Origin of the sequence: Amycolatopsis circi (genome assembly GCF_003385235.1) — a bacterium.
Lineage (GTDB): Bacteria > Actinomycetota > Actinomycetes > Mycobacteriales > Pseudonocardiaceae > Amycolatopsis > Amycolatopsis circi.
Map to the genome: position 1 here is coordinate 1 of NZ_PQIA01000078.1, position 43,636 is coordinate 43,636.

Annotated in this window: 39 protein-coding genes; 18 read left to right on the plus strand and 21 right to left on the minus strand. The window is 70.1% G+C overall.

All coding sequences use genetic code 11. The features are described 5' to 3' along the window. Both D0D37_RS28435 and D0D37_RS28440 read right to left on the minus strand, forming a co-directional pair. A partial coding sequence (locus D0D37_RS28435) for a GNAT family N-acetyltransferase (RefSeq protein WP_162834518.1) occupies nt 1-351 on the minus strand: 351 nt, incomplete at its 3' end. Between the two features lie 41 nt (nt 352-392). Further along, nucleotides 393-1,955 carry a deoxyguanosinetriphosphate triphosphohydrolase family protein gene (locus tag D0D37_RS28440; RefSeq protein ID WP_116203662.1) on the minus strand — a complete coding sequence of 521 codons (1,563 nt, stop codon included), beginning with the start codon at nt 1,953-1,955 and terminating at the stop codon, nt 393-395. 38 nt (nt 1,956-1,993) lie between these two features. On the opposite strand from D0D37_RS28440, the gene D0D37_RS28445 reads away from it, so the two are divergent. Continuing rightward, entirely contained in the window at nt 1,994-3,100 is a 1,107-nt protein-coding gene (locus D0D37_RS28445; RefSeq protein WP_116203663.1) for a lycopene cyclase family protein, read from the plus strand. Nucleotides 3,101-3,243: 143 nt separating this feature from the next. Continuing rightward, a complete protein-coding gene (locus D0D37_RS28450; RefSeq protein ID WP_116203664.1) occupies nt 3,244-4,923 on the plus strand; it encodes a GGDEF domain-containing protein in 1,680 nt (559 codons plus the stop codon). Here the strand turns inward: D0D37_RS28450 and D0D37_RS28455 are convergent. Then, nucleotides 4,907-5,554, minus strand: a complete 648-nt coding sequence (locus D0D37_RS28455) for a response regulator (protein WP_116203690.1) — start codon at nt 5,552-5,554, stop codon at nt 4,907-4,909. The genes D0D37_RS28450 and D0D37_RS28455 overlap by 17 nt on opposite strands. Next, nucleotides 5,551-6,750, minus strand: coding sequence for a sensor histidine kinase (locus D0D37_RS28460; protein ID WP_116203665.1), 1,200 nt, complete (start codon nt 6,748-6,750; stop codon nt 5,551-5,553). The genes D0D37_RS28455 and D0D37_RS28460 overlap by 4 nt, the downstream gene beginning before the upstream one ends. Nucleotides 6,751-6,833: 83 nt before the next feature. Here D0D37_RS28460 and D0D37_RS28465 point away from each other — a divergent pair, with 83 nt between their 5' ends. Continuing rightward, entirely contained in the window at nt 6,834-7,559 is a 726-nt protein-coding gene (locus tag D0D37_RS28465; RefSeq protein ID WP_116203666.1) for a class I SAM-dependent methyltransferase, read from the plus strand. Nucleotides 7,560-7,701: 142 nt separating this feature from the next. Here D0D37_RS28465 and D0D37_RS28470 read toward each other — a convergent pair whose 3' ends face one another. After that, nucleotides 7,702-8,244, minus strand: a complete 543-nt coding sequence (locus D0D37_RS28470; RefSeq protein ID WP_116203667.1) for a snapalysin family zinc-dependent metalloprotease — start codon at nt 8,242-8,244, stop codon at nt 7,702-7,704. A gap of 171 nt (nt 8,245-8,415) precedes the next feature. Between D0D37_RS28470 and D0D37_RS28475 the strand changes: the two genes are divergently transcribed. Further along, a complete protein-coding gene (locus tag D0D37_RS28475) occupies nt 8,416-10,341 on the plus strand; it encodes an ABC1 kinase family protein (protein ID WP_116203691.1) in 1,926 nt (641 codons plus the stop codon). A 307-nt stretch (nt 10,342-10,648) separates the two neighbouring features. Here D0D37_RS28475 and D0D37_RS47520 read toward each other — a convergent pair whose 3' ends face one another. The 9 genes from D0D37_RS47520 to D0D37_RS28520 form a co-directional block, all read right to left on the minus strand. After that, on the minus strand, nt 10,649-10,915 hold the full coding sequence (locus D0D37_RS47520) for a S26 family signal peptidase (RefSeq protein WP_208720181.1): 267 nt from the start codon (nt 10,913-10,915) through the stop codon (nt 10,649-10,651). A gap of 427 nt (nt 10,916-11,342) precedes the next feature. Further along, the gene (locus tag D0D37_RS28485) at nt 11,343-11,765 is read right to left on the minus strand and encodes a hypothetical protein (RefSeq protein ID WP_116203668.1); all 423 of its coding nucleotides are present in this window, start codon (nt 11,763-11,765) and stop codon (nt 11,343-11,345) included. 129 nt (nt 11,766-11,894) lie between these two features. Then, complete coding sequence (locus D0D37_RS28490; protein ID WP_116203669.1) at nt 11,895-12,293, minus strand: metal-sulfur cluster assembly factor; 399 nt, start codon at nt 12,291-12,293, stop codon at nt 11,895-11,897. An 82-nt stretch (nt 12,294-12,375) separates the two neighbouring features. Continuing rightward, nucleotides 12,376-12,825 carry a Fe-S cluster assembly sulfur transfer protein SufU gene (sufU, locus tag D0D37_RS28495; RefSeq protein WP_037814681.1) on the minus strand — a complete coding sequence of 150 codons (450 nt, stop codon included), beginning with the start codon at nt 12,823-12,825 and terminating at the stop codon, nt 12,376-12,378. Continuing rightward, a complete protein-coding gene (locus tag D0D37_RS28500; protein ID WP_116203670.1) occupies nt 12,822-14,138 on the minus strand; it encodes a cysteine desulfurase in 1,317 nt (438 codons plus the stop codon). Before D0D37_RS28500 ends, sufU begins: the two co-directional genes overlap by 4 nt. 51 nt (nt 14,139-14,189) lie before the next feature. Continuing rightward, the gene (gene sufC / locus D0D37_RS28505) at nt 14,190-14,960 is read right to left on the minus strand and encodes a Fe-S cluster assembly ATPase SufC (protein WP_116203671.1); all 771 of its coding nucleotides are present in this window, start codon (nt 14,958-14,960) and stop codon (nt 14,190-14,192) included. Nucleotides 14,961-14,992: 32 nt separating this feature from the next. Then, complete coding sequence (gene sufD, locus D0D37_RS28510) at nt 14,993-16,180, minus strand: Fe-S cluster assembly protein SufD (protein ID WP_116203672.1); 1,188 nt, start codon at nt 16,178-16,180, stop codon at nt 14,993-14,995. Beyond that, a complete protein-coding gene (gene sufB, locus D0D37_RS28515) occupies nt 16,181-17,629 on the minus strand; it encodes a Fe-S cluster assembly protein SufB (RefSeq protein ID WP_116203673.1) in 1,449 nt (482 codons plus the stop codon). Then, a complete protein-coding gene (locus D0D37_RS28520; protein WP_425266977.1) occupies nt 17,626-18,477 on the minus strand; it encodes a helix-turn-helix transcriptional regulator in 852 nt (283 codons plus the stop codon). Before D0D37_RS28520 ends, sufB begins: the two co-directional genes overlap by 4 nt. Nucleotides 18,478-18,880: 403 nt before the next feature. Between D0D37_RS28520 and mptB the strand changes: the two genes are divergently transcribed. The 3 genes from mptB to D0D37_RS28535 are packed head-to-tail and all read left to right on the plus strand — an operon-like array spanning nt 18,881 to nt 22,230. Next, nucleotides 18,881-20,512, plus strand: a complete 1,632-nt coding sequence (gene mptB, locus D0D37_RS28525) for a polyprenol phosphomannose-dependent alpha 1,6 mannosyltransferase MptB (protein ID WP_116203693.1) — start codon at nt 18,881-18,883, stop codon at nt 20,510-20,512. Between the two features lie 6 nt (nt 20,513-20,518). After that, entirely contained in the window at nt 20,519-21,445 is a 927-nt protein-coding gene (locus D0D37_RS28530; RefSeq protein WP_116203674.1) for an ABC transporter ATP-binding protein, read from the plus strand. After that, nucleotides 21,442-22,230: an ABC transporter permease gene (locus D0D37_RS28535; RefSeq protein ID WP_167493581.1), complete on the plus strand. Its 789-nt coding sequence runs from the start codon at nt 21,442-21,444 to the stop codon at nt 22,228-22,230. Before D0D37_RS28530 ends, D0D37_RS28535 begins: the two co-directional genes overlap by 4 nt. Nucleotides 22,231-22,250: 20 nt before the next feature. Here the strand turns inward: D0D37_RS28535 and D0D37_RS28540 are convergent, their stop codons facing one another. After that, nucleotides 22,251-23,246, minus strand: a complete 996-nt coding sequence (locus D0D37_RS28540; protein ID WP_116203675.1) for a hypothetical protein — start codon at nt 23,244-23,246, stop codon at nt 22,251-22,253. A 140-nt stretch (nt 23,247-23,386) separates the two neighbouring features. On the opposite strand from D0D37_RS28540, the gene D0D37_RS28545 reads away from it, so the two are divergent. Continuing rightward, nucleotides 23,387-24,358 carry a COX15/CtaA family protein gene (locus D0D37_RS28545; protein WP_116203695.1) on the plus strand — a complete coding sequence of 324 codons (972 nt, stop codon included), beginning with the start codon at nt 23,387-23,389 and terminating at the stop codon, nt 24,356-24,358. A gap of 200 nt (nt 24,359-24,558) precedes the next feature. Beyond that, on the plus strand, nt 24,559-25,494 hold the full coding sequence (locus D0D37_RS28550; protein WP_116203676.1) for an acyl-CoA desaturase: 936 nt from the start codon (nt 24,559-24,561) through the stop codon (nt 25,492-25,494). A 78-nt stretch (nt 25,495-25,572) separates the two neighbouring features. Here D0D37_RS28550 and D0D37_RS28555 read toward each other — a convergent pair whose 3' ends face one another. Next, nucleotides 25,573-26,436, minus strand: coding sequence for an ATP-grasp domain-containing protein (locus tag D0D37_RS28555; RefSeq protein ID WP_116203677.1), 864 nt, complete (start codon nt 26,434-26,436; stop codon nt 25,573-25,575). After that, nucleotides 26,433-26,750, minus strand: coding sequence for a hypothetical protein (locus D0D37_RS28560; protein ID WP_116203678.1), 318 nt, complete (start codon nt 26,748-26,750; stop codon nt 26,433-26,435). The genes D0D37_RS28555 and D0D37_RS28560 overlap by 4 nt, the downstream gene beginning before the upstream one ends. Before the next feature lie 92 nt (nt 26,751-26,842). Between D0D37_RS28560 and D0D37_RS28565 the strand changes: the two genes are divergently transcribed. Beyond that, the gene (locus tag D0D37_RS28565; protein ID WP_116203679.1) at nt 26,843-27,814 is read left to right on the plus strand and encodes a quinone oxidoreductase family protein; all 972 of its coding nucleotides are present in this window, start codon (nt 26,843-26,845) and stop codon (nt 27,812-27,814) included. A gap of 1 nt (nt 27,815) precedes the next feature. On the opposite strand, the gene D0D37_RS28570 is transcribed toward D0D37_RS28565, so the two are convergent. From D0D37_RS28570 to D0D37_RS28580, 3 genes are all read right to left on the minus strand, one after another. Beyond that, complete coding sequence (locus D0D37_RS28570; RefSeq protein WP_116203680.1) at nt 27,816-28,331, minus strand: FKBP-type peptidyl-prolyl cis-trans isomerase; 516 nt, start codon at nt 28,329-28,331, stop codon at nt 27,816-27,818. A 9-nt stretch (nt 28,332-28,340) separates the two neighbouring features. Next, nucleotides 28,341-30,581 (minus strand): HelD family protein, encoded by a 2,241-nt coding sequence (locus D0D37_RS28575; protein ID WP_116203681.1) that lies wholly within the window; start codon nt 30,579-30,581, stop codon nt 28,341-28,343. Between the two features lie 213 nt (nt 30,582-30,794). Further along, nucleotides 30,795-31,775 carry a heme o synthase gene (locus tag D0D37_RS28580; protein WP_116203682.1) on the minus strand — a complete coding sequence of 327 codons (981 nt, stop codon included), beginning with the start codon at nt 31,773-31,775 and terminating at the stop codon, nt 30,795-30,797. A gap of 440 nt (nt 31,776-32,215) precedes the next feature. On the opposite strand from D0D37_RS28580, the gene tkt reads away from it, so the two are divergent. From tkt to pgl, 6 genes are all read left to right on the plus strand, one after another. Beyond that, on the plus strand, nt 32,216-34,315 hold the full coding sequence (gene tkt / locus D0D37_RS28585) for a transketolase (RefSeq protein WP_116203683.1): 2,100 nt from the start codon (nt 32,216-32,218) through the stop codon (nt 34,313-34,315). Nucleotides 34,316-34,328: 13 nt separating this feature from the next. Beyond that, on the plus strand, nt 34,329-35,441 hold the full coding sequence (tal, locus tag D0D37_RS28590) for a transaldolase (RefSeq protein ID WP_116203684.1): 1,113 nt from the start codon (nt 34,329-34,331) through the stop codon (nt 35,439-35,441). Between the two features lie 10 nt (nt 35,442-35,451). Beyond that, a complete protein-coding gene (locus tag D0D37_RS28595) occupies nt 35,452-37,083 on the plus strand; it encodes a glucose-6-phosphate isomerase (RefSeq protein WP_116203685.1) in 1,632 nt (543 codons plus the stop codon). After that, entirely contained in the window at nt 37,080-38,606 is a 1,527-nt protein-coding gene (gene zwf / locus D0D37_RS28600) for a glucose-6-phosphate dehydrogenase (protein WP_116203686.1), read from the plus strand. Before D0D37_RS28595 ends, zwf begins: the two co-directional genes overlap by 4 nt. Nucleotides 38,607-38,676: 70 nt before the next feature. Beyond that, nucleotides 38,677-39,717, plus strand: coding sequence for a glucose-6-phosphate dehydrogenase assembly protein OpcA (gene opcA, locus D0D37_RS28605; RefSeq protein WP_116203687.1), 1,041 nt, complete (start codon nt 38,677-38,679; stop codon nt 39,715-39,717). Further along, entirely contained in the window at nt 39,714-40,487 is a 774-nt protein-coding gene (pgl, locus tag D0D37_RS28610) for a 6-phosphogluconolactonase (RefSeq protein WP_116203688.1), read from the plus strand. Before opcA ends, pgl begins: the two co-directional genes overlap by 4 nt. 133 nt (nt 40,488-40,620) lie before the next feature. Here the strand turns inward: pgl and D0D37_RS28615 are convergent, their stop codons facing one another. Continuing rightward, nucleotides 40,621-41,283 (minus strand): GntR family transcriptional regulator, encoded by a 663-nt coding sequence (locus D0D37_RS28615; protein WP_208720182.1) that lies wholly within the window; start codon nt 41,281-41,283, stop codon nt 40,621-40,623. Nucleotides 41,284-41,373: 90 nt separating this feature from the next. Here D0D37_RS28615 and D0D37_RS28620 point away from each other — a divergent pair, with 90 nt between their 5' ends. Next, nucleotides 41,374-41,913, plus strand: a complete 540-nt coding sequence (locus tag D0D37_RS28620) for a YbhB/YbcL family Raf kinase inhibitor-like protein (RefSeq protein ID WP_116203689.1) — start codon at nt 41,374-41,376, stop codon at nt 41,911-41,913. A gap of 434 nt (nt 41,914-42,347) precedes the next feature. Continuing rightward, nucleotides 42,348-43,550 (plus strand): sensor histidine kinase, encoded by a 1,203-nt coding sequence (locus D0D37_RS28625; RefSeq protein WP_167493582.1) that lies wholly within the window; start codon nt 42,348-42,350, stop codon nt 43,548-43,550. Nucleotides 43,551-43,636: the final 86 nt, after the last annotated feature.

A 43,636-nucleotide genomic window follows, 5' to 3' on the forward strand; every position in this document is an offset into this window, starting at 1 on the left:
GAACTGAATCGCCGCGAACCCCGCCCGCCGCGCCCAAGCGATCAGATCGACAACCAACGCCCGCCCCACCCCGGAGCCGCGCGCGTCCCGGGACACCATCAAACTCCCCGAAGCGACATGACTGCCCGGGCCCGGCCGGTTCGCATACATGTTCGCCGTGCCCAGCACTCGAGCCCCGTCGACCGCGACCACGACCCGTGCGGGGGCGGGAACCAGCCACTGCTGACGAGCGTCCGGTTCGCTCATGGCCGGGTCGTAGGGAAACGTCTGCTGCTCGGTCACCACATCCCGGACGATCGGCCAGATCCCCGGCCAATCGTCGGCGCCAGCTTCCCGGATCGCAAAAGGCATCCGTCTACCGTGCTGACCGGACACCTGTCACCGCAACCTATTTACAGCACAAAGGAATCCGACCAGGGCTGGCTCGACCGTCCCGACAACGCGTCCAGCAGCGTCACCGCCTGCTTGTCCGTCAGCGAAGCCACGAAGTCCACGACCGCCCGGCCCCGGGCCAGGCCGCGCACCGCGTCCGCGCCTTCGATCCGCTCGCCCGTCGCGCCGACGAGCAACTCCGGCGACGTCCGGGCGAGGTCCGAGTATTCGCCGTGCGCCAGTTCCATCAGGTCGTGCAGCCGCCGCGGCAGGCGGGAGGCCTCGTCACGGTCCAGGAGCCAAGCGTCCAGCGCGTCCACCAAGGTCGTGACCAGACTGGCTTGGCCGCGCTGGTGCAGGGCGAGATCGGGGCGCAGCAACACAAACCGCCGGTGGACGAACTTCAGCACCTGCACCTCGTGCCACTGTGCGGGCCGCAGCGAGACGTGTCCGGACCGAGTCGGGGGCGAGGACAGGACGAAAACCCCGTCCACCAAACGCACCATCCAGTTCGCGGAGAAGGCGGCTGTCGCTTGTTCGGCTTCGGTCGAGCCGTCGAAGCCGTCCGCGAGCAGGCCGTCGACGAGTTCGCGTTGGACTCGGGCGACGGCCGCGGCGAAGGCGTCGTCGTCCACGATCCAGCTGTCCTTCAGGTGCATACGGCGGCGCATCCGCTCCAGGGAACGGCCGGGGCGGCGGATTTCCGCGGTCAGCCGGGCATCGTCCAACGAGGCCAGGTCGACGGCGTGCGCCAGCCACTCCCCCAGTTCAGCGGCGACGGGGGCGTGTTGCAGGACGCCGATGCGGTGGAAGTCCTGCAGGTCGTGGATCGCGTACGCGATGTCGTCGGCAGTGTCCATAACGGACGCTTCCACCGTCTGCTGCCACGGCTCGATCCGCCCGGCGAACGGGGCGCGCGCCTGCTCGAAGTCGTCCAGTTCCGTGACATAGGCGGAAAACTTGCTCGCGCCGGTGCCGGGAGCGTCGTCGGGTTCGTCGGCGCCGCGGGGAGGCCGGGGCATTGCGGTCGGATGCGGTTGCGGGTAATGCAGGCGCGCCCACGGGTACTTCAGGACCGCGGCGCGGACCGCGGTCGTCAGGTCCAGCCCGATGGCGGACGGGCCGCGCACGTCCGTCGTGGTGATGATGCGGAAAGACTGCGCGTTGCCCTCGAAACCGTCGGCGAGGCCGAACCGGTGCCGCGCGATCCGGTCCAGGGTCTGCTCGCCGAGGTGGCCGAACGGCGGGTGCCCGAGGTCGTGCGCGAGCGCGGCGGCCTCGCACGCGTCCGGGTCGCAGCCGCCCAGTTTCGCCGCCAGTTCGGCCGACTCGCTCGACCCGGTGATCCGCTCCGCGATCCCGCGCGCGACCTGCGCGACCTTCAGGCTGTGCGTCAGCCGGTTGTGCAGCAGCCCGGCCCCGCCGGCGCTGACCACCTGCGTGACCCCGCCGAGCCGCGCGAAGAACGGCGACGCGGTGATCCGGTCGCGGTCGACGCGGAACGGGCTGGTCGCCAGATCGGTGAACCCGCCTGCCCCGTTCTCCGGGTCCCGGCGCGCTGCCCTCGGATCGGTCTCGTCCATGTGTCCCACCGTATCCGGCCGTCCGGCAGGATTGCGGGATGACCGACGTGCTGGTGGCAGGCGGCGGCCCGGCCGGACGGGCGCTGGCGGCCGCGTGCGCCCGGCGAGGGCTGGAAACGGCCGTGCTCGACCCGGATCCGCACCGAAAGTGGCCGAACACTTACGGACTGTGGGCGGACGAAGTGCCTGAGCTGCCAGACAAAGCCATCGCGGCGGCTCCGGCGACGACACTGGCGTTCGGGACGCGCGAGCACCGGGTCGATCGGGCGTATCGGGTGCTCGACAACGCCGGTCTGCGCGAGTGGCTCGCTGAGCCGCGGGTCGAGGTCATCGCGGGCAAGGTGACCGGCGCGGAACACGGCCCGCACGGTTCGACGGTCCTACTTGCCGACGGTCGACGGCTGGCGGCAGCTGTGTTCGTCGACGCGTCTGGTGCGCCCAAGCTCCGTGGCCCACGCGCCGAGCAGACCGCGTACGGGCTCGTGCTGCCCGCCGATCAGGCCGAGCGACTGGCTCCTGCCGACACCGCGGTGTTCATGGACTGGCGCGACGGCACGGACAGCTTCCGCTACCTGCTGCCCCTCGGGGACGGCTCCGTACTGGTCGAGGAGACGTCGCTGGCCCGCAAGCCCGGCCTCCCGGTGTCCGAACTCGCCCAGCGGCTGCACACCCGGCTCAAAGCGGCCGGAATCCGTCCGGCAGGCCGGGTCGAGCGGGTGCGGATCGTGCTCGACGTCCCGCTGCGGAAGCGCGGTCAGGCGGTGCCGTTCGGGGTCGCGGGCGGGCTCGTGCACCCGGCGACCGGTTACAGCCTCGCGACCGCGCTGCAGCTCGCGCCTCGCGTCGCGGCGGCTCTCGCGGACTCGTTCGACGCAGGTCCAGCGGCAGCGGCCAGCGCGGCCCGGAAGGCATTGTGGCCAGCCGAAGCTCGCGCGGTGCATGCCTTGCGCCGCCACGGACTCCGTGCATTGTGCGGAATGTCACCTGTCCAGTCGGCGCAATTTTTCGACCTGTTCTTCGAACTTCCGGTCCCGGCGCAGCGCACCTTCACGTCGGGCCGCGCCGACCTCCCCGGCACCGCCGCGACCATGGCAAACCTGTTTCGCGCGGCTCCGGCCGGGATCCGGCGGAGGCTGCTCGGCTGACGCGGCGCCGGGAATTTTCCCGTTCCCGATCGAGGGAACGCGAGAGCATTTTGTTAGTCCGATCCGGTGGCCAAAGTGCCACGCCGGTGAACATCAGCTGACAACGGTTTCGCCGCCCCTTCGGCGGTGCCAGTATCGCCTCCGTGACGACGCTGCGAGCGGTCCGATTCGCCTTCCAGCCGATGTACAGCCTGCACACCGGCGGGGTCGTCGCGTACGAAGCGCTGGCCCGGCCGGGCCGGGGCACGGCGCACGAACTGCTCGCCGAGGCCCGTCGCGCGGGCAAGCTCACCGAGGTCGACCTCGGGCTGGCCGCCGCCGCGGTGCGCCAGGAGGCCGAGCGGCCCAGCGCGCTCCCGCTGCACCTCAACGTCTCCGCGCGCACGCTGGCGTCGCCGCTGGAGGCGTTCGACGAGCTGATCGCCGAACTCGGCGCGGCCGGACGGCGCACCCGCGACGTGGTGCTCGAGGTCGGGCCGCCGTTCACGCATCTGCCCACCGGCCGCCTGCTCGACGGCATGCGCGCGCTCACCGAACAGGGTTTCCGGCTCGCGCTCGACGGGCTCGGCCGCGGCGACCTGCCGCTGGCGCTGCTCGCGCAGTCCCCGGTGGACCTGGTGAAGCTCGACCGCAGCGTGCTGCGCGGCCTGCCCGGCGACCCGGCGTCGACGGCGGTTGTCGAGGCGCTGCTGCACTTCACGACGCGCACGAACATCCGGCTGGTGGCGACCGGGATCGAGACCGAGTCCCAGCTCGACGCGGCGCAAAGCCTCGGCGTCCGGATCGCACAGGGCAACCTGCTCGCGCCGCCCGCCCCGCACCGGTCCGCGCCCGCCGCCGGTGCCGTCGTCCCGGAGGACCGCCGCTCGCCCGCGCCGCCGCAGGCCCCGCGCGTCGGCGATTTCCTGCGCCCGGCCACCACCTTGCCGGTAGACGCGACCTGCGACGACGTCCGCGAGGTGCTCGCCGCCGCGGACGCGCCGAGCGGCGTGGTCGGCGTCGACGCGGACAACCGTCCACAGTGGTCAGTCGACCGGACGCGCTTCCTGGTGACCATCACCGGCCCGTACGGCCACGCCCTGCACGCGAAGCGATCCGCGGCAAGGCTTGCGGACAAACCGCACCTGATCGAGGCGGGCGCGAGCGCGCTGGAGTTCCTCGAACTGGTCACCGACGCCGACTGGGGCCGCACCGGAGACGACGTCGTGGTGGTCGACGCGTCCGGGCACTGTCTCGGCGTGGTGCTGGTGACCGAGGTCGTGCGCGGGGTCGCGGAGGCGAAGGTCGAGGAGGCGGTCACGCTCAGCCCGCTCACCCGGCTGCCGGGCAGCGAGGCGGCGGCACGCGACGTCGAACGCCGGATCGCCAGCGGGGAGCAGTTCGTGGCGGCGTGGCTGGACGTCGACGCTTTCAAGTCCGTTAACGACAACGCCGGTTTCGCCGCGGGCGACGACCTGATCCGCGCCTTGGGCGAGACCCTGACCGACCTCGCCGGGCGGCTGCCGCGGATGCGCGTGAGCCACGTCGGCGGCGACGATTTCCTGATCGTGTGCGATGTGGACGAAATCGGCACGGTCGCGGCGGCTTTGCTGGACACTCGTTGGTCCGCTGAGGGCATGCCGGTCACGGTGTCCTTGGCGACGCTCGTCTGCGGCAGCGGGGCCATTCCGTCCTATCGGGACGCTTCCCGACTCCTCGCACCACTAAAAAAACGCGCCAAAGCAGTCCCCGGCTCCAGCTGGGTCCTCAGCCGCCCCGGCAGCGACCGCGTCGAAGTACTCCGGGGCATCGGCCGAGACGTCGCCATCAGCCGGTCGGCCTGACAAACCCGGACTCGTAAGCGCGGATCACCGCCTGCGTCCGATCCCGCGCGCCCAGCTTCGACAGCACATTCCCGACGTGCGTTTTCACCGTCTGCAGCCCCAGATACAGCTCCGCGGCGATCTCCCCATTGGACAGTCCGGCCGCCATCAGCCGCAGCACGTCGCGTTCTCGTTCGGTCAGGAAATCCAGCGGCGCCATGGAAGCCGAGGCCGAACGCCGGGCGGCCATTCCCCGGATCGCCGCCGGGAACAGCAGCGAATCCCCCGCCAGCACCGTCCGGATCCCGGCGACGATCTCCTCCGGACGAGCGCGTTTCAGCAGAAACCCGCTGGCTCCGGCGAGCAATGCGTCGTACACGTAGTCGTCGTTTTCGAAGGTGGTCACCACGATCACCTTCGGCGGTTCGTCCATAGTGGACAGAAGATGCTCGGTCGCGCGAATTCCGTCCACGGCGGGCATCCGCACGTCCATCAGCACGACGTCCGGCCGCAGCTGCGCGACCAGCCCGGGCACCTCGGCTCCGTCGGACGCCTCGCCGACCACGGTCAGGTCCGGTTCGCTGTCCACGATCGCGCGCAGCCCGGCCCGGATCAGCCGTTCGTCGTCCACCAGCAGGACTCGCACACTCACCGGTTCCCCCACGGCACCGTCACCACGACCTCCCAGTTTTCGCCCACCGGTCCCGCCGACAGCTTGCCACCCACCAGTTCCGCCCGCTCCGCCATGCCCCGCAGACCGCGTCCGCCGCGGGCGCGCGACGGGCGGGACGAGCCGAGCGGATTCGCGACCGCGGCGCGCAGCTGCCCGTCCGCGACCGCCAGCGCGACGGTCACCGGCACCTTTCCCGCATACCGCACCGCGTTGGTGAGGCATTCCTGCAGGATCCGGTACACCTCGCGGGAAACCACCGCTGGCACCGCGGCGACGTCGCCCTGCACCTCGAGGCGGCAATCCGCGCCGGACTGCTGCGTCACGGTGATCAGCGCGGGCAGGTTGGCGAGACCCGCGTGCGGCGTCCGGTCGCGCGCTTCGTCGCGGAGCAGGCCGAGCACGTGGTCGAGGTCGTCGAGCGCGGTGCGGGCCGATTCCTCGATCGCGGTGAGCGCCTCCTCGGTGAAGCCGGGATCGGTGTGCAGCGTCCGCCGCGCGGCACCGGCTTGCAGCGTGACCACGGAAAGCGCGTGGCCGACGGAATCGTGGAGTTCGCGCGCGAGCCGGGTGCGTTCGGCGAGCAGATCGGTGCGGCGTTCGAGTTGCGCGATGCGTTCGGCGGCGGACCAGCCGAGCAACCGGGCCGCCGCGCGGCGCAGCAAACCGCCGACTCCCCACACGGCGTAGATCAGCACGACGAAAGCCACCACGAACGCCGCGGGCAGCCACGCCGAAGCCCAGCCGCGCGGAACCGTCAGGTGGACCTCCGGCGTGTCGACAAGCCGACCGGTGAAGACCGCGTTGATCGCGAACCCGAATCCGGCCGGCAGCGCGAGCGTCGCGAACCCGGTGCCGAAGCCCGCTGCGACGTGCAGCACGAACATCACCGCGCACCGCAGCCGTCCGCGTCCCGGCGCGGGCTGGGCGAGCAGTTCCCGCACCGCCGCCGCCTCCAGCACTCGCACGGCGGGCAGGAACGCGGTCGCGGCCAGCACGGCGAGCGTCACGACGAATCCGACGAGGCTCGCCCATCCCACCGTCGTGGTGAACGGCATCAGCGCCGGCATCGCGATCATCGCGAGGAGCAGGTACGGCACGCTGAGCGCGGCACCGAGGATCAGGTACACCCACCGGCGATAGGTGACCCCGCTGACCAGCGGACGGAAGAAGCGCACCCGGCAATCCTGACAGGCGGCTCCGGCGGGCACCTCCCTCCGGGGCGGGACCCTGGCGCCGATTTTCTGGCACTGTGGGTCGCATGCCTCCAGCAGAGAGCGCCGCCGCCAACGATTACGACCTGATGGCCGACACCTACACCAGATGGTCGGACACCGAGATCCAGAACGCCTACTACGAGCGGCCCGGCGTGCTGGCGCTGGCCGGAGACGTGGCCGGGCGGCGGATTCTCGACGCGGGCTGCGGCGCCGGACCGCTGACTGTCTCGCTGCGCGAACGCGGTGCCGAGGTGTCCGGATTCGACCTCAGCAGCGGCATGCTCGAGATCGCCCGCCAGCGGCTCGGCCCCGACGCGGACCTGCGCATCGCCAACGTCGCCGAGCCGCTCCCCTACGCGGACAACGCTTTCGACGACGTCGTCGCCTCGCTCGTGTTGCACTACCTGGAGGACTGGGGCCCGACGCTCGGCGAGTTCCACCGCATCCTCAAGCCCGGCGGACGGCTGATCGTGGTGGTCGACCATCCGTACGCGATCCACATGCTGCAGCGGCAGGCTGGGCAGAAGACTGATTACTCGGCGACTTACGAGTGGACCGAGACCTGGGACATCGACGGCCGCAAGGTCCCGATGAGTTTCTGGAACCGTCCGCTGCACGCGATGACCGACGCGTTCACCGCGGCCGGGTTCCGGATTTCGGTGCTCAGCGAGCCGAAACCGGTGCCAGAGGCGGAGGAGCTGTTCCCGGAGGACTACCGGATGCTGTGCGTCAGCCCGAGTTGCCTCTTCTTCGTACTGCAGGCGGAGTAGGGACGTCGTGAGTGCTGCTGCCGGTTAGAACCGGCAGCAGCACTCACGAGGTCCGGCGAGGGCTGGCCGGCGCGGGCGTGAGGGCGCTGGGGTGTCGTGAGTGTTTATCCCGGTTCTAACCGGCGCCAGCACTCACGAGTCCTCAGTAGACAGTCGTGGTGACTCGCGTTCCGGCGGCCCGGACCCCGTTGGCCCACAACTGCTGCACCTTCGCCGATTCCTGCGCGTCCGGCTTCGCGTTGGTGCAGGAAGTGCCCGGCCCGTGGCCCGACATCAGCTCGGTGCACGGACCCGAATAGTGGTCCGGCAGGCCGAGGTTGTGGCCGAGTTCGTGCGCGGCGATGCGGGTCGGGTCGTAGCCCTCGGCGACCTGGCTCGTGTCCAGGTAGACGTCGCCGTTGCCGTGCCCGTCGGTCTGCGTGTACGAACCGCCGCTGTTGACCTCGTGGATCACGACCGTCGCCTTGCCCTCGTCCTTCACCAGCTGCACGTCGCTGACCGCGGCGTTCCAGTTGGCCGCGCCCTGGTCGATCTGCGCGACGTAGTCCGGCGCGCCGGCCGAGCTGTAGTAGACGGTGGTCGCCGCGGCGGCGGACGCGGCGGGTGCGGTCGCCAGGCCGAAGCCCAGCGGAGCGGCGGTCGCCACGGCCAGTGCGGCGATCCGCCGGAACCCTCGTGCGTGCATCGTGTCCTCCGTACCTCATCGAGAAAGCAAGCAACCCTTGTCCGCTCGACGACGTTAGAAGTTCACCACCGGCTCGGCCACGTCCGAAAGTAGGACGCTCCCCCGCGAGAGGGAGGTCCGTCCCGCCCCGGCTGGATCCGCGCGCGCCGCCGCACTGGTGTGCTCGTCGGCATGCAAACGCTGCTGCTCGGCCTGCTGGCCTACGTCGTCGTGCTGTGGCCGCTCGTCGCCGCGGCCCGCAAAGTGCTCGGGGTGCGCGTCGGTCTTGTCCGGGCGCTCGGTGCGGCGCTGGCGGGCTGGCTCGTCGCGGGCACCGTCGTCCGGCTGTTCCCGATCGCCGTGCTGACCAACGCCGGGGTCGCGATCGGACTGCTGATCCCGCTGGCGGGCAGCGCGCTCGTGGTGACGCTGCTGGTCCTTTTTGTCGCTGAACTCGCGATTCCGTCCGGCGGGCCGGGTTTGTTCGCCCGGATGCGGTCGCTGCGATCCCGCGCGGCCCGCACCCGTCGTTACTCGCGGATCATGCGCATCGCGATCCGGCACGGTCTCGGCTCGTTCCTCACCGGTCGCCGTACGGCAGGTCCCGACGGCTCGGCGAAGCTAGCGAGGTCACTGCGACTGGCGCTCGAAGAAGCGGGCGTGACGTTCGTGAAGCTCGGCCAGTTGCTCTCTACTCGCTCGGATCTCCTTCCGCCGGTGTACATCCGCGAACTCAGCCGGCTGCACGACCAGGTGCCGCCCGCGCCCGAGGACGAGGTGCGCGCTTTGCTGCGCGAGGAAATCGACCTCACCGCCTTCGCCCACATCGACGACAAACCCCTTGCCGCAGCGTCGATCGCGCAGGTTTATGGCGCTCGGCTGCGGTCCGGCACCGAGGTGGTCGTGAAGGTGCAGCGGCCTGACATCCGCGAGCAGGTGGAACGCGACATCGACATCGTCCGCCGCCTCGCCGCCGTGCTGTACGAACGAGCCGACTGGGCACGTTCGCTCGGCGTGCTGGAACTGGCCGACGGTTTCGCCGAATCCCTTGAGGACGAACTCGATTTCCGCACCGAAGCCGCGAACATCGAAGCCATTGCCGCACACCCGATCCCTGGCGTCACGTTGCCGACTGTCCACAAAGCACTGTCCACAGAGCGCGTTCTGGTGATGCGACGGCTCGAAGGCAAGCCGCTTTCCGCCAGCTCCGGTCCCGTCGGCACCCGCGAAAAACTCGCCCGCACCTTCCTGCGCGGCCTGCTCGACCAGGTCCTGCTCGGCGGGGTGTTCCACGCGGATCCCCACCCTGGCAACGTTTTGCTGCTCGAAGACGGCACCCTCGGCCTGCTCGACTTCGGCTCCGTCGGCCGTCTCGACACCGGTCTGCAAGCCCTGCTGCCCGCCATCGACCGCGGCGACCCGGCCGGTGTCCGCGACGGGCTGCTGGAAATCGTCAACCGCCCGGACGATCTCGACGAACAACGCCTGGAACGTGCCCTCGGAGCCCTGCTCGCCCGGCACTTCGGACCGGGCCGGACGCCCGGACTCGACCTGTTCACCGGCCTGTTCCGCGTCATCGCCGACTTCCGCCTGGCCGTCCCGCCGCCGATCGCCGCGGTGTTCCGAGCGCTGGCGACCATGGAGGGCACGCTCGCGACGCTGGCCCCGGACTTCGACCTGGTCGCCGAATCCCGCGCGTTCGCCACCGAACGCATCGGCCTGCGCCCGGAAACCCTGCGCCGCACCGTAATCGACGAATTCGCCGCTCTGCTGCCGGTGTTGCGCCGCCTGCCCCGTCGCGTCGACCGGATCGGGGCGGCACTGGAAGAGGGCAGACTGTCGGTGAACATGCGGCTGTTCTCCGACGAACGCGACCGCGACCTGGTGACCGGCCTGGTGCACGAGGTGCTGCTGGCGCTGGTCGGCATCGCGACCGGACTCATGGCCGTGCTGCTGCTGGCCAGTTCCAGCGGTCCGCAGCTGGTGCCCGGGCTGACGCTGAACCACGTGTTCGGCTACAACCTGCTGATGATCAGCGCGCTGGCAGGACTGCGGCTGCTTTTCGTCGTCTTCCGGCGCTCTGGACGGCGCTCACGAGCAGACCGACGGACCCGATGAGGAACATCCCCGCTGCGCCGCCGCGGACACCGCGCCCTACGACACTTTCGCCTACTCGCGGACCGCGTAAGGCTCGCCGTTCACCAGACAGTCGCTACCCGGCGGGGAGCCACCCCGCTCCGGCGGTCTCCCGGCGCCGTTTCCTGCTCCGGCGCACTCCCGTCACCACCACGCCCAGGAACCCGACGAGGAAGGCCCCAGCTCCCGCTCCGACGAGCACCCGCCCCAGAAACGGCCCTTGATCAACCTCCGGCGCACCCGGCAACCCTGCGGCGGTGAACGCCGTCGTCGGGGGCAACGTGCGCACTCACCAGGGGCTCGCCCCGGTGGCGACGACCACCCCGTACACGTTGGACCCCGGCACCGAGCCGTTCATCCCGCTGACCTCTTCTTGCCGCGAGTCCCAGCCGAGGTCGCGGCGGTCCTCGGCGAGGAAGACCGCGTCCTTCTCGACGACCACGGGGAACAGGGGTCCGTCGCCGCTCGCGTAGGACTCGTCGACGGATTTGCCGTTCACCACGATCCGGCGCTTCTCGTCGCAGCAGCGCACGTCGTCGCCGCCCACGCCGATCACGCGGCCCAGCAGGACGAACGCCCGGTCGCTCTGTTGCGCGGGGCATGCGCGCCAGCACCACGTCGCCGCGGTGGTAGACCTGCCCGTCCCGCTTGCCGAACACGATCGTCGTCCCGGCGGGCACGGCGGGAGCCATCACGTTGTCCGGCACCTTCGTCGAGCGGTAGCCGAACACATCGTCACCAGCCCGTACCCGCAGCCGGCGACCCCGGCCAGCGCGAGCACGACGAACAGCGCCCGCACCGCCGAAAACCGGCGCGGGGCGCGGGAACCGGCGGCGGGGTCGGAAAACCGTCGATCACCTCGCGAAGATCGGCGAGCATCGCGGACCCGTTACGCGGTCCGGCATCGTCCGGGCGGATTGTGCCGATCTGTCCATCATGGACACTCGCGATCATCCGTCGCCATATAGGACGTTATACAGACATCATCGGCCCAGGGTCGCGTGGCCGGGCCGGACATCGAACTGGCCCGTCGAGAACCCGGGATTCGAGGTGAACGCGACCGTTCCGGCCAGCGCCACCACGAAGGCCAGCCCACCGAGCAGCGCGCCCAGCCGGGCGAGGTCGGTGCCGTACCGGCGCGCTCCCCCGAGCAGCCCGAAGACCACCGCCAGCACCGAGGCCAGCAACGCCAGGAACCACAGCGCGCCGAGCACCAGGACGAACACCTCGGCCACGATCGGGTAGCTGCCGCCCATGAGCAGCCTCGGCCGCACGAGCAGCCAAGCCAGCCAGGTCGCCACGCCGAGCGCGAAACTCACCGCGGCCACGGACACCGCCGCGACAGCAAGGCCGCGGCCGGGTCTGTCCCCCGGAGAGGACACGGATTCGGAGTCAGGTTCGGTCATTGACCAGTGATAGCACCCAACCCCGACAGAATCCGGCGTTCCGCCCGCCTGCGCCCGAACGCACCACTCCCGGATACGCCGAAAGCCGCCCCCGGCGAACCGGGAGCGGCTTTCGCGAAGCAGCGAACCTCAGACAGTGAACCCGAGCGCCCGCAGCTGCTCGCGGCCGTCGTCGGTGATCTTCTCCGGGCCCCACGGCGGCATCCAGACCCAGTTGATCCGGAAGTCGTCCACGAGGCCGCCGGACGTCAGCGCCGCCGACGTCTGGTCCTCGATCACGTCGGTCAGCGGGCACGCCGCGGACGTGAGCGTCATGTCGATCGTCGCGGTGTTGTCCGTCTCGACCCGGATGTCGTAGACCAGGCCGAGGTCCACGACGTTGATGCCGAGTTCGGGGTCGACGACGTCGCGCATCGCTTCCTCGACGTCCTCGATCTTGGCGACGTCGGCGGGGACGGCGGCGGTCTGCTCGGGCAGGTCCGCGGCGGTGCGCCCCTCGCGCGTGTCAGTAGCCGTCTCTTCGCTCATGCCGTCGCCTCCTTGAGGAGTTTCACGCTCGTTGCCCGGGAGGCGACGGCATGAATAACCATGATTCGCTTGCAAGCTGCGCTCATGCCTTCTCAGCTCCTGTGGTGGTGCTGGACACCGCGTCCTTGAACGCCATCCAGCCGAGCAGGGCGCACTTCACGCGCGCCGGGTACTTCGCGACGCCGGCGAACGCGACGCCGTCCTCCAGTACGTCCTCGTCCGGTTCGACCTTGCCCTTGCCCTGCATCAGTTCCACGAAGGCGTCCATGGTCGTGAACGCCTCGTCGACCGTGTGCCCGACGACCAGGTCGGTCAGCACCGACGCGGACGCCTGGCTGATCGAGCAGCCCTGCCCGTCGTAGGACACGTCCTCGACTTTGCCGTCGCTGACCTTCACCCGCAAGGTGATCTCGTCGCCGCAGGTCGGGTTGACCTGGAACGACTCGGCGTCGAACGGATCGCGCAGGCCGCGCCCGTGCGGGTTCTTGTAGTGGTCCAGGATGATCTCCTGGTACATGCTCTCCAGGTTCACTTCTCGGCCCCGTCCTGGGCCACCCCGAAGAACTTCTGCGCCTCGCGGATCCCGGCGACCAGAGCGTCCACTTCGGACAGCGTGTTGTACAGGTAGAAGCTCGCCCGCACGGTCGCGGGCACCGAACAGGCCCGGTGCAGCGGCCACGCGCAGTGATGTCCCACCCGGACCGCGATGCCGAGGCTGTCGAGCACCTGGCCCGCGTCGTGCGGGTGCACTCCGTCGATGACGAACGCGACAGTCGCGCCGCGGTCCTCCAGGTCGGTCGGCCCGACGATGCGCACGCCCGGGATCGCGCTGATGCCCGCGATGGCGGCGGCGGCCAGCTCGTGCTCGTGCGCGGCGACGCGGTCCATCCCGATGGCCGAGAGATAGTCCACCGCCGCGCCGAGGCCGATCGCCTGCGACGTCATCGGCACCCCGGCCTCGAACCGCTGCGGCGGCGCGGCGAACGTGGTGCGCTCCATCGTGACCAGCTCGATCATCGAGCCGCCGGTCAGGAACGGCGGCATCGCTTCGAGCAGTTCGGTCCGGCCGTACAGCACGCCGATCCCGGACGGGGCCAGCATCTTGTGCCCGGAGAACACCGCGAAGTCGACGCCCAGCGCGTGGAAGTCCACCGGGAAGTGTGGCACCGACTGGCAGGCGTCCAGCACGGTCAGCGCGCCGACCGCTTTCGCCTTGGCCACCAGCTTGTCCACCGGGTTGACCGTGCCGAGCACATTGGACTGGTGCGCGAACGCGACCACCTTCGTGCGCGGCGTGATCAGCTCGTCCACATTGGACAGGTCAAGCCTGCCGTCGGCGGTGACCTTGAACCACTTCAGCGTCGCCCCGGTGCGCTGGCACAACTGCTGCCACGGCACCAGGTTCGCGTGGTGCTCCATCTCGGTGATGACGATTTCGTCGCCCTCGCCGATCCGAAAGCGTTCGGCTTCCGGGCCGGCGGTGGCGGCGTTGCTCATCGCGTACGCCACGAGGTTGATGCCCTCGGTCGCGTTCTTGGCGAACACCAGCTCTTCCGGGTCCGCGCCGACGAATTCCGCGGTCTTGGCGCGCGCGGATTCGTAGGCGTCGGTGGCCTCTTCGGACAGCTGGTGGGCGCCGCGGTGCACGGCCGAGTTCGACGTGAACACGTACCGCCGTTCCGCGTCGAGCACCTGCACCGGCCGTTGCGAGGTCGCTCCGGAGTCCAGGTACACCAAGGGTTTCCCGTCGCGCACGGTGCGCGTCAGGATCGGGAAGTCGGCACGCAGTGCCGCCACGTCAAGGGGAACAGAGTTGGTCGGGCTGTTCGAAGCCGTGGTGGTCATCGAGCCAACTCCTCTCTCTCGGTGTCGTCGGGAACGGGGCGCGGGAAAACGTCAGGCCTTGGCGGGCTCGGGAGAGCCGACGTACTTGACGTAGCCGTTCTCCTCCAGCTCGTCGGCCAGTTCGCGGCCGCCGGACTCGACGATGCGGCCGTCGGCGAAGACGTGCACGAAGTCCGGGGTAATGTGCCGCAGGATGCGGGTGTAGTGCGTGATCAGCATGACGCCGACCTCGTTGCCCGCCTTGTACTCGTTGACTCCCTCGGACACGACGCGCAGCGCGTCGACGTCCAGGCCGGAGTCGGTCTCGTCGAGGATCGCGAACTTCGGCTTGAGCAGCGCCAGCTGCAGGATCTCGTGGCGCTTCTTCTCGCCGCCGGAGAAGCCCTCGTTCACCGAGCGCTCGGCGAATTCCTGGGAGATGCCGAGCTTGCCCATCTCCTCCTTGACCTCCTTGACCCAGTGGCGAAGCTTGGGGGCCTCGCCGCGGACCGAGGTGGCCGCGGTGCGCAGGAAGTTCGACATCGAGACGCCGGGGACCTCGACCGGGTACTGCATGGCGAGGAAGAGGCCGGCGCGGGCGCGCTCGTCCACGCTCATCTCGAGCACGTTCTCGCCGTCCAGCAGCACCTCGCCGGAGGTCACCGTGTACTTCGGGTGGCCGGCGATCGCGTAGGACAGGGTGGACTTGCCGGAGCCGTTCGGGCCCATGATCGCGTGCGTCTCGCCGGACCGGATGGTCAGGTTGACGCCCTTGAGGATCTCCTTGGCGCCCTCGTCGGTGGTGACCGAGGCGTGCAGGTCCTTGATTTCCAGGGTAGCCATTCTTCGTTTCCTAAAGTCTGCGGTGGAGGGCGTCAGGCGCCGACGGCTTCGAGTTCGGCCTCGATCGCGGCTTCGAGGCGCTCGCGCACCTCGGGGACGTCGATCTTCACCAGGATTTCGTGGAAGAACCCGCGCACGACCAGGCGGCGGGCGGCTTCTTCGGCGATTCCGCGCGACTGCAGGTAGAACAACTGCTCGTCGTCGAACCTTCCCGTCGCGCTCGCGTGGCCGGCGCCTTCGATCTCGCCGGTCTCGATCTCCAGGTTCGGCACCGAGTCCGCGCGCGCCCCGGGCGTGAGCACCAGGTTGCGGTTGAACTCGTAGGTGTCGGTGGACTCGGCCGCGGCCCGGATCAGCACGTCGCCGATCCACACCGCGTGCGCGCCGTCGCCCTGCAGCGCGCCCTTGTAGCCGACCCGCGACTTGCAGTTGGGCACCGCGTGGTCGACGAAGAGGCGGTGCTCCTGGTGCTGGCCGCCGTCGGCGAAGTAGACGCCGAGCATGTCGACGTCGCCGCCCTTGTCGGTGAACGTCGCGGTCGGCGAGACGCGGACCAGGTCGCCGCCCAGCGTGATCACCGTGTGCCGCAGCGCGGAGTCGCGGCCCAGCTTGAGGTGCTGCTCGGAGACGTGCACCGCGTCGTCGGCCCAGTCCTGGACGCTGACCACGGTGACCTTGGCGCCGTCGCCGATGACGAACTCGACGTTGTCGGCGTAGGTGCCGGAGCCGACGTGGTCGAGCACGATCACGGCTTCGGCGAACGCCTCGGCGCGGACCTGCAGGTGCCCGTAGGCGACCTGGCCCTCGCCCGGGCCGTGGACGCGCAGCACCGACGGCTTGGACGCCTTCGTCTCCTTGGGCACCGTCACGACGGTGGCCTTGGCGAAGGACGAGTAGGCCTGTGCGGCGATCCGGTCGCTCGGCACGCCCGCCTGGCCCAGCCTCGAGTCGTCGCGGCCGACAGTCTCGATCTTCAGCTCGGGGGCCGCGTCGGCTTCCAGCGTGATCTCGCCGGTCGCGACCGCGGACCCGTCGTGCAGGCCGCGCAGGCGCTTCATCGGAGTGAAGCGCCAGTTTTCCTCACGCCCGCCCGGGACCTCGAAGGCCTCGACGTCGTAGGAAGTGAACCGCTCCGCGCGGGAGGCCGCCGGAATGACGGCCCCCTCGCGGAGGGCTTCCGAAACATTGCTGTCCGAGGCCACGGACTGTGTTGACTCCATTTAGCCGACGGACCCTTCCATCTGCAGCTCGATCAGGCGGTTCAGCTCGAGCGCGTACTCCATCGGCAGTTCGCGCGCGATGGGCTCGACGAACCCGCGCACGATCATCGCCATCGCCTCGGCCTCGTCGAGGCCGCGCGACATCAGGTAGAACAGCTGCTCTTCGCTGACCTTGGACACGGTGGCCTCGTGGCCCATCGACACCTCGTCGTTGCGGATGTCCACGTACGGGTACGTGTCCGACCGCGAGATGGTGTCCACCAGCAGGGCGTCGCAGACCACGCTGGAGCGCGAGTGGTGCGCCCGCTTCGCGACCTTGACCAGGCCGCGGTAGGAGGTCCGGCCGCCGCCGCGCGCGACCGACTTCGACACGATGGTCGAGGACGTGTGCGGCGCGAGGTGCTCCATCTTGGCCCCGGCGTCCTGGTGCTGGCCCTCGCCCGCGAACGCGACCGAGAGGACCTCGCCCTTGGCGTGCTCGCCCATGAGGAAGACCGACGGGTACTTCATGGTCACCTTGGAGCCGATGTTGCCGTCGACCCACTCCATGGTCGCGCCCTCTTCGCACTTGGCGCGCTTGGTGACCAGGTTGTAGACGTTGTTCGACCAGTTCTGGATCGTCGTGTAGCGGCAGCGGGCGCCCTTCTTCACGATGATCTCGACGACCGCGGAGTGCAGCGAGTCCGACTGGTAGATCGGCGCGGTGCAGCCCTCGACGTAGTGGACGTAGGCGTCCTCGTCGACGATGATCAGCGTCCGCTCGAACTGGCCCATGTTCTCGGTGTTGATCCGGAAGTAGGCCTGCAGCGGGATCTCGACGTGCACGCCCTTCGGCACGTAGATGAACGAGCCGCCGGACCACACCGCCGTGTTCAGCGCGGAGAACTTGTTGTCGCCCGCCGGGATCACGGAGCCGAAGTACTCCTGGAAGATCTCCGGGTGCTCGCGGAGCGCGCTGTCGGTGTCCAGGAACAGGACGCCCTGCTCCTCCAGGTCCTCGCGGATCTGGTGGTAGACGACCTCGGACTCGTACTGCGCGGCGACGCCGGCCACGAGGCGCTGCTTCTCCGCCTCGGGGATGCCCAGCTTGTCGTAGGTGTTCTTGATGTCCTCGGGCAGGTCTTCCCAGCTGGTCGCCTGCTTCTCGGTGGACCGCACGAAGTACTTGATGTTGTCGAAGTCGATCCCCGAGAGGTCGGCGCCCCAGTTGGGCATCGGCTTGAGGTCGAACAGCTTGAGCGCCTTCAATCGGGCGTCGCGCATCCACTCGGGCTCGGACTTCTTGCCGGAGATGTCGAGGACGACGTCCTCGCTCAGGCCGCGGCGGGCGCTGGAGCCAGCCTCGTCGGAGTCCGCCCAGCCGAAGGCGTAGTTGCCAAGGGACGCGATGGTCTCTTCCTGGCTCAACGGCTCGGTGGTGGGAGTGCGCTGCTCGGCAGCGGCAGTCATGCGGGTTTCCCTCCATTCGGGATCCGTGGTGCGTGCCCCTCGGGCGGCGCGGCCGCTTCTCGGGGCGTCGTGCGGTCCGGCTCGGGATGGGCCGGGATACCCGCCGGTCCGGCGGGTACGTGTGTGGTGCACGCGTTGTCTCCGCGCGCGATGGTCGCCAGCCGCTGGACGTGGGTGCCCAGCAGCTTCGCGAACGCTTCCGTCTCCGCCTCGCACAGCTGCGGGAATTCCGCGGCTACGTGCGCGACCGGGCAGTGGTGCTGGCACAGCTGCGCGCCGACGTTCGAGGCTTGGGCTCCCGCGCCGATCTGGCGGGTCGAGGCAGCGTAGCCCTCCCTGCTCAGCGCGGTGGCGAGGGCCTCGGCGCGCTCGACCGGATCAGCCGATCCGGTGATCGCCTGCCGATGCGGCCCGACGAGCCCTTCGACGCGGCGCTCGGCGAACGCGCGCACCGCGTCCGGGCCGGCGTGCTCGGCGAGGAAGCGGATGGCCGAGGACGCGAGGTCGTCGTAGGCGTGCCCGAACCGGGCGCGGCCCGCTTCGGTGAGCAGGAACAGCTTGGCCGGGCGGCCGCGTCCGCGCGGGCCCCTGCGCGGGGCGTCGCTGGTCTCGGCCTCGCCGTCGGCCTGCAGCGCGTCGAGGTGCCTGCGGATGGCCGTCGGGCTGATGCCGAGCTGCTCCGCGACCACCACAGCGGTCATCGGGCCCTGCTCCAGCAGCAGCCGGGCGACCTCGTGCCGGGTGCGCCCCTCGGCCACGTTCACCGCGCTGACCTGCACGGGAACGCCGACGGCCGCGGTGCGCGGCTGGTCGCCGCGCCCCTCGCCGGTGGTCCCGTTCTTTTTCACAACACAAGTGTGTCTTATTTCCGGCCGACGGGCAAAGGCGGGGTGTCGACCAGTGACCCGACTCACCCCGGACGCGCCTCGCCGCGGCGCCGCCCGGCCCCACGTCCGTGAGGGGAACCCTGAGGGACTCTGAGTCCCTCAGGGTTCCCCTCACGGACGACCAACTCCCCCGTCGGCCGAGACCGCGGGGCCGGGCCGCCTCGAGCCCTGGGCATGGGGACTCGGATTCTCGCAAGGGCCTTCACGGACCGACGGGAGCAATCCCGGCGCCGAGGACCGAGCGGCTCGATACGCCGCGCGGACCGGAGTCGATACGCTTCCGGGCGTGGCAGTCGGCGAACACCCGGACCAGCGGGCACCGGAACCGGACTTATCCGGTGAAACCGGTGGCGCTGACGGCTCCGTGGCCGCCCCGCCGGTCCCCGAAGCCGCGCCGTCGCCGGTCGGCCCGCGCCGCACCGATCCGCTGAACGCTGCCGAGACCCGCGGCCTCGACGCGGTCCGCCGCTTCGGCACGGTCGGCTCGCTGTTCCTCGCGCTCGGCTCGCTCGGGGCCGGGGCCGCGCCGGTGATCAACCCGGTGCAGGACCTGCCGGTGCTGCGGCTGTTCATCCGGATCCCGACGGTCTCGCTCGCGATCGCGTTCTCCGGGATGGGCATCCTGGTGCTGAGCTGGCTGATGCTCGCCCGGTTCGCCCGTCCGGCGAGCGCGCGGCTGGCCACCAGCGGCCAGCTCGCCCGCACGATCGCGATGTGGGTCGCGCCGCTGCTGCTGATCCCGCCGCTGTTCTCCCGCGACGTCTACAGCTACCTCGCGCAGAGCGAGATCGTGCACCGCGGCATGGACCCGTACCAGCTGGGCCCGGCGCAGGCGCTCGGCGTCGCCGACCCGCTCACCGCGGGCGTCACCAACATCTGGCGCGAGACGCCCGCTCCGTACGGCCCGCTGCTGCTGCGGCTCGGCGGCTGGCTGGCCCCGGTCGGCGGCAACAACATCGTCGTCGGCGTGCTGCTGCAGCGCGGTCTCGCGATGGTCGGCGTGCTGCTGATCGTGTGGGCGGTGCCGCGGCTCGCCCGGCGGTTCGGCGTGCAGCCGGCCACCGCGCTGTGGCTCGGCGCGGCGAACCCGTTGCTGATCTTCCATTTCGTGGCGGGCGCGCACAACGATTCGCTGGCCATCGGGCTCATGGTGGCCGGGCTGGAGATCGGCATCCGGCGGCTGCCGGTGCGGGTGAAGGGCGACAGTCCGCCGCCCTTGGCGAAGGGCGAACTGCTTTTCATCGCGCTCGGCGTCGTCATCATCACCGTCGGCGCCACCGTGAAGATCCCGGCCGTGCTGGCGTTGCCGTTCCTCTCGGTGATGGTGGCGCGCAGATGGCACGGACGGCTGAAAGACCTCGTGTGGGCGGGCGCGCCGATGGCGTTGCTGTTCGGCGTGGTGCTGACCGCGATCTGCGTCGGCACCGGGCTGGGCTTCGGCTGGATCGGCGCGACGGCGAGCACGCCGGGGCTAGTGCGGTCGTTCATCTCCCCCACCGCGGAGATCGCGAACCTCAGCGGCGTCCTCGGCATCGCGCTCGGGCTCGGCAACCACACCGACGCGCTGGTGCCGATCCTCGGCACGCTCGGCAACGCGATCACCGCGGCCGTCACGGTCAAATTCCTGTGGGCCAGCTTCAAATGGCGCTACCGGCCGATCATCGGGCTCGGCGTCTCCCTGGGCGCGGCGATGATCCTGCAGATCAACCTGCAGCCGTGGTACCTGCTGTGGGCGGTCATCCCGCTCGCCGCCGCGGCCGGGACGTCGCGGTTCCGGGTGGTCGCCACGGTCATCAGCGCCGGGCTGCCCTTCCTGCTCCCGCCCACCGGCGGCACCTTCGACGGCCGCTCCTACATCCTGCCGTGGGCCTACGGCGCGGCCGCTCTGGTGACGCTCGGCGGGCTCGCGATCGTGTACCGGGTTTCGCCGCTGCTGTTGTCCAGGACACCTCCGGCGTCCCCAGCACCGCGCGCGCCCGCCGACGTCGTATCGTGATTCGTTGTGGACAACCCCGCCGTCGAGATCTCCGGCTTGGCGAAAAGCTACGGCTCCACCACCGCGGTCGACGGCATCGACCTGCGCATGGAGCGTGGTTCCCTGCTGGCCCTGCTCGGGCCGAACGGTGCCGGAAAAACGACCACTGTCGAGATTTGCGAGGGTTTCCGCAGACCTGACGCGGGCCGGGTGCGCGTGCTCGGGCTCGACCCCGTCGCGGACAGCTCCCGGCTCCGCCCGCGCGTCGGCATCATGCCGCAAGGCGGCGGCGCGTACCCGGGCGTGCGCGCGGAGGAAATGCTGCGGCTAGTGGCTTCCTGCGCGGCGAACCCGCACGATCCGGCGTGGCTGCTCGACGTACTCGGGCTGGCCGGCGCGAAGCGGACGCCGTTCAAACGGCTCTCCGGCGGGCAGCAGCAACGGCTTTCGCTGGCGTGCGCGCTGATCGGCCGCCCGGAGCTGGTGTTCCTGGACGAGCCCACCGCGGGCATGGACCCGCAGGCGCGGCGGCTGGTCTGGGACCTGCTCGCGGCGCTGCGCGCGGACGGCGTGAGCGTCCTGCTCACCACCCACCTGATGGAGGAAGCGGAAACGCTGGCCGACCAGGTGGTGATCGTGGACCACGGCAAGGTCGTCGTCGAGGGCACGCCGCATTCGCTGACCCTGGAGGCGGGCGAGGCGGCGCAGCTGCGGTTCCGCGCTCGCACGAAACTCGACACGACACTGCTCGCGGCCGCGTTGCCGGAGGGGTACCGGGTCAGCGAAACCGCGCCCGGTTCGTACCTGGTGGAGGGCGCGGTCGACCCGCAGGTGGTCTCCGCCGTCACCGCTTGGTGCGCGCAACAGGGCGTACTGCCCGAACAACTGCAAGTCGGACGGCGGACGCTCGAAGAAGTGTTCCTCGAACTCACCGGACGGGAGCTGCGCGCATGAGTTCTCCCTTCCCCGCGGGCACTTTCACCCCCGCGCCCGGCCGCGGCTCGCTCGGCAGGATGCTGCGCACGCACGCCCGCGTCGAGGCCGCGCTGACCCTGCGGCACGGCGAGCAGCTGCTGCTGACCCTCATCATCCCGCTCGCGCTGCTGATCGGCCTGAGCACGCTGGACATCCTGCCCGCGAGCCAGCTCGGCTCGACGTCCAAAGTGGACTGGATGACGCCGAGGATCCTCGCGCTGGCGGTCATGTCGTCGGCCTTCACCGGCCAGGCGATCGCGCTCGGCTTCGACCGCCGGTACGGCGTGCTGAAGCGGCTTTCGGCGACGGCGCTGCCGCGCTGGCTGCTCGTGGCCGGACGGCTCGTGGCCGCGCTGGTCGTCGTGGCGCTGCAGTCCGTGGTGCTCGGCGTGGTGGCGGCTTTCCTTGGCTGGTCCCCGTCGGCCGCCGGGATCGGCTCCGCGGTGGTGCTGCTGATCCTGGGGACGCTCGCTTTCGGCGCGCTGGGCGTGCTGCTGGGCGGCGCTCTGCGGGCGGAAGCGGTGCTGGCGCTGGCGAACATCGTGTGGTTCGTGCTGCTTCTCGCTGGCGGGATCCTGCTGGCTCCGTCGGCGTTGCCGTCCGGGGTCGGCGTGGTCGTTTCGCTGCTGCCCTCGGGCGCGCTGGCGGAAGGCATGCGCGCGGCGCTGGTGGACGGGCAATTCCCGCTCGGACCGGCGGCGGTGCTGGTGGTGTGGGCCGCGGTGGCCGGAGTGCTGGCGACCCGGACTACGAAACTCACCTGAGAGGGGGTCGTGAGTGCCAATCACGGTTCTAACCGGCATAAACACTCACGAGGCCCCGGTACCCACCCGAGCCGCGCGAGCACCGTCCCCACCTCTCGCGCCACCCCGCAACTGTCCCGACGGACGTCCCACCATCCGTACACAAGACGGGCGCGGCCAGCGAGTTCAGCCGCATTGTCCCGACGTCGATCGCGAAACGCCACGCCAGCCACGCTGTGCGCCGCGCGGCCGTCCAGCCTGACCACAAGGCTTTCCCCGCCAATCTCGTAAACCACGTCCTCCCACAGCGTCTTGCCGTCGACGGCGACCGGAACCTGCCGTCGCCCCGGCGGAAACCCGTGCGCCCGCTCCACTTCGTCGAAGTACTCGACCTCCAGCGCGGACATCAGACCGCCGCCGACAAGCTGCAACGCGCGCGTGATCGCCGCCCGATAGCGTCGCGGCGGCCTGGCCTCGACGCACCCGATCATTTCCGACAGGCTCAACGCCTGTCTGCTGACCAAATCGATCACCAAGTACATCGCCGACCGCGCATCCGGTTCGGCCACCGCGAGATCGACGACCGTGTCCGTCTTCCGCGTTCTCGGCGGAACGCTCGCCAGCGCCGAGAACGCAAGCGCACGAGACCGATGCACCCGCACGACTGGCATCTGCGACACCGCCGAACTTCCGTATGGCACGGTGATTTCGATCGGGCCGGAGCCAATCGGCATCATTCTCCATTCCTCTGCGGCGGTCCGATGGCTAAGCACGCTGTGCTTTCCGCCGTAAAGCACAGCTGCGTGCATCCGAGCTTCCCGGCCCGGTTCGCCCGTGAATGTCGCGTAGACGCGGGGAAGCACTCGTTGCCATCGGCGCGCCGCGACATTTGACGCGACGTCATGCCAGCTGTGTCCGTAGGCTCTCAGCTGCGCGAACGACACCACGCCTGCCTGGCTGCGCACCATCGAACGCCAGCCACCGGCCTGTTCTTCGGGAATCCGGTCGTTTTCCGACCATCTTGAGTGAAGAGGCATGAATCCACCTTCGCCGCGGCATCGAGGCTGTGGCGGCGGTCTCACGAAATCTGTGGATGAGCAAAGAGGTTGGGGACAAGTGGTCGTGAGTGGCGATCCCGGTTAGAACCGTGATCGCCGCGCACGAGTATCGTGGCCGCGTGTCCCTTCGCAGTTTGATCGCCCGCCTGCCGTATCCGTCCGTCGCGGTCCAGCGCGGCGTGGGGATCGCCGCGGTGGTCACGCAGGCAGGCATCGGCGTCACCGGTTCCGTGGTGCGGGTGACCGGGTCCGGGCTGGGGTGCCCGACCTGGCCGCAGTGCGTCGCGGGCAGCCTGGTCCCGGTGCGGCACTCCGGCATCGACGCGGTCACGCAGTGGATCGAGTTCTCGAACCGGATGCTGACCGGCGTCGTGATCGTGGTGGCCGCCCTCGCGGTGCTCACCGCGTGGCGGATCCAGATCGACCACCCGGAGCGCAAGCGCCTGGTGAAGCTCGCCTGGACGATGCCCGGCGGCGTGGTGCTGCAGGCGGTCCTCGGCGGGCTGACCGTGCTGGCGAAACTGGAATGGTGGACGGTCGCGATCCACTTCCTGGCTTCCACCCCGCTGGTCTGGCTGGCGGTGATGCTGCTGAAGGCGTTCCGCGAAGGAGACGAACCGGCGCGCCCGCTGGTCCCGAAGCTGGGACGGCAGATGCTGGTGCTGCTGACGGTGCTGATGTGGGCGGTCCTCATCGCCGGGACCACGGTCACCGGCGCGGGCCCGCACGGCGGCGACGTCAACACGCATCGCCTCGACGCCCCGATCGAGCAACTGGCGCGGGTCCACAGCGGACTGCTGATCGCGTACCTCGTCGTGCTGGGCGTCTTCGGGCTCACGCTGATGCGCGGCGGCACGCCGAAGAGCGTGTGGCAGCGGTATGCGTGGGTGTGGGTTGTCGCGCTGCTGCAGGGTGTTCTGGGGACGGTGCAGTACGCGCTGGGCGTGCCCGAGGCGATGGTGTCGTTCCACGTGCTCGGCTCGGCGCTCGTGATCGTCGTGACGGCAGTGCTGTGGACGGGGACTCGCGACCGCGGGCCGGTCACGTCGCTGGAGCCCGCGGAGAAGCGGGAACTCGCCACCGCGAACTGACGGCCTCGCGCCGCTGAGCATCGGCCCCTGGAGAACACCGGAGCGGAAGCCCCCGTTCCCCTCGCCTCCCGCGGCCGACTCGCCACCGCGAACTGACGGTCATCCGGGCGTAACTGCGCGTCGGCCCGGCGGACAGGTCGGCGGCTTACCGTCGTCGGCGTCCGGCTTTCCGAAAGCCCCGAAAAGCCCGAGGTGCCGCCATGCCGACCGCCCCTGCCCGTCCCGGCAAACCCCTTCTCTCCGGCCGGCGCGGGACCGCCGAGATGCTCGTGCTCAAGACGTTCCTGCTCGTGCCGTTCGCCGCGCTGATCGCCGCCGTGCCGCTGCTGTGGGGGTGGGGCATCGGCTGGACCGACCTGATCCTCGCGACCGTCTTCTACGTGCTCGCGACGCTCGGCGTGACCGTCGGCTACCACCGCTACTTCACGCACGGTGCGTTCAAAGCGGGCCGCCCGCTGCGGATCGCGCTCGCGATCGCGGGCAGCATGGCCGTGCAGGGTTCGGTGATTTTCTGGGTCGCGAGCCACCGCCGCCACCACGCGTTCTCCGACCGCGAGGGCGATCCGCATTCGCCGTGGCTGTTCGGCACCTCGCCCGCGGCGCTGCTGCGGGGGTTCTGGCACGCGCACATGGGCTGGATGTTCCAGCGCGAGGTCACCAACGCCGACCGCTTCGCCCCGGACCTCGTCGGCGACCGCGACCTGCGCCTGGTGAACCGGTTCTTCTGGCTGTGGATCACGCTGAGCCTCGCCCTTCCCGCCGCGCTCGGCTGGGCGTTCAGCGGCACCTGGCAGGGCGCGCTGACGGCGTTCTTCTGGGCCGGGCTGGTGCGGATCGCGTTCCTGCACCACGTGACCTGGTCGGTGAACTCGGTGTGCCACCTGATCGGCGACCGCCCGTTCGCGAGCCGCGACCGCGCGGCGAACTTCTGGCCGCTGGCACTGCTGTCGATGGGCGAGTCGTGGCACAACTCCCACCACGCCGACCCGACCTGCGCCCGGCACGGCGTCCTGCGCGGACAGGTGGACGTCTCGGCCCGGGTGATCTGGCTCTTCGAACGCCTACGCTGGGCGACCGACGTCCGCTGGCCCCGCGCAGAACGGCTCGCCGCCAAGCGAGTCCAGCAAGCCAGCTGAGGTCCGTGAAGGGCTCCTTGAGGGAATCAGATTCCCTCAAGGAGCCCTTCACGGACCTTCAAGCATTGCCAGGCGGGGTTAGGCCAGCTGCTGCCGAACCGCCGACGCGAACCGCAACGGCGCACCCGCGTCCGCGTGCCGGAACCCGAGCGACGGCTCAGTCAACTCCAACTCCAGCACCAGCGGACGACCGTCGTCCCCGCGGACCAAATCGACCCGCGCGTACAACAGTTCCGCCCGCAAAATCCCGAGCAACCCGCAAGCAGCGTCCAGCGCGTCCTCGGCCACCGCACGCACCTCCGGGGCCGGAACCGCCGCTGCCAGCCGCTCTTCCCGGTACAGCCCGGAAGAGTCCACTTCGGACTCCAACGGAGCGAATTTCGTGAAGGCGTGCGAATAAACGCCGCCGAAGTACGCCACCGCGATCTCGCCCTGTGTGTCCACACTGGACTGATACGGCTGAATCAAACCCGTGCGCCCGTCGTCGTGCAAAGCGCGCAGATGCTGCTCCGCGTCCGCGCCGAAGGAGGAGAACCGGGCGGCGTCACGGCCTCCCGCGCCCACCGAAGGCTTCACCACGAACGGCTTCTTCGGCCAGCGCGGCTTCTCCCCCGGCGGCACGATCTCGACCGGCACCGTCGGCACGCCCGCGTCGAGCAGTTCGCCGAGATACGTCTTGTCGGTGTTCCAGCGCACGACCGCGGCCGAATTGCTCAGCCCGGGCACGTCTTCGCACCAGCGGAGAAACTCCTCGCGGCGCTCCGGGTAATCCCAGGCGGCACGCAGGATCACGACGTCCGCCGAAGCGAAGTCGGCGTCCGAATCCCAGGCCGCCCAGCTCACGGCGAATCCGAGGTCGGCGAGCGCGGGCAGCACCGCGGCCTCGTCGCCGTCTCCCTCGGGCAGGGCGGCGCAGCCGACGAAAATCGCCGAGCGGGTCACCGGCCCGCTCGCGGCCCGGCCATCTTGCGCCGGTGCGCGGCGCCGATCTTGACCGTCTTCACGGTTTCGCTGTCCCACTCCGCGGCCTCGAGGTCGTCGACCTGCTCGACCAGCGCGGCACCGGTCTCGACCCCGGCGACCAGCACGTCGCCCATCGCGCCGTCCGGGCCCACGAGCACGACCCGGGCACCGGCCAAGCCGATGTTCTCGACCACGGCGCGCGACGGTTTGCCGTGCTTCGCCACGAAGTCGCGGGCGGAGGCCAGCTGGCGGGCAGTCGGCGCGGTCGGCGTGTTTTCGGTCTCCTCAGCCACGTCCGGAGCTTAACCCGAGACCCCCGCCCCCGCGGCCCGACCGTGTTCTCGGCCATAGTGGACGCCAGACGCGCACATCTCGAGGAGGAACCATGCCGACCGCAGTGCAGGTGACCCGGACCGGCGGCCCGGAAGTGCTGGAACTGGCCGAGATCGAGCCCGGTCCGCCCGGTGCCGGAGAGCTGCTGGTCGACCTCGCCGCGGCCGGCGTCAACTACATCGACACCTACCAGCGCGAGGGCATCTACCCGATCGACCTGCCGTTCGTCCTCGGCTCCGAGGGCGCCGGGACGGTCGTGGAGACCGGCGAGGGCGTCACCGAATTCGCTCCTGGCGACCGCGTGACCTGGCAAGGCGTGCTCGGCAGCTACGCCCAACGCGCCGTGGTCCCGGCCAGCGCTTCGGTGAAGGTGCCGGACGGCGTGTCCGACGAGATCGCCGCGGCCACGATGCTGCAGGGCCTGACCGCGCATTACCTGGTGCGCTCCACCTACGAAGTGCAGGCGGGCGACGACATCCTCGTCCACGCGGCGGCTGGCGGCGTCGGCCTCTTGCTGGTGCAGCTGGCGAAGGCGCGAGGCGCGCGAGTGCTGGCCACGGTGTCCACCGACGAAAAAGCCGAGCTGGCCCGTGGCGCGGGAGCGGACCACGTGATCCGCTACGACCGGGAAGACTTCGCGAAAGCCGCCCGCGAGCTGACCGACGGCGAGGGCGTCGCCGCGGTCTACGACGGCGTCGGCAAGAGCACCATCGACGGCAGCCTCGCAAGCCTCAAGATCCGCGGCACGCTGGCGCTGTTCGGCGCGGCCAGCGGCCCGGTGCCGCCGATCGACCCGCAGCGGCTCAACTCCGGCGGCTCGCTGTTCCTCACCCGCCCGACGCTCGGCCACTACCTGCGCACCCGCGAGGAACTCGACTGGCGCGCCAGCGAACTGTTCGCCGCCGTGCAGGACGGTTCGCTGAACGTCCGCGTCGGCGGCCGCTACCCGCTCGCCGACGCCCGCAAGGCCCACGAGGACCTGCAGGGACGCCGGACGACCGGCAAGCTGCTGCTGATCCCCTAGATCAGCCGACCGAAAGGGCGTCGGTCACGAAGACCAGCGTTTCGTTGGGCGCGATGCCGCGTCCGCCGTCCTTGTAGGCGAGGGCGGGCGGAATGATCATCAGCCGCCGCCCGCCCTGCTTGACGCCGACGAGGCCCTGGTCCCAGCCGTCGATCACCTGTCCGGCGCCGAGGTCGAGGCCGAACGGCTCGCCGCGGTCGAACGAGCTGTCCAGCTTCTTCTTGTTCGACCACGTGACGACCAGGTAGTTCATCGACAGCTTCGACCCGGCGGCCGCGCCCTTGCCGGTGCCCGCCGACAGGTCCTTGGTGAGCAGCTTCTTCGGCGGGGCGCAGTCGTCCGGGATGGTGATCGTCGGTGCCTGGCCGAAGTTCCCGGTGGTCTTGATGTCGTCCGCGGTGCACTCGCGGCTCGGGGCAGCGGGGGCCGCACTGCTGTCGCCGCCGCAGGCCGTGAGGCCGAACGCGGCGACAACCGCGACCGCGCCGAGGACAGCTGTCCTGCCGATGTTCTGCATGGCGGAAGATTAACCAAGGCCGCCGAGCGCGGGCACCGCCGGACCGGTCCGCACCACGCCGAGCCGCTGGGTCGCCCTGGTCAGCGCCACGTACAGGTCGTTGAGCCCGCGCACCGACCCCGCCACGATCTCGTCCGGCGACACCAGCACGACCCCGTCGAACTCCAACCCCTTGGAACGGTCAACGGTCAGCACGCTCAGCCGTTCGTCCTCGGGAAGCAGCTTCCGCACCTCGTCGATCCGGCTGCCCGGCACCAGCACCGCGACGGTGCCACCGTCCACAGCGGACAGTTCCGCGGCCACCAGCGCGGGCAGTTCCTCGTCCAGCGAAGCGACTTCCACGCCCCACGGCGGCACCCCGGTTTCCCGCACCGACACCGGCGCAGCCAGGTCCACGTCCAGTTCGGCGAGCACGCCCGCCGCGACCGCCATGATCTCCGCCGGGGTCCGGTAGTTCACCGTCAACTGCTCCAGCCGCCAGCGGTCGGCGACGTACGGCGACAGCACCTCGTCCCAGGTCCGCGCTCCCCCGGCGGCCCCGGTCTGCGCGACGTCGCCGACCAGCGTCATCGACCGGTTGGGCGTGCGGCGCATCAGCAGCCGCCAGTCCATCGCGGACAGTTCCTGCGCCTCGTCGACGATCACGTGGCCGAACGTCCACGTCCGGTCCTGTGCGGCACGCTGCGCCGCGGTCAGTTCGCTGCGCGCTTGCTGGCGTTCGGCGAACAACTCCGCGTCCAGCACGTCGGACACCCGCAGGACCTCCTCGTCCTGGATTTCCTCGTCCTGCTCCAGGATGTCCAGCACGCCCTCGGCATACGCGCGCTCGACGCGTTCGCGGCGCTTGTCCTCGGCCTCTTCCTCGGAGTCGTCGGTGCCGAGCAGCTCGGCCAGTTCGTCAAGCAGCGGCACGTCGGCTGGCGTCCACTTCGCGTCGCGCCCGCTCTCCAGGTGCTTGCGGTCCTCTTCGGACAGCAGGTCACCGGCCGCCAAGTCGAGGTGTTCGCGGTCGGCGAACAGGTCGTCCAGCAGGCCCGACGGGGTGAGTTTCGGCCACAGCGAGTTCAGGGCGGCGGCCACCGCGGGGCTCGAAGCCAGCTCGGCGCGGATGTCCTGGACGTCCTGCGCGTCCAGCAGGTCCTCGCCCAGTGCGCGGGCGGCCTGCCGGGTGAGCGCGTCGAGGACGTCGGAGACGAACAGCCGCCGCGCGAGGTTGTGCGGCCGCCGCGAACGGCGCGCCCGGGTGCGGGCCTGCGCGCAGGTCTTCCGGTCGAGCTTGAGGATCTCGCGTTCGTGCTCGATCTCGATCACCGGATCGGGTACACCTTGCCGATCGCGGACGGCCTTGGCGAGCACGTCGGCCATCACCAGCCGGCCCTTCACCTCTGCCGCTTCCGGAGACTCGACCCCGTCGGCGTCCAGACCCGGCCACAGCTGCCCGATGGTCGACAGCAGCACGCCGGTCTCGCCGAGCGACGGCAGCACCTGGCCGATGTAGCGCAGGAAGGTCGAGTTCGGCCCGACGACCAGCACTCCGCGCGTGGTCAGCTGCTGGCGATGCGTGTAGAGCAGGTACGCCGCGCGATGCAGCGCGACCGCGGTCTTCCCGGTGCCCGGCGCGCCTTGCACGACCATCACCCCGCCGAGCGGCGCGCGGATGATCCGGTCCTGCTCGGCCTGGATGGTGGCGACGATGTCGGCCATCTCGCCCGTCCGGCGGCGCTCCAGCGCGGCCAGCAGCGCCGCCTCGCCGGCCAGCCCCAGATCCTGGCCCTGGTCGGCGGCGGTCAGGTCGAGGATTTCGTCGTCGAACCCGGTGACGCGACGGCTCAGCGACCGCAGATGCCGACGGCGGCGCACGTCGTCCGGCGAAGCGGCGGTGGCGAGGTAGAACGGCCGCGCGACCGGCGCGCGCCAGTCGATCAGCAGCGGGCGGTAGTCGTCGTCCTCGTCGAACAGGCCGAGCCGTCCGATGTAGGCGGTTTCCTCGTCGGTGCTGCCCGGCACGAAGTCCAGCCGCCCGAAGCACAGTCCCTGCTCGACCGACCCGAGCTGGGCGAGCCGGTCGCTGTGCAGGTTCGTGGCGGCTTCGCGTTCGGTCCGCGCCTGCGGGGTCCCGCCGGTCTGGCGCAGGGTCTCGTCCAGCCGGCGCTGGGTCTGGGTGCGTTCGGAGTCGAGCTTCGCGAACAGGGCGTCGGTATAGGCCTGCTCACGGCGCAGCTCGGCTTCGTAGGCCGGTTCCTCGGGCAAGGAAGGGTCCTGCTTTCAGGTCGGGATCGGGGCCGGAAGAGTGCAACCGGCGAGGATCCCGGGCCATTCCTGCCGACCGCCCCGATGTCGGCATTGGGTGCATCGTCCGTGAGGGGAACCCTGAGGGAATCAGAGTCCCTCAGGGTTCCCCTCACGGACGTTCGCATGCTCGCCGCCGCGCCCGCTGCCGGGGCGTTCGGCGAAGCGAGGGTCTCAGAACGGGAGGCCGAGGACCGGCAAGCCGATCGCCGAGTCGACCGCCAGCGCGACGAAGACGATCATCAGGTATGTGTTCGACCGGTGGAACAGCGCCATCGGCTTCGTTTCCTCGCCGCGGTGCACGGCGGCCTGCAGCCGGTGCGCGTAGAAGAGGAACCAGCCGCCGGCGAGGATCGCGAAGGTGGCGTACAGCCAGCTGGTGACCGGGAGCAGCAGCAGCGTCCAGGCGACCATCACCCACGAGTAGATGACGATCTGCCGCGCCACGTGCTCGGCGGTCGCGACGACCGGGAGCATCGGCACGCCCGCGCGCTCGTAGTCGTCGCGGTACTTCATGCCCAGCGCCCAGGTGTGCGGCGGCGTCCAGAAGAAGATCACGCCGAACATCACGAACGCGGGCCACTGCACGGTGCCGGTGACCGCGACCCAGCCGATCAGCACCGGCATGCAGCCCGCGGCTCCGCCCCAGACCACGTTCTGCGACGTCCGCCGCTTGAGGCCGAGGGTGTAGACGAAGATGTAGAACAGGATGGTCGCGATCGCGAGGACCGCCGCCAGCAGGTTCACCGTGAAGTACAAGACAGCGAACGAGGCGACGCCCAGGACGAGCCCGAAGATCAGCGCGTTACGCCGCGGCACCGCGTCCTTCACCAGCGGACGCCGCTTGGTGCGGTTCATGACCTTGTCGATGTCGCTGTCGATCACGCAGTTGAGCGCGTTCGCGCTGCCCGCGGCCATCGTGCCGCCGATCAGCGTCGCGACCACCAGCCACGGGTTCGGCACCTCGCGCCCGGCGAGGAACATCGCGGGGATCGTGGTGACGAGGAGAAGCTCGATCACGCGCGGCTTCGCCAGCGCGGCGTACGCGCCGGCCACCTGGCGGAAGCTTCGCCGGGCCCCGCGCGGTCGCCCGCCGTCCGGGGGTACGGCGCTGGTGTCTTCACTGCGTCCGTGCGCAGCGTTCACCAACGACATTTCTCTCCCTGAGTCAGTCCTGGGCCGGGTGGTACGGAAGAAACAGGTGGTGCTGTGTGAGAACTTCCGTGCCTGGCCCGCGATCGATGTTAGACGTGGCGGACCGGCCCGACGCCCGCGGGTCCGGGACACGCCCGGCGATGTCTCCTCCGTCACGTCGCCCGCAGAGGGCCCCGATGAGTCGCGAGGGCCCGCGGCGGGTAGCCGGAGACGGACAGGCGGGCAGGATCACCTCACCCGCGGGGCTGTCGCCCGCGCTCGCGCGCACGCGTACGCACTAGGGTGACAGCGACGGGCCGCTCGCTCCGCCTGCGCAGCGCCGCCAGCAGGAATATCGTCCCTTCGGGATCGATTGAGACAACTGAGGGCGCACACCGCAGCACCTGAGCGGCACGCACGGAATACAGCCACCACTTCACCGACGCAGGAGTTCGAGTTCAGTGTCCGAAACCTCTAGCAGCGAGACCAACCCCTTGCTCCGGCGCAACGTGCCGGCCGACTGGACCGAGACCGACACCCGCGCCGTGGACACCGCCCGCGTGCTGGCCGCGGACGCCGTCGAAAATTGCGGCAGCGGGCACCCGGGCACTGCGATGAGCCTGGCGCCGCTGGCGTACACGCTGTTCCAGCGCACGATGCGGCACGACCCGGCCGACCCGGAGTGGCCCGCCCGCGACCGGTTCGTCCTCTCCGCCGGGCACTCCAGCCTGACCCTCTACATCCAGCTCTACCTGGCCGGGTTCGGCCTGGAGCTGGAAGACCTCGAGCAGCTGCGCCGCTGGGGCTCCAAGACCCCGGGCCACCCGGAGTACCGGCACACCAAGGGCGTCGAGACCACCACCGGCCCGCTGGGCCAGGGCCTCGCGAACGGCGTCGGCATGGCGATGGCGGCGCGGCGCGAGCGCGGCCTGCTGGACCCGGACGCCCCGGCCGGCGAGAGCATCTTCGACCACCACATCTACGTGATCGCCTCCGACGGCGACATCGAAGAGGGCGTCACCTCGGAGGCCTCGTCCATCGCGGGCCGCCAGCAGCTGGGCAACCTGATCGTCTTCTACGACTCGAACCAGATCTCCATCGAGGACGACACCAACATCGCGCTGTCCGAGGACGTCGCGAAGCGGTACGAGGCCTACGGCTGGCACGTGCAGACCGTCGAGGGCGGCGAGGACGTCGTCGCGATCGAGGCGGCCATCAAGGCGGCGCAGGCCGAGACCGAACGGCCGTCGTTCATCGAACTGCGCACGATCATCGGCTACCCGGCCCCGACGAAGATGAACACCGGCAAGGCGCACGGCGCGGCGCTGGGCGCGGAAGAGGTCGCGGGCGTCAAGAAGGCACTGGGCTTCGACCCGGAGAAGAACTTCGACGTCGACGACGCGGTTCTCGCGCACACCCGCCAGGCGATCGAGCGCGGCGAGAAGCAGCGCGCCGAGTGGCAGGAGCGCTTCGAGGCGTGGGCCGCGGCGAACCCGGAGCGCAAGAAGCTGGCCGACCGGCTGTCGACCCGCACGCTGCCCGAGGGCTTCGCGGACAACCTGCCGTCGTGGGAGCCCGACGCCAAGGGCATCGCCACCCGCAAGGCCTCCGGCGAGGTGCTCAACGCGCTGGCCGAGCCGCTGCCCGAGCTGTGGGGCGGTTCCGCGGACCTCGCGGAGAGCAACAACACCACCATGAAGGGCGCCGACTCGTTCGGCCCGGCCGCGGCCGGCACCGACATGTGGAAGACCAACCCGTACGGCCGCACGCTGCACTTCGGCATCCGCGAGCACGCGATGGGCTCGATCCTCAACGGCATCGCGCTGCACGGCGGCACCCGGCCTTACGGCGCGACGTTCCTCACCTTCTCCGACTACATGCGCCCGCCGGTCCGGCTCGCCGCGCTGATGAAGGCGCCGGTCATCTACGTGTGGACGCACGACTCGATCGGCCTCGGCGAGGACGGCCCGACGCACCAGCCGATCGAGCAGGTCGCCGCGCTGCGCGCGATCCCGGGCCTCAACGTCGTCCGCCCGGCGGACGCCAACGAGACCGCGTACGCGTGGAAGGCCGTGCTGGAGGACGTGCACCACCCGTCCGGCTTCGCGCTGACCCGGCAGAACGTGCCGGTGCTGGAGGGCACGAACGCCGAGGGCGTCAAGAAGGGCGGCTACGTGCTGGCCGAGGCGTCCAACGGTGCCCCGGAAGTCGTGCTGATCGCGACCGGCTCCGAGGTCCAGCTGGCCGTCGAGGCGCGCAAGACCCTCGAGGCCGACGGCATCCCGACCAGCGTGGTCTCGATGCCGTGTGTCGAGTGGTTCGACGCGCAGGAGCAGGACTACAAGGACGCCGTCCTGCCGCCGACGGTCAAGGCCCGCGTTTCGGTCGAGGCCGGGATCGCGATGCCGTGGCAGCGCTTCACCGGCGACGCCGGCGAGAACGTGTCGATCGAGCACTACGGCGCCTCGGCCGATGCCGCGACGCTGTTCCGCGAGTTCGGCTTCACCGCCGAGGCCGTGGTCGACGCCGCCCGCCGCTCGATCGCCAACACCAAGAACTGAAGGGAGAGCAATCATGAGCACTGATCGGCTCGCGCAGCTGTCCGAAGCAGGCGTCTCGATCTGGCTGGACGACCTTTCGCGGGAGCGCCTGAACTCGGGCAACCTCGCCGGGCTCATCCGCGACAAGCACGTCGTCGGCGTGACCACCAACCCGACGATCTTCGCGAACGCGCTGTCGAAGGGCGATGCCTACGACGAGCAGGTCAACGACCTCGCCGCGCGCGGCGCGGACCTCGACGGCACCGTCCGGGAGCTGACCACCACCGACGTGCGCAACGCCGCGGACCTCTTCCGCGACGTGTACAACGCCACGAACGGCGTCGACGGCCGCGTGTCCATCGAGGTGGACCCGCGCCTGGCGAAGGACACCGACAAGACAGTGGCCGAGGCCAAGGACCTGTGGAAGACCGTCGACCGGCCGAACGTGATGATCAAGATCCCGGCGACCGAAGAGGGCCTGCCCGCGATCACCGCCACGCTCGCCGAGGGCATCAGCGTCAACGTCACGCTGATCTTCTCCGTCGAGCGCTACGAGGCCGTCATCAAGGCCTTCTTCGCTGGCCTGGAGCAGGCGAAGGCCAACGGCCACGACCTCAAGGGCATCCACTCGGTCGCGTCGTTCTTCGTGTCCCGTGTGGACAGTGAGGTCGACAAGCGGCTGAACGCGCTCGGCACCGACGAGGCCAAGGCGCTGCTGGGCGAGGCGGCCATCGCCAACGCGCGGCTCGCGTACTCGGCCTTCGAGAAGCTGTTCGCCACCGACCAGTGGAAGGCGCTCGCCGAGGCGGGTGCGAACGCGCAGCGTCCGCTGTGGGCCTCCACCGGCGTGAAGGACCCGGCCTACTCCGACACCCGTTACGTCGACCAGCTCGTGGTCAAGGACGTCGTGAACACGATGCCCGAGAAGACCATGGACTCGGTCGCCGACCACGCCGAGATCACCGGCGACACGGTTTCCGGAAAGGGCGAGCAGGCGCAGGCGATCTTCGACAAACTGTCCGCGGCCGGCATCGACGTGCCGGACGTGTTCCTGACGCTGGAGACCGAAGGCGTCGAGAAGTTCGAGAAGTCCTGGCAGGAACTGCTGGACACGGTGACCGGGCAGCTGAACAAAGCGAGGGGCTGAACCAGAGACCATGAGCGGGGACGAAACCGGCGTCGTGATCGTCGACGCCGAACTGGCAGAAAAGGCAGCGCCGCTGGCGCAGCGGCTGGCCGCCGACGGCGCCGCTGCCAAGCTCGCCGCCAAGGACTCCACGCTGTGGGGTCCGGACGCCGAGTCCGAAGCGTCGATCCGATTGTCCTGGACGACGTTGCACAAGTCGTCGCGTCCGTTGATCGGGGAAATCGAAGCGCTGCGCGCGGAACTGCGCAGCGAGGGCGTGGACCGCGTGGTGCTCGCCGGCATGGGCGGTTCGTCGCTCGCGCCGGAGGTCATCACCGCCACCGCCGGCGTCCCGCTCACGGTGCTCGACACGACCGACCCCGGCCAGGTGGCCGACGCGCTCGCGGGCGACCTCGAGCGCACGGTCATCGTGGTGTCGTCGAAGTCCGGCGGCACCGTCGAGACTGACAGCCACCGCCGGATTTTCGCCAAGGCGTTCGCGGACGCCGGGATCGACGCCGCACGACGGATCGTCGTCGTGACCGATCCCGGCTCCCCGTTCTCCGAACTGGCGGAGAAAGAGGGCTACCGCAAGACCTTCCTGGCCGACCCGCACGTCGGCGGCCGCTACTCCGCGCTGACCGCGTTCGGCCTCGTGCCTGCCGGTCTCGCGGGCGCGGATGTCGCCCGGCTGCTCGACCAGGCCGCTTCGGTGGCGGAAACGCTCGCCGAGGACACCGCTGAGAACCCGGCTGTGCAGTTGGCGGCGGCGTGGGGCGCGGCGCACGAAGCCGGTGCCGAGAAGGTCGTGTTAGCGGCAACGGATTCCGGCAACTCGAACTATTTGCCTGGTTTCCCGGACTGGGCGGAGCAGCTGATCGCCGAGTCCACCGGCAAGCTCGGCACCGGCCTGCTGCCGGTGGCCGTCGACGGCCCGGACGCACCCGGGTTCGCCGACCACGGCAAGGATGCGACCGCGGTCGCGATCGGCGCCCCGGAAGGCGCGGCGCAGATTTCGGTGACCGGCCCGCTCGGCGCGCAGTTCCTGTTGTGGGAGTTCGCGACCGCGCTCGTCGGACGGCTGATCGGGATCAACCCGTTCGACCAGCCGGACGTCGAAGCGGCCAAGAAGGCGGCCCGCGCGTTGCTGGACGACCCGGAGAAGCTGAAGGGCGGCGAGGAACCGGCCACTGTGGACGGTGCCGTCGAAGTCTTCGGCAGCGAAGGCGTTGTCACCGAAGGAAAACTCGCCGACATCCTGCGCGCGTTCTTCGGTTCGGTGGCCGACGGCGGATACATCGCCGTTCAGGCCTACCTCGACCGGCTGGACGACGCGTCGACTTCGTTGCTGCGCGGCGAAATCGCCAAGCGGACCGGCGTGCAGACCACGTTCGGCTGGGGCCCGCGGTTCCTGCACTCCACCGGGCAGTACCACAAGGGCGGCCACCAGAACGGCAGCTTCCTGCAGATCACCGGCGCCGTCGAGGACGACCTGTCGGTGCCGGACCGCCCGTACACGCTGGGGCAGCTCCAGCACGCGCAGGCGCTCGGCGACGGCCAGGTCCTCGCCGAGCACGGGCGTCCGGTGCTGCGGCTGCACCTGACCGACCGCGCCGCCGGGCTCGCCGAGCTTGTGCGGGCAGTGCAGGAGGCCGCTCAGTGACCTGGCGCAACCCGCTGCGGGATCCCCGCGACAAGCGGCTGCCGCGGATCGCCGGGCCGTCGAGCCTGGTGATCTTCGGCGTCACCGGCGACCTGGCGCGCAAGAAGCTCATGCCCGCCATCTACGACCTCGCGCACCGCGGGCTGCTGCCCGCCGGGTTCTCGCTGGTCGGCTTCGCCCGCCGGGACTGGGAACACCAGGACTTCGGCGAGCTGGTGCACGATTCGGTGCGGGAGCACGCGCGGACGCCGTTCAAGGAGTCGGTGTGGAACCGGCTCGCCGAAGGAATCCGGTTCGTCCAGGGCACTTTCGACGACGACGACGCCTTCGACCGGCTCGCGCAGACCGTGCGCGAACTGGACGAGGAACGCGGCACCGGCGGCAACACGGCGTTCTACCTGTCGATCCCGCCGGGCGCGTTCCCGGTGGTGACCAAGCAGCTGGCGCGTTCGGGCCTCGCACGGGCCGACGAGAACACCTGGCGGCGCGTGGTCATCGAGAAGCCGTTCGGCCACGATCTCAAGAGCGCCAAGGAGCTCAACGCGATCGTGAACGACGTCTTCCCCGAGGAGTCGGTGTTCCGCATCGACCACTACCTCGGCAAGGAGACGGTGCAGAACATCCTGGCGCTGCGCTTCGCGAACCAGCTGTTCGAGCCGATCTGGAACGCCAACTTCATCGACCACGTGCAGATCACCATGGCCGAGGACATCGGCCTCGGCGGCCGCGCGGGGTACTACGACGGGATCGGCGCCGCGCGCGACGTCATCCAGAACCACCTGCTGCAGCTGCTCGCCTTCACCGCGATGGACGAACCGCTGTCGTTCGAGCCGAAGGCTTTGCGCTCGGAGAAGGCCAAGGTGCTGGCGGCGGCCAAGCCGATGCTGCCACTCGACCAGACCACCGCACGCGGGCAATACGCGGGCGGCTGGCAGGGCGGCACCAAGGTGCCGGGACTGTTGCAGGAAGCCGGTTTCGCGAAGGATTCGACGACCGAGACCTACGCCGCGGTGACGCTGGAGGTGCAGAACCGCCGCTGGGCGGGCGTGCCGTTCTACCTGCGCACCGGCAAGCGGCTCGGCCGTCGCGTCACCGAGATCGCGGTCGTGTTCAAGCGCGCGCCGCACCTGCCGTTCGACTCCACCTCCACCGAGGAACTGGGGCAGAACGCGCTGGTCATCCGCGTGCAGCCGGACGAGGGCATCACGCTGCGGTTCGGCTCGAAGGTGCCGGGGACCACGATGGAGGTCCGCGACGTCACGATGGACTTCGGCTACGGCCACGCGTTCACCGAATCGTCGCCGGAGGCCTACGAGCGGCTGATCCTGGACGTGCTGCTGGGCGAGCCGTCGCTGTTCCCGGTGAACGAGGAAGTCGAGCTGTCGTGGGAAATCCTCGACCCGGTGCTGTCGCACTGGGCGAAGCTCGGCACCGCTCCGGAGCAGTATCCGCCGGGCAGCTGGGGTCCGAAGTCGGCGGACGAAATGATGGAACGTACCGGCAGGCACTGGAGGCGTCCGTGAGTCACAATCGCGAAGCGGACCACGGACGCCGACTGGGTGCGGGTATCCCGCAAAAACACTGGAGGCGTCCGTGATCATCGACCTGCCGTCGACCACGACGTCGGCGCTGAACAAGAAACTGGTGGAGATCCGCGAGCAGGGCGGCCAGGTCGCGCTCGGCCGGGTGCTGACGCTGGTGATCGTCGCGGACGACGACGCCAAGCTCGAGGACGCCATCGAGGCCGCGAACGACGCCAGCCGCGAACACCCGTCGCGGGTGATCGTCGTGGCGAAGGGCGCGCGCACGGCCGCGCCGCGCATAGACGGCCAGATCCGCGTCGGCGGCGACGCCGGCGCGAGCGAGGTCATCGTGCTGCGGCTGTACGGTCCGCTGGCCGCGCAGGGGCAGAGCGCCGTGGTGCCGCTGCTGCTGCCGGACGCGCCGATCGTCACCTGGTGGCCCGGGGCCGGTCCGAAGGCTCCCGCCGAGGACCCGCTCGGCCAGCTGGCGCAGCGGCGGATCACCGACTCCGCCGCGGAAAAGAGCCCGATAAGGTCTCTCACCACGCGTGCGAAGTCCTATGTGGAGGGTGACACCGACCTGGCGTGGACCCGGCTGACCCGCTGGCGGGCGCAGCTGGTGTCGGCGCTGGACCTCCCGCCGTACGAGAAGATCACGAGCGCGACGGTGACCGGCGAGGCCGATTCGCCGTCCACCGAACTGCTCGCGGGCTGGCTCGCCGAGTACCTCAAGGCGCCGGTGCACCGGGTCAAAAGCTCGAGCGCACAGGGCATCATCTCGGTGAAGCTGGAGCGGAAGTCGGGCGCGGTGGAGCTGACGCGGCCGGACGGGCGGGTCGGCACGCTGACCCAGCCGGGCCAGCCGACGCGGCGGATCGCGTTGCAGCGGCGCAGCAATCCGGAGTGCCTCGTGGAGGAACTGCGGCGGCTCGACCCGGACGAGATCTACGAGGCGGCGCTGCACGGGCTGCACAAGATCGCCGCGTCCAACGGGTCCAAGCCCGCTGCTGCCAAGGCTTCGACTGCCGCCAAGCCCGCGCCCGCTAAGGCCTCCGCTGCGGCGAAGCCGAAGCCGAGCGGCCGGAAGACGGCGGAAAAGAGCACCTCATGAGCCGGACCGAGGTCGTCGTCTACGAAAACCCCGACCTGCTGGCCGCGGCCGCCGCGGCCAGGCTGGTGACGCGGATCGTCGACGTACAGGCGGCCCGGGGCGCGGCGTCGGTGGTCCTCACCGGCGGCGGCACCGGCATCGCCGTGCTGCGGGAGTTGCGGGAGTCGAGCGCGCGGGACGCGATCGACTGGTCGCGTTTGGACATCTACTGGGGTGACGAACGGTTCGTCCCGGCCGATTCGGACGAGCGCAACGAGAAGGGCGCGCGCGAAGCCCTGCTCGACCACGTTCCGCTGGCCCCGGAGCGAGTGCACGCGATGGCCCCCTCCGACGGCGAATTCGGCGACGACGTCGACGCGGCCGCCGAGTCCTACGCGAAGGTCCTCTCCGACGCGGCGGGCCCCGGCGCGGATGTTCCGGAGTTCGACATCATGCTGCTGGGCCTGGGCGGCGAGGGCCACACGGCGTCGCTGTTCCCGGAAACCGCCGAGGTGCGCGAAACTCAGCGCTCGGTGGTGCCGGTCCGCGACTGCCCGAAGCCCCCGCCGACGCGCGTGTCGCTCACGCTGCCCGCCATCCGCCGCGCCCGCGAGGTGTGGCTGATGACGGCGGGCACCGCCAAGGCGGACGCGGTCGCGCAGGCACTGGCCGGTGCGCCGGAAACGCAGATCCCGGTTTCGGGTGCTCACGGCTACCGGCGGACGCTGTGGCTCCTGGACCGCGAGGCGGCCGGGAAGCTGACGAAGGTGTACGAGCCGCCAGCTGAGTAGAAGGTTTGCCGGGAAGGGCTCCTCGCGCGTTGGCGCGGGGAGCCCTTTTCGTTGTGGGGCAAGGGAGTTAGCGAGGGTTGGCAGTGGGTTGGGTCTCGTGAGTGCGCAAGCCGGTTAGAACTGGCTTGCGCACTCACGAGTCCCCCGCCGCCTCCGCTCCCGTCAACACCGCCGCCGTCGCCGCCAGATGATCCGTCAGCAACCTCGCCGACGCCTCCTGATCCCGGCTCAGTGCCGCCCGCTCCAACTCCTCGTGCTGGGCGAGCACGTCCTCCACCGGAAGCCGGTACGACGGGTGCACCGTCCACCGCCGGGCCAGTTCGCTCGCCAGCCACAGCCGGTCGAAACTTTCCAACAGCACGGTGTTTCCGCAGCCGTCGAGCAGCGTGCGGTGGAACAAGCGGTGCGCCTCCGCCCAAGCAGCGGAGTAGTAGCTGCCCTCGTCCGGTACATACATCGGCGTCCGGGCGAGCCGGTGTCCCGCCGCGCGCACCCGTGTCTCCCACTCCAAGTCTCCGCGCGCGACCGACAACCGCAGCATCGCGGGCTCGACCGTCTGGCGTGCCTCGATGATCTCCTGCCACCGCTGATCGGCGAGCGCCGGCACGGCGAATCCGCGGTTCGTCAGCCGTTCCGCCAGCCCCTCCCCGACCAACCGGACCAGCGCCTCCCGCACCACGGCGAGGCTGACCTCGTACCGCGCCGCCAGTTCCTGCGGTTTCAGCGCCTGCCCCGGCTCGACCTCGCCGCGCATGATCGCGGCGCGGACCTGGTCGTAGACCTGCTCGGACAGCATCTGCTTCATGTCTTCAGGATAGACGATCTGGCAAATCATCGATTATTAGCGCTATAGTCGATGAGGTACCGCTTCCAGTGAGAGGAACACATGTCCGCCAACTCCCCGTTCGCACGCCTTCCCGAGGTGCCGAGCTTCACCGTCACGAGCACGACCGTCGCCGACGGAGCGGCCTGGTCCGTCGAGCAGTTCTCCGGGATCTTCGGTATACCCGGCGGCAAAGACACGTCGCCGCAGCTGTCGTGGGCCGGCGCGCCGGAAGGCACGAAAAGCTACGCCGTCACGGTCTACGACGCCGACGCGCCGACCGGCTCCGGCTTCTGGCACTGGGCCGTCGCCGACCTGCCCGCCACTGTCACCGACCTGCCGGAAGGCGCGGGCGACGACACCGGTTCCGGCCTGCCGGACGGCGCTTTCCAGCTGCGCAACGACGCCGGAGCCGCGCGTTTCATCGGCGCGGCCCCGCCGGCCGGCCACGGCGAACACCGCTACTTCGTGGTCGTGCACGCCCTGGATGTCGAGACGATCGACGTCCCGGCCGACGCGACGCCCGCCGTCCTCGGGTTCACCATGTTCGGCCACGTGCTCGGCCGCGCGGTGCTCGTCGCGACCGCGGAGACGCCCGCGTAAGCCTCGGCGGGCTGATCACTCCGGCCGCCGCGTCGTGCTCGCCACGACGCGGCGGCCTTCGACTGCGCAGCGACACTTCCCGCCCACCCGCACGGGTGATCTCTCCCCTGTTCGCGTGGCTCGGATCTTGTCCCGACCTGGGCGGCAAACGGAGTAACTGACACTCCGCCAAAAAGCGGCTCACCAGTATGTGGGAACCGCCGTATGGTGAACATAAGGTGATGTGATCGACACATGGTGACGTCGATCGCGCTTCGTTCATCCTGTTGGAGCAGTTGTGGAGATTACAACACCACAAGAACCACTCTGGGTGAAACTTACTGGCAACACACACGTTCCCGTTAGCATCCGCACATTTGTTCACCGCCGCGCGTCCCGATCGGGTGGCCGGAGCATCTCATTACCAAGTCCACAAGACGAATGGGGTCGCCGCGATGAGCACTGAGGGACTCTCGATTCCTGGTATCTCGATGAGCAGCTCCGCAGCGAGAGCCGCCCGCCGAGCCAGGCGCGCCAACCTGACGGGCGCGTTCGCCTTGTTCCGGAAACCCCTCGTCGCGACGATCGCCGTCGAAGCGGTGGTCGTGCTGCTGGCGGTGCTCGACGTCTGGCTCGTCGTGCCGCCGAAAGCACAGCCCTATTCGCTGTACCTGTCGGCCGCCGCGTGCCTCGCGGTCGTGGTGCGGCGGCGCTTCCCGTTCCTCGCGGTGCTCGCCGCGGTGCCGGGGTTCTTCGCCGGATGGGCGCAGCTGGCGTCGATGCTCAACCTGGGCATGCTCGCGACGCGGCGGCAATTGCACTGGCAGACCTGGGTCGGCGCGGGATTGGTGTTCATCTGCCGCTTCGTGCGGTGGCCGCTGCCGGAGTTCGCGGAACTGAGCTGGCGCGAACACGTCCTCGACGGGATCTACGGCGTCCTGGTCGCCGGAATGCCGATCGCGATCGGCCTGCTGATCGGGGCGCGCGCGGAGATCTCGGCGAAACTGCGCGAGCTGGCGAAGAGCCGCGACCGCGAACGCCGCTTCCACGCCGACGCGGTCCGCGCCGAGGAACGCGCCCGGCTGGCCCGCGAGATGCACGACGTCGTGTCCCACCAGATCACGCTGATCGCCATGCAGGCCGGCGCGCTGCAGGCCCAGGCCAAGGACGGTCCGGCGCTGGAGACGGCGCAGGTCATCCGCCAGCTCTCGACGCGGACGCTGGAAGAACTGCGCTCGCTGGTGAGCGTGCTGCGCTCCGGTTCCGGCGACGACGGTCCGCGGCCCGGGATAGGGGAACTGGACCACCTGATCCGCGAGTGCGACGTGCCGGTGCAGCTGACCGTCGAGCAACTGCCGGACACCCTGCCGAGCCAGGTCTCGGCGGCGGCGTACCGGACAGTGCAGGAATGCCTGACGAACGTCCACAAACACGCTCCCGGCGCCACGGCGACCATCCGCATCCACGCGGGGAGCGGCGCGCTGGACATCGAGGTCGAGAACGCCCGTGCTTGCCGCGTCGGCGAAGCGTTCCCCTCGGGCGGCCACGGACTCACCGGCCTGGCCGAACGCGCCCGGTTGCTGGGCGGAAGCTTCGAAACGTCCGGGACGGAGGACGGCGGGTTCCGGGTGCGGGCGCGGTATCCGCTGGACCGCTGATCGGTGTCGTGAGTGTTTACGCCGGTGAGAACCGGCATACGCACTCACGAGGCCGTCTCTTATACCAATCTGACGCTGCCGACGAA

What these genes read in the sequence shown, in the direction of transcription:
- D0D37_RS28440 (WP_116203662.1), bottom strand. Translation starts at nt 1,955, where the DNA reads ATGGACGAGACCGATCCGAGGGCAGCGCGCCGGGACCCGGAGAACGGG.
- D0D37_RS28445 (WP_116203663.1), top strand. Translation starts at nt 1,994, where the DNA reads ATGACCGACGTGCTGGTGGCAGGCGGCGGCCCGGCCGGACGGGCGCTG.
- D0D37_RS28465 (WP_116203666.1), top strand. Translation starts at nt 6,834, where the DNA reads ATGCCTCCAGCAGAGAGCGCCGCCGCCAACGATTACGACCTGATGGCC.
- D0D37_RS28470 (WP_116203667.1), bottom strand. Translation starts at nt 8,244, where the DNA reads ATGCACGCACGAGGGTTCCGGCGGATCGCCGCACTGGCCGTGGCGACC.
- D0D37_RS28475 (WP_116203691.1), top strand. Translation starts at nt 8,416, where the DNA reads ATGCAAACGCTGCTGCTCGGCCTGCTGGCCTACGTCGTCGTGCTGTGG.
- D0D37_RS28485 (WP_116203668.1), bottom strand. Translation starts at nt 11,765, where the DNA reads ATGACCGAACCTGACTCCGAATCCGTGTCCTCTCCGGGGGACAGACCC.
- D0D37_RS28490 (WP_116203669.1), bottom strand. Translation starts at nt 12,293, where the DNA reads ATGAGCGAAGAGACGGCTACTGACACGCGCGAGGGGCGCACCGCCGCG.
- D0D37_RS28500 (WP_116203670.1), bottom strand. Translation starts at nt 14,138, where the DNA reads ATGACCACCACGGCTTCGAACAGCCCGACCAACTCTGTTCCCCTTGAC.
- sufC (WP_116203671.1), bottom strand. Translation starts at nt 14,960, where the DNA reads ATGGCTACCCTGGAAATCAAGGACCTGCACGCCTCGGTCACCACCGAC.
- sufD (WP_116203672.1), bottom strand. Translation starts at nt 16,180, where the DNA reads ATGGAGTCAACACAGTCCGTGGCCTCGGACAGCAATGTTTCGGAAGCC.
- sufB (WP_116203673.1), bottom strand. Translation starts at nt 17,629, where the DNA reads ATGACTGCCGCTGCCGAGCAGCGCACTCCCACCACCGAGCCGTTGAGC.
- D0D37_RS28535 (WP_167493581.1), top strand. Translation starts at nt 21,442, where the DNA reads ATGAGTTCTCCCTTCCCCGCGGGCACTTTCACCCCCGCGCCCGGCCGC.
- D0D37_RS28540 (WP_116203675.1), bottom strand. Translation starts at nt 23,246, where the DNA reads ATGCCTCTTCACTCAAGATGGTCGGAAAACGACCGGATTCCCGAAGAA.
- D0D37_RS28550 (WP_116203676.1), top strand. Translation starts at nt 24,559, where the DNA reads ATGCCGACCGCCCCTGCCCGTCCCGGCAAACCCCTTCTCTCCGGCCGG.
- D0D37_RS28565 (WP_116203679.1), top strand. Translation starts at nt 26,843, where the DNA reads ATGCCGACCGCAGTGCAGGTGACCCGGACCGGCGGCCCGGAAGTGCTG.
- D0D37_RS28570 (WP_116203680.1), bottom strand. Translation starts at nt 28,331, where the DNA reads ATGCAGAACATCGGCAGGACAGCTGTCCTCGGCGCGGTCGCGGTTGTC.
- D0D37_RS28580 (WP_116203682.1), bottom strand. Translation starts at nt 31,775, where the DNA reads ATGTCGTTGGTGAACGCTGCGCACGGACGCAGTGAAGACACCAGCGCC.
- tal (WP_116203684.1), top strand. Translation starts at nt 34,329, where the DNA reads ATGAGCACTGATCGGCTCGCGCAGCTGTCCGAAGCAGGCGTCTCGATC.
- D0D37_RS28595 (WP_116203685.1), top strand. Translation starts at nt 35,452, where the DNA reads ATGAGCGGGGACGAAACCGGCGTCGTGATCGTCGACGCCGAACTGGCA.
- pgl (WP_116203688.1), top strand. Translation starts at nt 39,714, where the DNA reads ATGAGCCGGACCGAGGTCGTCGTCTACGAAAACCCCGACCTGCTGGCC.
- D0D37_RS28615 (WP_208720182.1), bottom strand. Translation starts at nt 41,283, where the DNA reads ATGCTGTCCGAGCAGGTCTACGACCAGGTCCGCGCCGCGATCATGCGC.
- D0D37_RS28620 (WP_116203689.1), top strand. Translation starts at nt 41,374, where the DNA reads ATGTCCGCCAACTCCCCGTTCGCACGCCTTCCCGAGGTGCCGAGCTTC.
- D0D37_RS28625 (WP_167493582.1), top strand. Translation starts at nt 42,348, where the DNA reads ATGAGCACTGAGGGACTCTCGATTCCTGGTATCTCGATGAGCAGCTCC.